Genomic DNA, 54,559 nt, shown 5'->3' with positions numbered 1-54,559 from the left:
TTCCAGAAATCCCATGTTCAGGCCAACGCCTGCCTTGCGGAAGTTCAGCAGCAGGCTGAAGGCCTGCGCCAGCGGATTGTTGGCCTCGTTAAGGATTGAGCCGTCGCTGTTGAAGGTTGCTTTGGTAAGCGTTGCCGGCGTGAATACGCCAAAGCTGAAACCGTTGGAATTGGCTCTCGTGCTGAAGATGTTCACGCCTGCCTGCTTGAGCACGCTTCTGTTGAACTCCACCACTTTCACCGCGACTTGCACAGTGTGGCTGCGCACGTTTACCGAGCCCAGATCGCTGACCGGTGTTTTGTCCGGCTGGACCGCGAGTGCTGCGTCGCGCATCTGCTGATACGCGGGCAGGCTGTCCGTCGAGCCCGCGACGGTAGCGGAGCGGCGCTGCACGTCGAGTGTGTACGTCGTTGCTGCGGGCTGTCCTTTTTCCCAGACCATCAGAGTGGTGCGGCCTGGCAGTTTGCCCGTGATGATGAGACGCGCCGCAGCCGAGGCCGATGTTTTCCTTGTGACGGTCACGCCCGCCACGGTCTCGTCGGCGAGGGCAATGCGATCGACCCCCTTGTCAATGAGCAATTCGCGTTGGGTACCGGCCGTCACGGTGAACGGCACTTGGGATTGCGCCCCCGGAGCGGATGATGCGACGGGCCAAGTGGCAGGTGCCATCAGGCCTAACGCCATCACGGCATGGCGCAGCGCAAGCGGGCGCAGGGGTGCGGGGCGTCGGGCAACAGGGGGCGTCGTCGCACAGGGCAGGTCCGGCATGGATGTTCTTTCTTGGACGGGGGCGGTCATGTCTGGGGCGGCGTTGCTTGCTCAGTAGCGCAGTGTTTCGCTTCGTTCTCCACGAATCATTTCTACTTCCAGGCCGGGTCGTGCACCGGCTCCGGGCTGGCGTAACGATGAGGTGGGTGCTGCATAAGCGCGCGGCTCGGCGGGTCGGCGACCGGTCACGCCGCCAGTCACGAGGTCGGCTGTTGTGAGGCCAGCCTGGGCGCGATCAAGGCCTTCCAGTGGCCCCCGTGGTGACTCGCCGCGTTTTGGCGGCGGAGGTGGCAGTGCCACGGGCAATGCTGCCAGTAGCGAAGGGTCGGGCTGGTTCATGTCGAGCGGATTGCGTAGCGCGAGCAACAACCGTCCGGTGGACTCGCCCAGCGTCAACCGGTTGATGTCCTCGACTGGCACGGCCAGGACCGCAGTGCGCGCGGCGTCGTTGCGTTGCTGTTGTTGAGCCGCAGGATTGCCATTCCCGTCTGTCGTTCGAGATGGAAGTGCATCGATGGACGCGCTACCGAATGCCAAGACCCGCTTGCGTGAGAGCAGCAGGCGCGCCTGGCTCCGATCAACGTCCTTACCGTCGAACTTGAGCATGACGAACACATCGACAAAGTCGCCGGGTTGCACCTTGTTGCCAACGCCCATGACTTCGTCTGCTTTGACGGCGACGGCACGTTCGCCTTCTTCGACACGCATTGCCAGACCGGAGGCCAACTGTCCCTCCAGCAACGGTGTACCTGCACCCAGATCGAACACCGGGACGCGGCCGACGAGCGGCGCCGTGTCCCTGAAGGCGCCATCTGGATTGATGGGCAGTTGCTCCACGCGCAACGCTTCGGATGTGATCGCCTGGCCTGCAGCAACGGGCTTTGCCGTGACGACCACAGCATAGGTGGGCGCAGAAGGTGCCTTGGCTGATGGTGTTGTTGCAGGCGCCGCAGCTGCTGGCATCGGTTTGGCGGGCGCACGACTCAGTACCCATGCGTAACCGCCCAAGGCGATGGCCAGAAGCACCAGGATGGCTGCGATGATTTTGGTGAGATGGATCATGAGCGGTGGATGAAGAGGGCTGGGCAGGCACTTGGCAAGTTGGTGAAAGAAGGCCTACGGCGACAGTTGACGCGGCGTTAACTCTGTCGACCCCAAACCATCCAGACTGCAGCGGCCAGCGCAAGGTAGGCCGCATAAGGAATAGGGCGAGCCCGCTTCGACAGGCCTGAGGCAGTGGCATCGCGTGGCTTGCCCGACAGCAGCGTCGCGAGCCCGGGAAACAGTGCCCAGCGATGCAGAAGCAGCCAAGTCATGCCGTGAACGGCGGCCAGCAGACTTGCGATGGCCCAGATTGGAAGCAGAGGCTGCCAGCCAACCCAGAGACCTAGGGCGCCTGCGAATTTCACGTCCCCGGCGCCCATGAGACCGGTGGCGTAGAAGAGAAGCAGAAAGAAAAACCCCGATGCCATGCCAATCAAGGCGTCAGGCCATTTGGTTCCGAATGGTTGCGTGCTCATCGCGAGGGCGCCCAACGCGATCGACATACCCGCCAGCACGAGCCAGTTGGGAACGCGACGTTGTCGGGCGTCATAAATCGTGATCAGCAGCAGCCATAGCAGCCACAAATGAGGCATCAGGACCAGGTCAGACGATTGCGACGCGAGTCTTAATGGATTGGAAAATATCGTTCAGAATTTTTCCAAGGCCAGTGCCGGTGCCGGTGCCAAACACGGCAATAAGAATTGTCGCCATCAGACCCGCAATAATTCCATATTCAATTGCGGTGGCACCTTCTTCATCGCGAAGAAAACGAGTAATTGAACCGAGCATGATTTACCCCTTTAAGGAAGTGTTAACAAAGGCTTGCAAGGTGGATGTTATACAGCGTAACTCCGTGTATCAACAAGAGAAACCCGCAAGCCTTCCGCTCTGGGTGTGCTAGCCGAAAGGACTAAGCACGATGACTGCCAGCCGTCGACCGACCAGGCCAGGGAAGGGGTGGCCTGGCTCGTTAACATTTTGGAAACGTATTTTTCCCTCTGTGAACGCGATCTCACCTCCCATGAAGAGGGGATGGAACGTTACGGCGTCGGGAACGCTCGGGAGGGGGGTGTTACGGGAACAAACGCGTTACGCGTTACGTAGCACGGGGCCCCAAAGGGGCAGATGTAACACCGAAAATAGGCGTAACGCGTGAGCAAAAAGTCACGAGTTACGGGGGTGACCCCGTCGCCGACAGGGCCTCAGCCCAGGATTTCTTCGTGGAAGAGCTTCCACTCGCTGCCTTGGCGCAGCCAGTACTGGCGCCGGGTGCGCCCGCTCTTCTCGCCTTCGAACACTTCGCCGAAGGTGGCGACCATGGTGTCGTCGCCGTCGCGCCAGTGCAGGTACGACATGTCCTTGAACTGGACACGCTTGCCCTGGGCGTATTCGACCTCGTCGTGGAGGGCCGAAATTCCCTCGGTGGTCTTCTTGTTGCTGCGCTGGAAATCGGGCAAATAGAATTTCTTCAATTGCGCTTCATTTCCGCTGGCTCTTGCATCTTTCCAGGCCGTAATTGCGCTGGTAAATGATTGGGCTTCTTTTTCAGCCTGCGGCGGCGATATCCATTGCAGGCTGCGCGCCGTCACCACCGGGGTGGCGCCAATTTGCACTTTTCGCAAAAGCTGCTTCAGGTCGGGGTTGGCCATGACCACGCAACCGTCGCTCGCCAGCGGTGCCCGCGCGAACTGCTGGGGCGGGGTGCCGTGCAGCCAGATGCCGCCGCCGGTCTTGCCGCGCCGCAGGTCGTACGGGTTGGGGTAGTTGATGGGCAGGGCGCCGGCGCCGTAGAAGTCTTTTAGCGACTTGGGGTCGAGGCTGCTGGTGATGTAGTACACGCCCAGCGGGGTGCGGGCATCGCCCTCGGTGACCTTGTCGGTGCCGGACTTGCCGACCGAGATGTAGTAGTCGGCCGAGAGCTTCAGGCCCTTGTCGGAGTTCTCGAACAGGTACAGGCGCGAGCGCGACGCATCGATGGCAATGGCGTAGCGGCTGCGGGTCGAGAGTGTCAGGAACTGCGAAGGCACGGTGCCCGCGGGCGGGCGTTCGCGCAGGGCCTGCAGGCGGCGGCGCGATTCTTCGTGCAGGTCGGCCATGGCCGGATTGCCGCGCATCTTCGCGATGCTGGCGGTGTCGGGCAGCGCATTCGACGGCGGCACTTGCGCTGCGAGCAGGTCGCCGTAGACGAGCTGCGCAAGCTGGAAGTTCGGGTAGTCGCGCACGAGGTCGCGGGCCTTGGCCAGCGCGGGGCGCGCCTGTCCACGGCCGAACATCTCGTAGACCGCGATCAGGCGGGCTTCGGCGTTGCTGGCTTCCTGGATGGAGCCGGCGGGCGCGGATCGGCGGGCCGGCTTGGCCGAAGCAGTCCTGGCTTCCGCGGCTGCGGCCTTGCGGCTTTCAGCGGCAGAGGCTTTCTTGCCCTTGGCTTGCTGTTGTGTCTTGCCGCCCTTGGCTTCCCGGGCTTCCTTGGCGGATGCACGGGCGCCGCCAGCGCCATGCGCAGCCGAGCGGCTGCTGCCGCTCGCGGCCTTGGCCTTGCTGGAGGTGGAGTTGCTGTTGCTGCTCTTTGCGTTGGCCGGCTTGTGGGTCGACGCCAGCGCGGCACCGGGTGCCGCGAGCATCAGCGCCGATGCGGTCATCAGCGCTGCGAGCATGTGTCCGCTGCGCAGACGGAACGGGGGATTCTGAAGCCGGCCGTGCCGGACGATGTCTGCCACTAGCCGCCGACGCTTTCCTTGCGAATGTGCCATTGATTGCCGGAGCGCTGCATTTCCAGCGTTTTCCGGCTCGAGACGTTGAGGTTGTCGGCGCGATAGATCTGCCGGAACTTGGCGGTCGCGGACGCGCCGTCGACCTTGATGACGAGGTTTTCGAGGTTCACGCTGATGCTCGACTTGCCGACGATGCGGGCGCGGCGGTCCTCTTCCCAGCCCTTGCGGCTCTGGCCGCCGCCGGGGGTGAAGTCGGAGCCATAGGCGGCGAGGTAGCGGTCCATGTCCTGGCTGGCCCAGGCCGAAGCCCAGGCGCGCACGGCCGATTCGACCTCGGCGTTGGATGTGGATGCCGCGGCCGGTGCGGGCGCCGGGGCAGGTGCTGCCTCGGGAGCCTTGGCGGCAGGCGCGGCCACGGGTGCGGGTGCTGCGGCAACCTTCGCCGGTGCTGCAGGGGCAGGAGCCGGCGCGGCAACAGGCGCGGGTGCCGGTGCCTTGGCAACGGGTGCCGGCGCCGGCGATGCCGCCGCAAGCAGCGTCGGCTTGGCGCCCGGTGGAGTCGGCGTGAAAAGGGTGCGGATCACGGCCAGCTTGGGCTGCACGGCGGTGTTGTTCTGGTCGAGCTGCAAGGCCTTGCTGTAGGCCTGGCTGGCCAGCCGTGCATACACGTCGCCGAGGTTTTCCTGGGCGGTGGCGTAGCTGGGGTTGGTGCGGATCGCGCTTTCGAGCGCGCCGCGTGCCTTGTCGAACTGGTTCTGGCTGGCGTAGATCACGGCCAGGTTGTTGTAGGGCTCGGGCAGCTCGGGAGCGTCCTGCGTGAGCTGCGTGAAGGCTGCAATGGCCTCGGCACGCTTGCCGGTGTCGAGCTGGATCACGCCCTTGAGAAAGCGCATCTGCGGGTCGCGCGGCTTGTCCTTGAGGAAGGCGTCGGCCTTGGTCATGGCTTCGTCGAGCTTGCCGGCCTGCATGAGCTTGTCGACCTCTTCATGCTCGATGGCGGCCAGTGCGGGAAGCGCCACGCCACAGGCCGCAGCGGCCAGGAGAAGGGCACGCACGGTGGGGGAGAAGCTGAAACGACTGCGCGGCTGGCGGCTCTTGGGCATTGCGGACAAGACCTCGTGTGGGGGGTGGGTGATGCGGCAGGGATTGTAAGTGGGGCGGGTAACCCCCCGATACAGGGATGACGGTCTTTCGTCTTGCCCGCAACGCAGGGGCCCCGAGCTTTCCCGCATCGGGGGCGGGACGGCCGTTTGCGGGGCGCGCAAAACAGGCCCGCGCAGTACAGTGCCGCCGTGGACCGCCTCCAGAGCATTGAAACTTTCGTTCGCGTCGCGCAGACCCAGAGCTTCGCGGAGGCGGCGCGCCAGTTGCGCGTGGCCAATTCGGTGGTGACCACGCGCGTCAAGCAGCTCGAAGAATTCCTGGGCGCACCGCTGTTCCACCGCAGCACGCGGGTGGTGCGGCTCAGCGACATGGGGCAGGCCTTCCTGCGCGACTGCACCGAGCTGGTCGTGCGCGCCGATGCCATCGTCGACCAGATGCGCGACGCGCGCGGCACGCCCTCGGGCACGCTGCGCGTGCATGCGCTGACCGGCATGGTGCTGGGCCGTTTTGCCTCGCTGCTGCGCGAGTTCCAGACCACCTACCCCGACATTCACCTCGAACTGATCGTGAGCGATGCGGTGGCCGATCCGGTCAAGGCGGGTGTCGATTGCGCGCTGCAGATCTTCCCCGCCGCGTCGCAGGAGCTGGTGTCGCGGCCGCTGTTCCCGGTGCGCAGGGTACTCTGCGCCACGCCGGCCTACCTCGAAGAGCACGGCGCGCCGGCCACGCCGCGCGAGCTGCATCGCCACAAGCTGGGCCTGTATTCGGGCTACCCCACGCGCGACCGCTGGACCTTTCATCACAAGGGCGAGCAGACCACCATCTACCTGGCAGCCGCGCTGCTGACCAACAGCGTGCACCTGCTGCGCGAATACGCGCTGGAGCATGCCGGCATCGTCTGCCTGCCGACGCTGGTGGCGGGCGATGCGATTGCGCGCGGCGAGCTGCGCGTGGTGCTGGCCGAGCACCAGCTCTCGTCGTTCTCGCTGAGCGCGGTGTATGCGGGCACCTCGCGCAATGCGCTCAAGCTGCGGCTGTTCATCGAGCACATCGCCACGCGCTTCACCCGCGTGCCGCCCTGGGACGCCACGCTGATCGAGCGCGGAATGATCCCGGCGGAGCTGATCGAGTACAGCCGCTCCAGCGGATAGAGCCACAAGAGAAAGCGGGTAAACCCGGCCGATTGTTCGGAGTCTCCGAATAATCCTCTTCCAATCTGGTCCCTACCGGCGGCGGCCGTTGACTCCTAGAGTTCGCTCATCCAAGGAGACAAGCCATGACAGCCACCACTTCGACGACCGCCTACCAGACCCGCTTCGGTTCGCTCAAGCATTTCGAGAAAGGCCACGTCGAGCCGATCGACGACGACGTTCGCCACTACGCGTTTTCCAACTGCTTCGAGATCGCGAGCATCAGCCAGCCATACGAGAAGGTCGTGTTCGGCCAGAACCAGATCTACGTGCTGGAGACGCTTCGCGCCGAAGGCACCTCGCCCTGGTTCACCTGCGCGCATGACGAGTTCGCGCTGGTGATGGACGGCGATGTCGAGGTGCACCTCGTGCAGCTCGACGCCGCGCAGACCGTCGCCGACAAGGAAAAGAACGGCGCCGTGTTCGTGAAGGGTGAACCCCAGGGCAAGAAGATGGGCTGGATGAAGCTCTCGCGCGGCCACCAGGGCCTGCTGCCCAAGAACACCGCCTACCAGTTCCGCAGCGCCGGCGAGCCGGGCGTGATCGTCCTGCAGAGCTGCAAGGGCGACCTGTCCGTCGAAAAGTGGGCCGACATCTGCCAGTCCCATTGATTGCACTGGTTGCATCGAACACCCAGGAGCCACACACCATGAACGCACCCGCAGAACTCGCCAAGGTGATCGCATCGCAGCCCGACGCCACGCTCGGCTACAAGAATTTTTCGCTCGGCAGCTTCAGCTTTCGCCGCGACGAATACTTCGTGCACATCGGCTGGAAGACCCGCGACGGCCGCCCGATGAGCCACACCATGGACGCCGGCAGCTACCTGCGCGCACTGATGCGCGACGTGGCCTGGGGCTTCTTCTATGGCTGGGTCAACTTCGACGACGTGTTCGGCACCGTCAACCACTACGAGTCGGTCGACCTCTATGCCGGCAGCTTCAACGGCACGATGAAGGCCGCGGACATCGACCTGCTGGAGAACTTCCCCACCGCGCAGATCCGCGCCACCTTCGAAGCCATGCTCGACGACTGGACCAACGAGGCCTTCGACCCCTTCGCCGCGCCGCAGGAAACCGGCTCGGCCTACGGCCGCAAGAAGGGCAACAACACCGCCAAGATCACGAGGGCGCGCGAGTTGGCCAAGCGCTGCGTGGGCCTGAAGGGTGACCTGGATTTGCGCAGCGACGAGCGCGGCGCGCCCGTCAACCGCGCCTTTGCCGACGTGTCGCAGGCGCAGCCCGAGTTGCACCCCGAGCCCGGTTTCGAGAACGAGGTGCACGCCTTCAATCTCTTCGGCTTCCTGAGCCGCTCTCAGGTGACGTGGAACCCGAGCTTCACCTCGGTGGTGAAGCACAGCTACATGTGTCCGACGACCGAAGAACACATCCTGCCGATCATTCACGGCAACGACCGGGTCGAATGGTTCTTCCAGATGACCGACGAGATCCACTGGGACTGCGGCGACAAGAACACGGGCAAGCCGATGGCGCGCGTGATCATGAAGGCCGGCGACATGGCCGCCATGCCCGCCTATTGCCGGCACCAGGGCTTCAGCCCGAAGCGCTCGATGCTGCTGGTGTGGGAGAACGGATCGCCGAGCCTGGTCTACGAGATCCAGAAGGGCGAGTCGCCCGAGATCCCCGTGCAGTTCTGAACTGACTTTCTCCCTCCCCTTCCGGGGGAGGGCCGGGGTGGGGGCTCTCCGAGCCCGCGCCCTCTTTGAAGAAGCCCCCACCCCAACCCTCCCCCAGCGGGAGAGGGAGAGGAACGACCATGTCACTGTCCATCCGCCACCAACTCTTCATCGACGGCCGCTTCGTCGACGCCGAATCCGGCGAGACCCTCGCCACGCTCAACCCGCACGACAACACGCCCATCGCCCGTGTCGCGCTCGCAGGCAAGGCCGACGTCGACAAGGCCGTCGCCGCGGCCAAGCGCGCGTTTCCGAAATGGAGCCGCATGGCCGCCGCCGACCGTGGCCGCATCCTGCTCAAGCTCGCCGATTTGATCGAAGCCAACGGCGAAGAACTCGCACGCCTCGAATCGCTCGACACCGGCCACCCCATCCGCGATTCGCGACGGCTCGACGTGCCGCGCACGGCCGCGTGCTTTCGCTACTTCGGCGGCATGGCCGACAAGTTCCAGGGCGAGACCATTCCGGTCGAAGAGGGCTTTCTCAACTACACGCTGCGCGAGCCCGTCGGCATCGTCGGCCAGGTCGTGCCGTGGAACTTCCCATTGATGTTCACGAGCTGGAAGATGGCGCCTGCGCTCGCGGCCGGCAACTGCATCGTGATGAAGCCGGCCGAGATCACGCCACTGTCGTCGCTGCGCATCGCCGAGTTGATGGCCGAGGCGGGCCTGCCGCCCGGCGTGGTCAACATGCTGCCGGGGCTGGGCAGCGTCGCGGGCCAGTACATCGCCGAGCATCCGGAGATCGCGAAGATCGCTTTCACCGGCAGCACGGCCACGGGCCGGCGCATCGTGCAGGCCAGCGCGGGCAATCTGAAGAAGGTGCAGCTCGAACTCGGCGGCAAGGGGCCGAACATCGTCTTCGAAGACGCGAACCTGCAGGCTGCCGTCAATGGCAGCGCGTGGGCCATCTTTCACAACCAGGGGCAGGCCTGCATTGCGGGCTCGCGGTTGATGCTGCACGAGAAGATCGCCGATGCGTTCCTTGAGCAGTTCATCCCGCTCGCGAAGTCGATCCGTCTTGGCAATCCACTTGATGAGAACACCGAGATGGGCCCGCTCACCAGCGCGCAGCATCGCGAACGTGTGCTGAGTTATGTCGAGGTCGCGCAAGGCGAAGGCGGCGAGCTGCTGGTTGGCGGCAAGTCGCCCGGCGGCGATCTCGCAAAGGGTTGCTACGTGGAGCCCACCGTGATGCGCGCCAAGTCGTACAAGGACCGCGTCGCGCAGGAAGAAGTCTTCGGCCCCTTCGTCACCGTGCTCACTTTCAAGAACGACGAAGAGGCCATGCAGATCGCCAACGGCACCGACTACGGCCTGGGCAGCGGCCTGTGGACCAACAACCTGCAGCGTGCTCACAAGGTGGCGCGCGACCTGCACGCCGGCATGGTCTGGATCAACAGCTACAAGCGCGTGAACCCCGGCTCGCCCTTCGGGGGAGTGGGCCAGAGCGGCTACGGCCGCGAGATGGGTTTCGACGCGATGCGCGAATACACGCAGGTGAAAAGCGTGTGGGTGAACGTCGACGCGCAGATACCGCCGCACTTCGCGCGTTGACCCCGGCCACTGCGGCAAAGCAAACATAAAAGACGGAGACAACCATGACATTCAATCGCAGACAGTTCACGCAGGTCACCGCCGCACTCGTGGCCTCGGGCGCGGCACCGCTGGTGTTCGCGGCCGACACGCTCAAGATCGGTTATGTCTCGCCGCAGACCGGTCCGCTCGCGCCCTTCGGCGAGGCAGACAAATGGGTCATCGAGCAGATGAAGGCGGCCTTCAAGGACGGCATCAGCGTCGGCGGAAAAAAGTACGCGGTGCAGATCGTGCTGAAGGACAGCCAGTCGAACCCCAACCGCGCGGGCGAGGTGGCGAACGACCTGATCCTGAAGGAAAAGGTGGCGCTGGTGCTCACAGCCGGAACGCCCGAAACTGCCAACCCCGTGAGCGATGCGTGCGAACTCAACGAAGTGCCCTGCATCTCCAGCGTGGTGCCGTGGCAGCCGTGGTTCTTCGGCCGCAAGGGCGATCCGGCGAAAGGCTTCAACTGGACCTACCACCTGTTCTGGGGCCTCGAAGACGTCATTGCCAACTACACCAACGGCTGGAAGACCCTTGCCACCAACAAGAAGGTCGGCGGCCTGTTCCCGAACGACGGCGACGGCAACGCGTGGGGCGACAAGGAACTGGGCTTTCCCAAGCCGCTCGCGCAGATGGGCTTCACGCTCACCGACCCCGGACGCTTCCAGAACGGCACGCAGGACTTCAGCGCGCAGATCGCGGCCTTCAAGAGCGCGGGCGTGGAGATCGTCACCGGCGTGGTGATTCCGCCCGACGCCAAGACCTTTCTCACGCAGGCGCGGCAACAGGGCTTCAAGCCGAAGGTCATCACGCTGGGCAAGGCGCTGTTGTTCCCCGGCGCGATCGAGGCGCTGGGCGACTTGGGCGATGGCCTGTCGACCGAGGTGTGGTGGAGCCCGTCGCATCCGTTCACGTCGAGCCTGACGCAGCAGAGTGCGAAGGCATTGGCCGATGCCTACGAAGCCGGTGCAAAGAAGCAGTGGACGCAACCCATCGGCTTTGCGCATGCGCTGTTCGAAGTGGCGGCCAATGCACTGTCGCGTTCCAAGTCGCTGAAGGCGGGCGACGTGCGCGACGCGGTGGCATCGACCTCGATCAACTCGGTGGTCGGCCCGGTGAAGTGGGGCGGCCAGGGCCCGTTCAAGAACGTCAGCAAGACGCCGCTGGTGCTGGGCCAATGGGGCAAGGGCAAGAAGTACAAGGTCGAGCTGACCATCGTGAACAACGAGGCGGCGAAGAACATTCCGACCGGCGGCACGCTGCGGCTGCTCTGACATGGCGCTGCTGGCACTGCATGCCGTGAGCAAGTCCTACGGCGCGCTCAAGGTCACCGACGACATTTCGCTGTCGGTGGCCGAGGGCGAGACGCTGGGCATCCTCGGGCCGAATGGCGCGGGGAAGACCACGCTGTTCAATTTGATCTCGGGGGATGTGCGGGTGGATGCGGGCCGCGTGGAGTACGCGGGCCGCGACGTGACGCGGCTGCGCCCGCACCAGCGCTGCCACGCGGGCATCGGTCGAAGCTACCAGGTGCCGCAGCCCTTCGGCAACATGAGCGTGTTCGAGAACCTCGTGACCGCTGCCTGCTTCGGCGGCCAGCAGACCGAGCGCGAGGCGTGGCAGACCGCGCATGAGGTGCTGGCGCAGACGGGGCTGATGCCGCATGCCAACAAACCGGCCGGTGGACTCACGCTGCTCGACCGCAAGCGGCTCGAACTGGCGCGTGCGTTGGCGACGAAGCCGCAACTGCTGCTGCTCGATGAGATCGCCGGCGGGCTGACGGAGCCAGAGGCCGCGGTGCTGGTGGGTGAACTCAAGCGCATCAAGGCGCGTGGCATGACGATGATCTGGATCGAGCATGTGGTGCACGCGCTGCTGTCGCTGGCGGACCGGTTGTTTGTCATCAACTTCGGGCAGAAGCTGGCGGAAGGGGAGCCGCGGGTGGTGATGAATGATGTGGAGGTGCGGCGGGTTTATATGGGGATGGAGGCATGAACGCCGGATATCGCATTCGGATTTGTCCCCTCTCCCGCTTGCGGGAGAGGGCTAGGGTGAGGGCTGCGGCGCTCGAGTCTTCATGTGCCTTGCCATCGCCGCTGGCCCTCACCCCAACCCTCTCCCCAAGGGGAGAGGGAGCAAGAAGGGAGGGGCCGTGCAGATGAACTCGCCGTTGCTCACCACCCAAGGCCTCAAAGCCTTCTACGGCGACGCCCAGGCCCTCTTCGGCGTTGACTTCTCCCTCACCCAAGGCGAACTCGTCGCCATCATCGGTGCCAATGGCGCCGGCAAGTCCACCTTCCTCAAGAGCCTCACCGGACTGGTCCGCGCCCCACGCGAAGCGATCCACTTCAAGGGCGTACCCATCGGCGGCCTCCCACCCGGCGAGATCGTCCGCCGCGGCCTCGCCATGGTCCCCGAAGGCCGGCGCCTCTTCCCCAGCCTCAGCGTCGAGGAGAACCTGCTGATGGGCGCCACCGCCGGCCGCAAGGGCCCGTGGAACCTGCAGCGCCTGTACACGCTGTTCCCCATCCTTGCCGAGAAGCGCCAGCAGCCCGGCACCTCGCTCTCGGGCGGCCAGCAGCAGATGGTGGCACTGGGCCGTGCGCTCATGAGCAACCCCGAGCTGCTGCTGTGCGACGAACTCTCGCTGGGCCTGGCGCCCATCGTCATCCGCGAGATCTATGCCGCCATGCCCACCATCACCGGCGAGGGCATGACCGTCGTCATCGTCGAGCAGGACGTGACGATGGCGCGCCAGGTGTCGCAGCGCATCTACTGTTTGCAGGAAGGCCGCGTGTCGCTCGAAGGAAAGTCCGCCGACCTCACGCGCGAACAGATCTCGCAGGCCTATTTCGGCATCGGAGAGGCCACCCATGCTTGAGACGATCGTTCAAGGCGTGCTGCTCGGCGGCCTCTACACGCTGTTCGCGCTGGGCCAGTCGCTGATGTTCGGCGTGATGCGGCTCACCAACACGGCGCAGGGCGACTTCATCATCCTCGGCGCGTTCGCGGTCATCGCGGGCGTGTCGGTGTCCGGTGGCGATGCCGCCGCGCCCTGGCTGGTGGCGGTGATCGCGCTCGCTGTTCTGCCGGTGGCTTTTGCCTTCGGCTATGCGCTGCAACGCTACGTGCTCAACGGCACGCTGGGCAAAGACCCGCTGCCTTCGCTGGTCGTCACTTTCGGCCTGTCGATCGTCATCCAGAACCTGTTGCTCGAACTGTTCTCGGCCGATCCGCGTTCCATCGAAACCGGCGGACTCAACACGCAGGGCGTGGCGCTGGGTGATTCGCTCTCTCTCGGTGTGCTGCCGCTGATCGTGCTGGCCATCGCGGTCGCGGCGACCGGCGCGCTGCAATGGCTGTTCGCGCGCACGGCGCTGGGCCGCTCTTTCCGGGCCGTGTCGGACGACCGCGAGATCGCCGAGCTGATGGGCCTGAACGCGAAGAAGGTCTATGCCTTCGCCACCGCCATTGCCTTCGTGCTCATCGCCATCGCGGGCGCGCTGCAGGGCATGCGCACGACGGTGTCGCCTTCCGATGGCCCGCTGCTGCTGCTCTTCGCCTTCGAGGCCGTGATCATCGGCGGCATGGGCTCCTTCTGGGGCACGCTGGCCGGCGCGATGATCCTGGGCATCACGCAGCAGATCGGTTTCAGGCTCGACCCGGGTTGGGGCATCTGGGCCGGGCACATCGTGTTCCTGGTCGTGCTGGTGCTGCGGCCGCAGGGGCTTTTTCCCAAGACACGCGGATGAACAGAACCATGCCTTCCGAACCAGTTTTCTCCGTCGAGCGTGCAACCGCAGCGAGCCGCGCCGCGCTCGTCGTTGCCATCGCGCTCGTGCTGCTCGCGGCCAGCCTGCCGTTCTGGGGCGAGTCGAGCTGGATGCGCGAGTTCGTCGAGATCGCCTGCTACTTCATCTTCGCGATGATGTGGAACCTGCTCGCCGGCTACGGCGGCATGGTGAGCATCGGGCAGCAGGCCTTCTTCGGCTTCGGTGGCTACGTGATGCTGATGCTGGGCAACTTCGCGGGCATCAACCCCTTCGTGGCGATACCGCTGGGTGCGCTGGCCGCGGGGCTCGTTGCGATCCCGGTGTCCTTCGTTGCGTTCCGCCTCTCGGGTGGCTACTTCGCCATCGGCACCTGGGTCATCGCCGAAGTCTTTCGCCTGAGCTTCGCGAACGTGTCGGCGGTCGGTGGCGGCTCGGGCACCACGCTCACCGCGCTGCGCGGCATCGAGAAGGCCACGCGCGAAAGCACCACCTACTGGATGGCACTGGCCTGCGTGGTCGCGGCGATTGCGCTGGTCTACCTGTTCCTGCGCAGCAAGCGGGGCCTCGCGCTGCTGGCCATTCGCGACAACGAAGTGGCGGCCGAGTCGCAGGGCGTTCCGGTCGCGCGCATGAAGCTCGCGGTGTACGTGGTCGCGGCCTTCGGCGCGGGGCTGGCGGGCGCGCTGTACTTCGTGGGCAACCTGCGCATCAGCCCCGATGCGGCCTTCAGCGTCAACTGGACGGCGTTCGCGATCTTCATGGTGGTGATCGGCGGCATCGGCCGCATCGAAGGGCCGCTGGTGGGCGCGCTCATCTTCTGGGCTCTCAACAAGTTCCTGAGCGACTACGGCACGTGGTATCTGCTGGGTCTCGGGCTGCTCGCGATCCTGGTCACGCTGTTCTTCAAGCAGGGGCTGTGGGGCTATGCGCAGCAGCGATGGGGCTGGTCGCTGTTTCCGACGCAGCGCAAGCTGCTGCACGCACCGGCCGGGGCTGCTACGGCTTCTTCACGGGGTTGAGCCGCACGCGATCTTCGTGCGGTCCGTGGGGTGAAAAACGCGATCACCGGCGCGCTCTTTCCTCGGAAGGTGCGAGTGGCTGCACCGGATCGATGTGCCTTCGCGGCCCATGCCAAAGCCCTTGCGCTGTGGCCCTTCCGGCTTGCCTGATACAACCTCTTCCTGTAACGTTGTGTAAGCTATGGGTAAGCGATTTCCCTAGTTTCTTAATCTCCCTGGAGCCATCTTGACGATCACCAAACGCCGCTTGCTCGAAGGCGGCGCGGCAGCCGTTGCCGCCTCGCTGTTCGCAAAGGCCTCGTGGGCGCAGCGCACCGGTGGCGACGCCGCATGGCCGACCAAGCCCGTCCGCATCCTCGTGGGCTTTCCCGCCGGCGCATCGCCCGACCTCGCGGCCCGCGCCATCGCCGAGCCGCTGTCGAAGATCCTGCGCCAGCCGGTGACGGTCGAGAACAAGCCCGGCGCCAGCGGCAACCTCGTGGCCGACCAGGTCGCCAAGGCCACCGACGACCACACCATCGGCGCGCTGATCAACGGCAACCTCACGATTGCCAAGTTGCTCAACCCCGCCATTCCCTTCGACCCCGAGAAAGACTTCGCGCCGGTCGGCCTCATCGGCACCGCGCCGCTGGTGCTTGCGGTGGCGGGCAATGCCGAAGGCAAGACCGCCGCCGACCTGCTGCTGTGGGTGCGCAACCTCGGCAGCGGCGCGAAGTACGGCACACCGGGCGTGGGCACGGTGGGCCACCTGGGCATGGAACTCATCAAGAGCCGCGCGGCCATCACCGCGCAGCACAAGCCCTACACCGGCAATCCGCAGGTGATCGCGGGCCTGCTGGCCGGCGAGATCCAGCTGGCGCTGCTGCCGCCGGGGCTTGCCACGCCGCACATCAAGTCGGGCAAGCTCAAGGCCATCGGCGTGACCTCGCCCGAACGCAGCCCGCTGGCCGCGGAGTTGCCGACCATTCGCGATGCCGACGTGCGCGGCGCCGACCTGGAAATCTGGACCGCGTTGGCCGCGCCAGCGAGCATGAAGCCGGCCGCGGTGGCCAGGCTCAATGCCGCGCTGGTCGAGGTGATCAGTTCACCGGAAGTGGCCGAGGCGCTGCTGAAGACCGGCTGGCAGGCGCAACCGGGTTCGCCCGATGCGCTGGCCCGGCGCATGCGCGCCGACACGACGCGCCTGGGCGGCGTGATCATCATGAAGGGCATCCACTCGGAGGCCTGACGGTACGGGTTCCCTCTCCCTCCGGGAGAGGGCAGGGTGAGGGCGCGACGGCATCAACCGCTGCGCGACACACGCCTCCTTGCCGCCCTACAGCAAGCGTGACACCTGCCTGGCCGCATCGATCAGCGCCGGCAGCATCGTCTCCTGCATCACCTTCGCGCTCGTGCGATTGGCCTGCCCGCTGATGTTGAGCGCCGCCACCATGCGGCCCTGCGGATTCACGATGGGCGCGGCCACCGAGATCAGGCCTTCTTCGAGTTCCTGGTTCACCAGGCACCACTGCTGCTTGCGCGCCTGTGCCACCTTGGCCATCAACGCATCGACATCGGTCACCGTGTGCTTGGTCAGCGCCTCGCGCTCCGAGGCTTCGAGCCGCGCGCGCACTTCGTCGTCTTCCAGGTCGGCCAGCAGCAGCCGCCCGAGCGACGTGCAGTAGGCCGGCAGGCGCGAGCCCACGCCCAGGCTGATGCGCATGATCTTCTGCGTCGGCACGCGCAGCACATAGACGATGTCGGTCGCGTCGAGCACGGCCGCCGAGCACGACTCCTGCACCTCTTGCACCAGCGCTTCCATCACGGGCTCGGCGCGGTTCCATATCGGCATTGAGGAGAGGTACGCAAAGCCCAGATCGAGGATGCGCGGCGTGAGCGTGAAGAGCTTGCCGTCGGTCACCACATAGCCCAGCGTCTGCAGCGTGAGCAGGATGCGCCGCGCGCCCGCCCGCGTGAGCCCGCTGCCGGCCGCCACTTCGCTCAGCGTCTGGCGCGGCGCGTTCACGCTGAACGAGCGGATCACCTGCAGCCCGCGCGCAAAAGACTGCACGTAGCTGTCGCCGGGGGCGGGTGTGTCGGTGTTATCGGGCTTCGGGGTCTGGGTTGCCATGGTGAGCGATCCTCTCTAGAATTCATTATACGAACAAATGTTCTTTAGACGAACATTTCCGAAGTCGGTTGAATTCTCACTCATCCCGGAGACAAGCTTCATGATCAACAAGATCGCGCGCTCGGTCGCCGATGCCCTCGCAGGCATCCAAGACGGCGCCACGGTTCTCATCGGCGGTTTCGGCACCGCCGGCATTCCCGGCGAACTCATCGACGGCCTCGTCGAGCAGGGCGCCAAAGACCTCACCGTCGTCAACAACAACGCGGGCAACGGCGAGACCGGCCTTGCGGCGCTGCTCGCAGCCGGCCGCGTGCGCAAGATCATCTGCAGCTTTCCGCGCCAGGCCGACAGCCAGGTGTTCGACGGGCTCTACCGCAGCGGCAAGATCGAACTCGAACTCGTGCCCCAGGGCAACCTCGCCGAACGCATCCGCGCGGCAGGCGCGGGCATCGGTGCCTTCTTCTGTCCCACCGGCTACGGCACGCAGCTCGCGGGCAACCGCGAAACGCGCGAGATCGACGGCAAGCAGTACGTGCTGGAGTACCCCATCCACGGCGACGTGGCGCTGATCAAGGCCGAGCGCGGCGACCGCTGGGGCAACCTGGTCTACCGCAAGGCCGCGCGCAACTTCGGTCCGGTGATGGCCATGGCCTCGAAGAAGACCGTGGCCACCGTGCACGACATCGCCGAACTCGGCACCCTCGACCCCGAGACCATCGTGACCCCGGGCATCTTCGTGCACCAGGTGGTGCGTATCGAACGCGTGGCGACGCAAGCCGGCGGTTTCAAGAAGGCAGCATGACCATGGCATACACCCGTCGCACCAAGGACCAACTCGCAGCCCGCGTCGCGCAGGACATCTTCGACGGCGCCGTCGTCAACCTCGGCATCGGCCAGCCCACGCTCGTGGCCAACCATCTGCCGCAGGGCCGCGAGGTCATCCTGCAAAGCGAGAACGGCATCCTCGGCATGGGCCCTGCGCCAGAAGCCGGCGAAGAAGACTACGACCTCATCAATGCTGGCAAGCAGCCCGTCACGCTGCTGCCGGGCGGCGCGTTCTTCCACCACGCCGACAGCTTCGCGATGATGCGCGGCGGCCACCTCGACATCTGCGTGCTCGGCGCGTTCCAGGTGTCGGCCACCGGCGACCTTGCCAACTGGCACACCGGCGAGAAAGACGCCATTCCCGCAGTGGGAGGTGCGATGGACCTTGCCATCGGCGCGAAGCAGACCTGGGTGATGATGGATCTGCTGACCAAGCAGGGCGCCAGCAAGCTGGTGAAAGAGTGCACCTATCCGCTGACCGGCATCGGCTGCGTCAAGCGCGTGTACTCCGACCTCGCCACGCTCGAATGCACGCCGCAGGGCCTGAAGCTCGTCGACCTTGTCGAGGGCCTGAGCCGCGAAGAACTCGAGAAGCTGGTCGGCCTGCCGATCGCTGCCTGATCCCATTCAAGTAATCAGAGAGACAACTCACATGACCAACCACGCCTTCATCTGCGACGCCGTTCGCACCCCCTTCGGCCGCTACGGCGGCTCGCTCAGCAGCGTGCGCACCGACGACCTCGGCGCCGTGCCGCTGCGCGCGCTGATGGAACGCAACAAGAACGTCGACTGGCAAGCCGTGGGCGACGTGCTCTACGGCTGCGCCAACCAGGCCGGCGAAGACAACCGCAACGTCGCGCGCATGTCCGCGCTGCTGGCGGGCCTGCCGATCGAACTCGGCGGCGCCACCATCAACCGCCTGTGCGGCTCGGGCCTTGATGCCGTCGGCTCCGCAGCCCGCGCCATCCGCGCCGGTGAAGCGGGCCTGATGATCGCCGGCGGTGTCGAAAGCATGAGCCGCGCCCCCTTCGTCATGCCCAAGGCCGAAAGCGCCTTCAGCCGCAACAACGCGGTGTACGACACCACCATCGGCTGGCGCTTCGTCAACAAGCTCATGAAGGCGCAGTACGGCGTCGACTCAATGCCCGAGACTGCAGAGAACGTGGCCACCGACTACAAGATCGGCCGTGAAGCGCAAGATCTGATGGCGCTGAACTCGCAACTGCGCGCCGTGGCCTCGCAGAAGTCCGGCTTCTTCGACGCCGAGATCGTGCCCGTGAGCGTGCCGCAGAAAAAGGGCGACGCGGTCATCGTCAACAAGGACGAGCATCCGCGCGAAACCAGCATCGAATCGCTCGCCAAGCTCAAGGGCGTGGTGCGTCCCGACGGCACCGTCACCGCAGGCAATGCCAGCGGCGTGAACGACGGTGCCTGCGCGCTGCTGCTGGCCGACGAAGCCAGCGCCGCCAGGCATGGCCTCACGCCGCGCGCCCGCGTGGTCGGCATGGCCACCGCCGGTGTGGCGCCGCGCATCATGGGCATCGGCCCGGCGCCCGCCACGCAGAAGGTGCTGGCGCTCACGGGCCTCACCATCGACCAGATCGACGTCATCGAACTCAACGAAGCCTTCGCGGCGCAAGGCCTTGCCGTGCTGCGCCTGCTGGGCCTGCAGGACGACGATGTACGCGTGAACATCAACGGCGGCGCCATCGCACTGGGCCACCCGCTCGGCGCCAGCGGCGCCCGCCTTGCCACCACCGCCGTCAACCAGCTCCACAAGGGCGGCGGCCGCTATGCGCTGTGCACCATGTGCATCGGCGTGGGGCAGGGCATTGCCGTGATTCTCGAACGCGTCTGACGCCACAGCACGAATACACAACAACAAGAAGCCAGCAAGCAAGCCATCGGAAGCCGCGCACACAGCGGCCCGATGGCTTTTTTTTAACCAAGAGGATTGAAAGAAGAGGATCAGAGAATGAAGCACACGAACACAACGCGCCGCAGCGTCGGCCTGGCCGCGCTGGCGCTTGCCGCCGCTGCACTGGTGCCCGCCACCGCATCGGCACAACAAGCCTTCCCCACCAAGCCCGTGCGCATCATCACGCCGTTCCCGGTGGGTGGCGGCCCCGATGGCGTGGCCCGCCTCGTGGCCGACAAGCTCTCGCGCGCCTGGGGCCAGCCCGTGGTGGTCGAGAACCGCCCGGGTGGCAATGGCTTCATCGCCATCGATGCCTTCAAGCGCGGCGCCAAGGATGGGCACGACATCATCGTGCTCGACAACGTGCACCTGGCCGCGTACCCCGCGCTGTTCAAGAAGCTGCCCTACGACACCGGCAAGGACTTCGACGCGCTGCTGCCGCTCTTCAAGACCTACTTCTTCTTCACCGTCTCCACCAACAGCAAGTACAAGACCATCGGCGACCTGATCGCCGACGCCAAGGCCAACCCCGGCAAGCTCGACTACGGCTCATGGTCCGTCGGCAACCCGGTGCACCTGGGCTCGGAGCTGTTCGAGTCGGCCACCGGCACGCAGATGGAGCACATCGTCTACAAGGAAACCACGCAGCTCTACACCTCGGTCGCGACCGGCGAACTGGCCTTTGCACTGGGCTCCAGCGCCACCGCCGGCCCGCTGCAGCGCGCGAACAAGCTGCGCTTTCTGGCCGCCGCGGCACCGCATCGCGTGGCCGCATTCCCTGACGTGCCGACCGTCAGCGAATCGGGTGGCCCGAAGGGCTTCGAGGTGATCGGCTGGAACGCCATCGCCGTGCCGAAGGGCCTGCCCGCGTCGGTCACGGAGAAGATCAAGCGCGACATCGAGAAGGGCCTGGCGGAACCCGACGTGCTGGAGAAGTTCAAGAGCTTCGGCTATGAGCCATTTCCGACGACTCGGCCGCAGTTCGATCAGTTCGTGGCGAGCGAGACGGCGCGGTTCACGGATGTGATTCGCAAAGCGAACGTTTCGCTGGACTGAGCGCGATCCGCTGCGGCAGGGCGCAAGGCCGTCGAGTTGAATCGGCCCTTATGCCTGCCGCTGCGCCGCGGTGCGGAACGGGCGCACGCTGTTCTTGCCGGACGGCAATTGCTGCTGCTGCGATCGCCCCCAGCCCTCGGGGAGTTCGTGCAACACCGCCTTTGCATCCAGCGAGCGAATGGCCACCGACGTATCGGCCGGAATCCGCCCCTGCGCCACCATCGCCTCGTAGCGCAAGGCGCAGACCCGCAGGAACGACGCGAAGTTGCCGACCTCGCCGCGCGCCGCGACAAGCTCGTCGTAAAGCCGCTCGATGAGCTGCACCACGACCATGCCGTCGCGTTGCGCGATTTCCTCCAACACCTGCCAGAACAGGTTTTCGAGCCGGATGCTGGTGACCACGCCGTGCAGCCGCACCGAGCGCGTGCGCGCGTCGTAGCTTTGCGGATCGGCACTGATGAAGACTTCGCACATGGGCGGCCTCCTTTCGGGGTGAGGTGGGCGACGCACGCACTGTAGCGCCGCCCGTCGAGCCGTGGGGCTCGGTCAGTGCTCGATGCGCGTGCCCAGCACCACGAGGAACTGCGCGAGCCACGCCGGGTGCGCAGGCCAGGCTGGCGCGGTGACGAGGTTGCGGTCGGTCACGGCCTGGTCGACCGGAATGCCCATGTACTCGGCACCCGCCAGCTCCACTTCGACCTGGCAGGCCGGGTAGGCGGAGACCTTGCGGCCCTTGAGCAGCCCCGTGGCCGCGAGAAGTTGCGCGCCGTGGCAGACCGCCGCCACCGGCTTGTCGGCCGAGAGAAAGTGCCGCGTGATCTCGACCACGCGGCTGTGCATGCGCAGGTATTCGGGCGCACGTCCACCGGGGATGACGAGCGCGTCGTAAGCCTCGGGGCGCACATCGGCGAAGTTGGCGTTCAGCGTGAAGCGGTGACCCGGCTTCTCGCTGTAGGTCTGTGCGCCTTCGAAGTCGTGGATGGCGGTGTGCACCCAGTCGCCGGCCTTCTTGTCGGGTGCCACCGCATGCACCGTGTGGCCCACGGCGAGCAGTGTTTGAAAGGGCACCATGGTTTCGTAGTCTTCGCCATAGTCGCCGCAGAGCATCAGAATCTTGCGAGCCATTTCGTTTGTCTCCTTCAGAATGAAGTTGGAAGCCGGTTCGTGCGTATGCGCCGACCGTCTTCGTATTATTCGAAGCACGGGTGCGCAGCGGGTAGCAGCCGGCTGTGACTTGCAACCCAGACACCGTCTCTTCTTTTTCAACCGGATTGCCAATGCCATGACCCTGGACGAGTACTTCGAGGAAATCGACGCTCCTCTTTTCGCGGAGCTTGGACTGCTGCCAAGGGAAGAAGCGACCGAATTGACGGAAAGCCTGAGCGGCCATCCGCTCGTCGAAACGCTGCAAGGCTTCGCGCTGGACGACCCCGATACCAGCGACCATCACCTGCTGCTGGGCAGGGCGCCGCTGGAAGGCTGCGTGCTCTTTCTGGCGCACGACGGCCAGAGCCGCGTGGTCTTCGATTCGCTGGACAGTTTTCTGCAGGCGGCACGGGAAGCCGGCGAGCAAGGGGACGAGTTGCGCGACCTTCATCCTGAAGGCTCGCCGGTTGCCAGTGATCAACGTGCCCTGAGCGCGCTGATCAACGACTTGCTGGATGACGGAACGCTCACCGATGTGGTGGTCGCGTTGATTCCGTCACTCGATCTGCTCGACCTCGCGCTGCTGGAGCGGCTGGCGAACGATGAGGACTTCTTTCTTGGAGAAGCGGTGGCTGTCGAGATCGCACGGCGGCCCACACAGGCGCTGGCGCTTATTGCACAAATGTGCGCCGCGCACCCTCACACGCAGGTGGCGCAAGCGGGCAAGCGTGCAACCGAGCGCGTGGCGCGCGTCCTTGACCAGCCCTGATCAACCTGAAGGGCAAGCCGAAGAAAAATAATTTTCGAGTGCCTGCTCCGTCGCGTGCCTGGCCTCGGCCACGGCCTCCGCGCCAAGGCCCGTGCCTTGAACGGAGAAGAACTTCAGGTCGTGCAGACCGATGGTGCCCAGGATGGTTGCCAGGTACGGCGTCAGAAAGTCCGGCTGCCGCGCGCGCTCCCCCGAATATCTTCCGCCAGAGGCCACTGCCACAAAGACCGGGCGGTCGTGCAGCGTGCCGACCTTGCCTTGCGCGCCCACGTTGAATGTCCGGCGGGCCCGCACGACGTGATCGATCCATGCCTTCAGTGCAGAGGGGATGCTCAGGTTGTGCATAGGGGTGCCGATGACCACGACATCGGCACTCTCCAGTTCCTGGATCAGTTCCTCGGACCGCGCGACGGAGCCCTCGCGACCGATTGACGCGGTGGACGAATGCTGGGCCAGCGCGTAGTTGGCATCGATGTGCGGCAGGCCGGCATTGCCAAGCGCTCGATGGGTCCGCGTCGCCGTTGGCTCGCCCCTCAGCAGCCATTCGATGATCTTCCGGGCGAGCCTGTCGCTCTCGGAGGCTTGCCCGCGAGGACTGCAACTGACATGCAGGATTTTCACGATCGGTCCATTTCCAGGTTCTGTTGAATGCCGTCGATCCTAGGATTTACATGGCTCATTCCACAGGGCCATGAAAAGAGATTGCGATTGAGCCATGATGGACGGAAGATGGCGCGAACCCGAGCCACCCATGACCATCAAGAAACCCAGCAACATCTCGCCGTTGGACCCCGCGTCGACCGAGCCCCTGTACCGGCAGATCTACGACCGGGTCCTGGGGGCCATCAGCAGCGGATTGCTGAAGCCGGGAGACCGCATTCCGTCGGCGCGTGCGCTGACCAAGGAAATGGGCCTGGCCAGAGGCACCATCGACACCGCCTATTCCCTGCTCGCCGCCGAGGGCTACATCCAGGCCCGGGGGCAGGCGGGCACGGTGGTCACGCCGGGACTCAAGCCGCGAATGCCCGTTGCAAATGCGGCGCCTGTACCCGAGGCTCGAAGCGCCGCACCCAGTTTTCGCCCGGACTCGATCCTTCCGTTCCAGATGGGCCTGCCTGCGCTGGATGTCTTTCCCCGAAAGATCTGGGCACGTCTGGGCGCGCGGTGCGTTCGCGCGATGCAGCCATCGGACATGACGCATCCCTCGGTGTATGGCCAGCAGATGCTGCGCTCCGAGATCGCGGCCTATCTCCAGGTGTCGCGCGGCATCAACTGCGCGCCTTCGCAGGTGTTCGTGACATCGGGCTACCGCCACAGCATCGAGCTGATTGCCCTTGCCTTGCTGAAGCCGGCAGACCGCGTGTGGGTCGAAGACCCGGGCTATCCGCCCACGCGCGAATTGCTGGCGCAGATGCAGATGGCGGCCGTTGCGGTGCCGGTCGATGGCGAGGGCATGGTCGTTGCCGAGGGCATCAGGTTGGCGCCGCGGGCGCGCGCGGCGGTGGTCACGCCCGCGCACCAGAGTCCGCTGTGCGTGTCCCTGTCGTTGCCCCGGCGCGTGGCGCTGCTGGACTGGGCCGCGCGAAACAACGCATGGATCATCGAGGACGACTACGACGGCGAGTACCGGTATGTGAGCCGTCCCTTGCCCGCGTTGAAGAGCCTGGACCGCGATGGGCGGGTGCTCTATGCGGGCACGTTCAGCAAGGTGCTTTTTCCGAGCCTTCGGCTGGCCTATCTCGTGGTGCCCGAAACGCAGGTCGAGCGCTTCGAGCAGGTCATCCAGACTTTTGCGGGAGGCAGCCCCGAACTCACGCAGTCGATCGTCACGGCGTTCATCACGCAGGGGCACTTCGCGCGCCATATCCAACGGATGCGCAAGCTCTATGCCGAACGCAGGGACGCGACGAAGGCCGGCCTGGAAAGCGTGCTGGGGCAACACATGCGCATCGACCCGCAGCCGGGCGGCATGCATCTGATCCTGCGCCTGAAGGGGCGACGTTCAGACCGGCTGCTGGTGGCACGCATGCGGGAAGAAGGCCTGTACGCGGAAGCATTGACGGACTGGACCACGGGCGGCCAAGGCGCCTCGGCATTGCTTGTCAATTTCACGAACGTCGATTCGCAGGCCACCGCCGAGAAGCTCGGAAAACGCATCTTGCGTCTGCTGTGACGGTGGCAGCGTCGGCCTGCCGCGCGTTGCAGGCGATAAAAATCATGGACTAGAACACAACACGGATCATGGCTCTTTCGATATGGACCAAGATCCAGCACGATGACGTCCTTGCCAACCAACACACACAAGGATTCATCATGAGCAATCGCATCGACTACACCAAGGCTTCGCCAGAGGTCTACAAGGCTTTCGGCGGCGTGTACGTCGCCCTCCAGAAGAGCGGCCTTCCCAAGGAACTGGTCGATCTGGTCTACCTGCGGGTCTCGCAGATCAACGGCTGCGCCTATTGCATCGACATGCACTCCCGCGACCTGCTCAAGTCGGGCCTGGCGGTAGACAAGCTGGTGCTGGTGCCGGTGTGGCACGACGCCGGCGAGGTGTTCAGCCGCCGCGAGCGCGCCGCGCTCGCCTGGGCCGAAACCGTCACCCGCGTGGCCGAGACGGGCGTTCCCGATGCGGACTACGAGGCCGCCGCCGCCGAGTTCAACGACAAGGAGCTTGCCGATCTCAGCTATGCGATCGGCCTGATGAATGCCTTCAACCGTTTCGGGATCGGCTTTCGCGTGAAGCCCGCCGCGGCCGTAGCTGCTGCTGCCGCCGCCAAGGCCTGAGAAGCAAGCGGATCTGTCACCCATGGCATGGACACTGCTGGGCATCGCGGGGCTTCTTGAAATTGCCTTTGCCTTTTTCATGAAATCGTCGGAAGGCTTCACGCGATGGATGCCCGCACTGGCGACGGTGGCCACCGGCTTGTCGAGCGTGGTTCTTCTTTCATTTGCACTGCGCACATTGCCGATGGGAACCGGCTACGCGGTCTGGACGGGCATCGGTGCGGCGGGCACGGCCGTTGTGGGCGTGGTGGTGCTGGGCGACTCCGCGGCACCCCTGCGGCTGCTTTGCATTGCGCTCATCCTGGCGGGCGTGATCGGGCTCAAGCTGGTGTCGGAGCACTGACTGAGGCGCGTGCCGGGGCCGCCCTACCAGAAGCGGATGCGGTGCGTTGATACATGCAGCGGCAGCCCAGTGCCGGCGAGGGACGTCACAGAACTGCCTTTTGAGACCACTAGTCTTGCTCAGGGTTTTCCCGTATCTCCGGGCCAGCCCCATCCAGACAACCTCAAAGACACAAACATGAAGACCTCCAAGCTCGCCCTCGCTGCCGCATTCGCCGTTCTGGCCGTGGCTTCCGCCCAAGCCCAGCAATCTGTCGGCCGCACGCGCGAAGCCGTCCAGGCCGAAGCCGTCGCCGCAGCCCACGCACCGAACCAGAACGTCACCCGCGGTTCGCGCGGTGCCGATCCGTTCACTTCCACCGCCGATCCCGAAGCCGTCTACAAGCAGGCCGTGGAAACGGCGCACGCGCCCAACCAGAACGTGACGCGCGGCTCGCGTGGTCCCGATCCGTTCACGTCCAGCCGCGATCCGGCACAGGTCTACCAGGAAGCCGTGGCCACCGCCGCTGCGCCCGACCAGAACGTGACCGGCGGCTCGCGCGTGAACAGCAAGGTGATCTCGACGATGCAGAACCCGGCGCTGACGGCCGCTCAAGGCAAGTAAGTCAACACCGGGGGCGTGTCGTCGCCCCGGGCCGGGGCCGGGGAAATAATGGCGTCGCTGCACTGCAAGCAAGGACTCCCCCATGGCCCAGAACATCTACGACACGCCCGCCTTCTTCGAGGGCTACCAGCAACTGCCGCGCTCGGTGCATGGCCTCGACGGTGCGCCCGAATGGCCCGCGCTGCGTGCGCTGGTGCCGCGCCTGCAGGGCCTGCGGGTGGTGGACCTTGGCTGCGGCCTCGGCTGGTTCTGCCGGTGGGCGCGCACGCAGGGCGCAGCATCGGTGCTCGGGCTCGACGTGTCGCAGCGCATGCTCGAAAAGGCCGGGGCCTTCGGTGCGGACAGCGCCATCACCTATGAGCGCGCGGACCTCGACGAACTGGCGTTGCCGTCGCAGTCATTCGACTTTGCCTACAGCTCGCTCGCCTTTCACTACATCGAAGACCTCTGCACGTTGTTGGGCACGGTGCACGCCGCGCTGGTGCCCGCAAGCCGGCTGGTGTTTTCGATCGAGCATCCGATCTTCATGGCGCCCCGCACGCCGGGCTGGCATACCGACGCCCAGGGGCGCAAGTCATGGCCGCTCGACAGCTATCAGATGGAAGGGCCGCGCACCACGAACTGGCTGGCCGAAGGCGTCATCAAGCAGCACCGCACGATGGGCACCTTGCTGAACACGCTGGTGCACGCGGGCTTTCACATCGATCACGTGCAGGAGTGGGGGCCGACCGACGCGCAGGTGGCGGCGGTGCCGTCGCTGGCTGAAGAGCGCGAGCGGCCGATGATGCTGCTGGTGAGCGCCAGCCGGTAGAGCTGCGCTCACTCATTCGCCGCCGCAGGGCGGCCACAGCAAGGAAGGGCTCAGGCGGCGTAGGCCTGGGACGAAAGCCGTTGCAGCATCGCGGTTTGTCGTACGTCCTCGGCGTCTCGCAGGCTCTTGGCGGCACGGGTCGCGACGTAGGCCACGTACAGGGTTTCGATGGCCTTGGCCCAGTCATGCGCCTTCTGGGAAATGCCTTCGGGTTTCACGGACGAGCCGGTGACGGCGTTGGTCGAGAGATCGTCGTCCGGACGGGCCGGTACATCGAATCCCACTTTGCTGAGGATGCTGGCTTTTTGAAGGATGGTGAGCATGCGGCTGGCCCTCGGTATTCATCGCGTTTGCAGGTTACTGGCAGTCTGGGGAGCAGCGCTATCCGCCGTATGACGTATGCGCCTCTCGCCTGAAATCGGTTCCTGGTTCGTGGCTTTCAAGTTCCGTGCCATCAACAAACCAGGGCCGCTTTCCGGTGGCGGGCGCCATGCGTCGAGTTTCCCCTGTGCATGACCGGTAAATCGGGCTGCCTAGGTGAAACAACGATTGGGACTAACCCTCAAGCGGTGCGCGAGTGGCACCGGCCACGCTCAGGTTGGAGCCGCGTTTTTCCACACCAGCGTGGCGGCCGTCAGGTCTTCGAGCGCGCTGCCCACCGCCTTGAACACGGTGCGTTCTTCATCGCGCGCACGGCCTGTGCGTTCGCCGCGGCACAGTTCGGCCAGCGTGCCCTGAACGTCTTGCGCGTGCAGCGTGCCGGCGGCCATCGCGTCGAGCAGGTCGCCCGATTTCTGCAGTGCCTCGTTCGTGTCGACATAAGTGCGTGCCCCGGCGAAGCACTGCACATCGGCTTCGCGCATCGCGGGCGTGAAGCTGCCGATCAGGTCGAGGTGCGAGCCCGGCGCGAGCCATTCGCCGCGCACCAATGGCGCGGTGGCCAGCGTGGCGCAGCTCACGATGTCGGCGTGGTCGCGCACGGCCGTTTCGAGGTCGGCGGCGGCCCGCGCATTCCAGCCCTCGGCGCGCCATTGCGCGGCCAGTGCCTCGGCGCCTTCGATGCGGTGGTTCCACACCCACACTTCATCGATGGGTCGCACGCTCGCATGCGCGGCCGGCAGCATGCGCGCGATGCGGCCGGTGCCCAGCACCAGCAGGCGGCGCGCATTCTTGCGCGCAAGAAACGACGCGCCGAGCGCCGAAGCGGCGGCCGTGCGGCGCGCGGTGATCTCGTTGCCATCCATCATCGCCAGCGGCACGCCGGTGCGCGCGTCGTACAGCACGTAGGTCGCATGCAGGCCGGGCAGGCCGCGCGCACTGTTGCCGGGAAAGATGTTGATGGTCTTGATGCCGAGAAAGCCCGCATCGCTCCACGCCGGCATGATGAGCACCGTGCCCTTGCTGCTGCTTGGGTCCGCACCCGCCGTCTCGATGCTGTGCACATGGCGCGGCGGCACCTGCGCCTCGGCCGCGAAGGCTTCGCGCAGCGCGGGCACGAGCCGGTCGAAGTTCAGGGGTGCGCGCGTGGCGGCTTCGTCGAAGTGTGTCATTGCCGTCATTGTTGCGGGACCGGGCGCATCGAGGCTTCGAAGAAGTCCATCAATGCCCGGCGGTAGGTGTGGCCGAATCTCTGGGCCGTCATCGGTTCGAGGTGGCCGGCGCCTGGCACTTCGATCAGGCGTTTGGGCTCGCGCGCATCGGCCAGCAGCCGCTGCGAATGCGTGGGCGGAATCACCTTGTCCGCCGTGCCGTGGATCAGCAGCAGCGGAATCGGCGAGATCGCCGCGACGAACTTCGACGCCGCGTAGGTGTCGCTGACCAGCAGGCCCGCGCCCGACAGCTTGTCGTTGGCAATCGCCGAGTACGAGTAGAAGGTCGACTCGATGGCCGCGGCCTTCACGCCCGCGCGATTGCCCGAGCCCACGACCGCAATGGCGTTGGTGCCGCCCAGGCTCTGCCCGAAGACGAACAGCCGCTCGGGGTCGACATCGACGCGCGAGCGCACGTGGTTCAGCGCGGCGTTGGAATCCTCGAACACGCCCTTGGGTTCTGGCTTGCCTTCGGATTCGCCGTAGCCGCGGTAGTCGAACACGAAGACGTTGTAGTCATGCTCCGGCAGCCAGGCCACGAAGCGCCAGTGCGTGCTCATGTTCTGCGCGTTGCCGTGGAAGTGAACCACCGTGCCCTTGGCTTCCTTCGGGTTCTTGCGATCCGTGGCGGGAAGAAACCAGCCGCTCAGGCGCGTGCCGTCGGCGCTGTTGAACTGGACGGGTTCGTAGCGCAGGCCCAGCACATCGGGCGTTTCATAGCGCACGCTGTCGGGGTAATAGAACATCGACTGCACACAGCCGGCCAGCAGGAGCGGCACCGCGCACAGCGCGCGCCTGCACCAGCGGTGGACTGCTGCGTGGCCCGTGGTCATGGCCGTGGGGCTTTCACGGCGCGGTTCTCCGCGAGCATGTTGCAAAAGAGGGCGCCTTGCTCGATGGCATCGTCCAGTGCCACGTGCGTGTGCGGCAGCTTGTCGAACCAGCGCCGTGGCATCGCGCGCTTGGTGCTGTCGCGGTAGCCGATCTTCAGCATCGCCATCGCGAACGACTTCATGTCGAGCGCCGAGTGGCTGAACGGGCTCTCGCCCGCGAAGCGGATGAGATACCAGTAGACGAACATGAAGTCGAAGCCCGCGGGGTAGGCCACGAACACCGGCCGGCTGGGCAGCCCCTTGAGCCAGCTCACGTAGTTCTTCATGGCGTGCGCCGGGTCTTGCAGGTCCGAGCGGCACGCGGCCCAGGCCTCGGGTTGCGTCTTCCACCACGCGGCGGTCCTGGGGTCGGCTTCGGCGCCGGGCAAGGTGTGCAGGTTGGCGCTGAAGGTGGAGATGAGTTGCTTGTCCGCCGTGTAGGCGGCCGAGCCGAAGCTCAGCATCGAATGCGGGCCGGGGATGGGGCCGTCGGATTCGACGTCTGTGCTGATGTAGGTTTCTGTCATGTGTTGTTGGTGTCAGGTGCTCTTGAGGGCATTTTTTCTTGATGCCTTGTTGGCGAGTACCTCGCCCAATGGCTTGTCTGCAGCCTTGCGCCATCTGCGCGGCGGGGTGCCCTTCACCCGCCCTTCGATTTGTGCCAACTGATCGTCGGTGTGCGAAGCGATGGCTGCCGTGAGCAAGGTGTCCTGCAAATGGCGTTCCGCCCGGTTCGCCCGGGCCTTGGCCAGGGGGATTCCCTTGCGCGATGCCTCGCTGTTTTCGGCGTAGACGTTTCGCCTGTCCTTGGTGTAGCTGAGTTGTTTCTTCTCTTGAGGCGTTTTCATGGCGGGCAGCTTCCCTCTGTTTGTTCGAAGTCAGTCGATGCCAAGAATCGACGGAACCGACCGCTCAAGCTCTTCAACCAGCTCCGGGTCCATGTATTTGTATTCGTCCGGAATGTCGAGCACGTGGATCGGCTTGCCTTCCAGCATGCGCGTGAACTCGGCCACCAGCCGCGACTTGTGTTTTTCTTCCATCACGAGGATCACATCGGCCCATTCGATGTCGTCGATGGACACCTTGTGCCGTGCATTCGGGCTGGTGCCGGCCGAGCGTGCCGAGATCAGCGGATGCCGGCGCCAGAGCTGTTCGGCCGTGGGGCTGCGCCATTGGTTGCGGCTGCAGATGAAGAGAACGTTGCGCATGGATCAATCAGGTGCGAGCTTCGGGCAGTGGGAAGGCATGCAGGTCTTGCCAGCGGCCGGATGAGTTTTCAATGAGCATGACTTCCGTGCACGTCGCATGCACAGGGCCTGATGCAAGGAGTCGTGCCTGCAATTCGACGGCCGCTGCATCCGCATCGAGCGCGTTGCCATGCGCCACGGACAGATGCGGGATCACGCCTTCGAACGCACCCTCATAAGGTGGGAAGTTGGGGAAGGCCTCTGCCAGCGCCAATGTCATCGCGACGAACGGCCCGGCCGGCTCCGGCGCAAGGTAGGCCGTTTCCGGAAAGCGCCCGACCTTGCTTAACGCAAACGAGAACGAAGGTGTGTGGCTCAGCACGCGCTGTGCGAGCGCCAGCACGTCCGGCGTGATCAGCGCCGGGTCCATGAACGGAACCAGCACGGTGATGTGTGCCGGCACGCCGAGCACGACGGTGGCGTCATACCGGCGGCGCAGGTCGCCCACGAGCGATTCGGCTGCCGGGACCTTGACTGCGAATGCGGAGATGGCCATCGGCGCGGAGGATAGCTCAGGCGCTGGCGATGCGGCTCCATTCGATGCCGTGCTTCGCCAGGTACTTGCGAAGGCGGTCCGCATCGTTCACCACGCTGCGTTGCTCGCGCGAAGCCTGGAAGAGTTGTCGCCCCGCATCGGAAAGGCTGCGTGATTGCCGGCACACGCGGACCACCGCTTCGAGCTGCAGCCTGTCGAACAGGTCGAGCGCAGCCGCGCGTTCATCGCCGAGCAGCGTGTCCAGATCGATGTCGCTATCGCTCGCCGCTGTGAGCGGCCCCGCGTGCTTCCACAGCCACCGCAGCCGCGCGATCTCCGCCTCGACCAGCGCCACCGGAATGCGCCCGCCATCCGCCAGCGTGGCCAGCCGCGTCACGCTGGCCGAGAGGTCGCGGAAGTTGCCGCTCCACACGGCTTCGCCGCTTTGTGCGAAGCGCAGATAGGCCGCACGAGCCTCGGCGTTGAAGCGCACCACGCGGTGGTTCTCGCTCGCGTGAATGGCCAGCAGGTGGTCGATGTTGGGCTCGATGTCTTCGGGCCGTTGCGCGAGGCCGGGCAGGTCATACGTCCACAGGTTGATGCGTGCGAACAGGTCTTCGCGAAAGCGGCCCTGCGCCACGTCGCTGCGCAGATCGCGGTTGGTGCCGGCGATGAGCTGGAAGTCGCTCTCCACTTCCTTGTCCGCGCCCACGGGGAAGAAGCGCTTTTCTTCGATGGCCTTCAGCAGCATCGCCTGTTCGTCGAGGCCCAGTTCGCCGATCTCATCGAGGAACAGCGCGCCCTGGTGCGCGGTGCGCAGCAGTCCGGGCCGGTCGCTCGCCGCACCTGTGAAGGAACCCTTCTTGTGCCCGAACAGCGTGGACGCCGCGCCGTCGCCGCGCAGCGTGGCGCAGTTCACCTCGACGAACGGTCCGGTCATCTGGTGGCGCGCCTGCTTCAGCTCGAACATGCGCCGTGCCAGGAAGGACTTGCCCGCGCCGGTCGGCCCGATCAGCAGGATGGGCGCGCGTGAGCGCACGGCCACGCGCTCGATCTCGTCGATCAGTGCGTTGAAGCGCGCGTTGCGCGTGGCAATGCCGCTCTTGAGGAAAGCGACCGCGTCGCGCTGCTCGGCGTCGAAGCGGCGCGCGATCACGTCGTAGCGCGACAGGTCCAGGTCGATCAGCGTGCACTTGCCGGCTTCGCCTTCGCGCTGCCGCTTGGGCGGCGAGGTCTGCGCCAGCACGCCGGGCACCACGCGCGATTCGGACAGCAGGAACATGCAGATCTGCGCGACGTGCGTGCCAGTGGTGATGTGCGTCCAGTACTGCTCGCGCTCGGTGTCGAAGGTGTAGGCGCGGGCCCAGTCGTACAGGCGCGTGTAGACCTCGCCGAAGTCCCACGGGTCAGCAAGCTCGATGGGCACCAGGTTGACGGTGGTCTCGGGCGAGACGGAAACGATGTCGGCCTTGACCACTTCGGCCAGCGCCTTGTGTCGCAGCGTGTAGAGCAGCTCCATGCGCGCGACGACCATGTCTTCGTGCTGGGCGAGCGAGACGGTGGGCCGCCACTTGTTCCAACGGCCGGCGCCCTGGCCGGCATCGAGCTGGGTGCCGAGAAAGCCGATGACGACGATGGGTTTCTTCATGTTTGGATAAATAGCTATCCAAAATTATAAGAAATCTAGATAAATCTCAAGATCGAGAACAGATCGAAAGTTCTTGAGAAGAAGAAATTTCAATCAAATCAATGAGTTAGAGGCGAGCCACGCGACGCGATGGAAACCTGGCACACCCGTTGCAATAAGGATCACACATTCAAGAAATCAGACACAAGAAAACAACCACAAGGAGAAGTCACGATGGCCAACCTTCAACTCTTTCAAACCCTGCGCGGTGCCCTGGTGCCCGCGACGGATGCCCGCAACGAAGCGGGTGGCGCGGCCTATGCCCTGTCGCCGAAGCACCAGCTGGCGCAGCTCGCCGCGACCGGTTGCCTGAACAACACGTTCTACGCGCAAGCGCAGGACCAGCTCGATGCCGTGATGGCCCTGGCCCGCGAAGTCGATCCGCTGTTCGTTGCCAAGACGGCCGTGTACGCACGCCGTGCCGGCCACATGAAGGACATGCCGGCGCTGCTGGCCGCGACGCTCGCCAAGCGCGACGTGGCGCTGCTGGCCCAGGTGTTCGGCCGCGTGATCGACAACGGCAAGATGCTGCGCAACTTCGTGCAGATGCTGCGTTCGGGGGCCGTGGGCCGCAAGTCGCTCGGTACGCGTCCGAAGAAGCTCGTGCAGCAATGGCTGCTTCAAGCGTCCGAAGCGCAACTGCTGAACGCCTCGGTGGGCAACACGCCTTCGCTGGCCGACGTGGTGAAGATGGTTCACCCCAAGCCCGCCGAAGCATGGCGCGCCGCGTGGTTCGCATGGCTGATCGGTCGTCCGTATGCGCTGGAGGCACTGCCTCCGCAGACGCAGGCGTTCGAACGCTTCAAACAGGACCGTTCGCTCGAAGTGCCTGATGTGCCGTTCCAGATGCTGACCGCGCTGGAGCTGGATACGCAGGCCTGGGCGCAGATCGCGCAGCGTGGCTCGTGGCAGATGGTGCGTCAGAACCTGAACACCTTTGCGCGCCATGGCGTGTTCGCACTGCCGGGCCTCGCGCATGCGGTGGCCGCCAAGCTGCGTGACCCGCAGGCCGTGGCCAAGGCCCGTGTGCTGCCGTACCAGCTGATGGCGGCCTACACCGCAACCGGCACCGAGGTGCCGCACGTGGTGAAGGAAGCGCTGCAGGACGCGATGGAACTCGCGCTGGCCAATGTGCCGCAGTTCGAGGGCCGCGTGGTGGTGTGCCCCGACGTGTCGGGCTCCATGAGCTCGCCAGTGACGGGTCACCGCGGTACGGCAACCACTGCGGTGCGTTGCATCGACGTGGCTGCGCTGGTGGCTGCCGCCGTGCTGCGCCGCAATGCGGATGCGCGTGTGCTGCCCTTCGAGACGAAGGTGGTGCCGTTGAAGCTGAATCCGCGTGATTCGGTGATGACCAACGCGGCCAAGCTGGCGACGGTGGGCGGTGGCGGTACCTCGTGCAACGCACCGCTGGCATTGCTGAACCACGAGAAGGCGCAGGCCGATCTGGTGGTGCTGGTGTCGGACAACGAATCGTGGGCCGACCGTGCCCGTGGCCGTGGTACCGCGACCATGCAAGAGTGGGATGCGTTCAAGAAGCGCAACCCGAAGGCGCGGATGGTGTGCATCGACATCCAGCCTTATGCGACCACCCAGGCGCAGGAGCGCGACGATGTGCTGAACATCGGCGGCTTCAGCGACGAAGTGTTCAAGCTGCTGGCGGTGTATGCCGCGGGTGGCCTGGGCGCAGACCACTGGGTGGGTGTGATCGAAGAGACTTCGATCTGAGAGAAAGAAGAGAGGGCGCCGTGGGCCTTGGCTTGCGGTGCCCGATCCGAAGAAATTGAACGTCGTCGTTCGGCGAATGCAGGTGTGACTACATCACCAATCCGATGTCGCACCGACTGTTTGTCGCTGAACGGGGATGAAAGTTTTTGTGCGAATGCAGGCAGGACTACATCTTGGTTTGACCAGGGTTCGAATCCCGGCGCCGGTTCTCCGGCGTGGTCTACGTCTTGTCATCCTTGTTGCACTGTTTTTTGCAGCGAATGCTGGCGGAACTACAGCCTCCAACGCTCGGGGTCGCGGGTTCGAATCCCGCCGGTCGAAAGACCGTAGCTCAGTGGCTAGAGCACGACTGTTTCGTCGATTTTTGTCGCTGCTTTTTTGTTTTGAGGTGAATGCAGGCAGGTTTACAGGTCAGAGCGTCATGGCTGTGCCATGAAGGTCCCGGGTTCAACCCCCGGTCTGCTTCGGCAGATAGCTCAGCGAAACAACCCGTCGCTCCTCGTCACCTCTTTTCGTTGTCGTTGAACAGAAAGAAGATATGTTGGAAGAAGATCGCCCCCAGGAACGGATCGCCTACGTGCTGAGCGGCACCGGCTGGGCCACGTTGAGCTTTCGCGCCGATGCCGGTCCCATGGACTTCGCGGTGTCGTACCTGCACGATTCGCTGGGCGACCTGGCGCGCATGGGGCTCGACCTGGTGAAGGGTGCATCGCACGCCACGGCCATCTTCATGGACGAGCCCGGAGAAGTTCACCTCATGGTGACGGGCGACAAGGAAGACCTGGCTTTCGAGCTGCGCCGCTATCGCGATTGGGCAAGCTGGGGCATCACCGCCATGGACGATTACGAGGTCCTGGACCACGGCACCATCCGGCGCGTGGAACTGGTGCGCAACATCCACGCGATCCTGGGGCGGATCCATGTGGACGTGGGGCTCGCGAAGTACCGCGAGCTTTGGGTGGAGCACGACTTCCCGCTCCGGGCATACGAAGGACTCATCGCTGCATTCAAGAAGCAGCCGTGGGCCTCCTGCAAGTAGAAATTGAACAGAGAGAAGAGAAGGAATAAAAAATGACGAACTACAAGATCCACGAAGTGGCCAACGGCGTCCCCGTGAAGATGTGGACGAACGGCGTGCCCGTGGAAGACGAAGCGCAAAAGCAGCTCGAGAACGCCGCGCGCCTGCCCATCGTGTTCAAGCACATCGCGGCCATGCCTGACGTGCACTACGGCATCGGTGCGACCGTGGGTTCGGTGATCCCGACCTTCAAGGCCATCATTCCCGCTGCGGTGGGCGTGGACATCGGCTGCGGAATGATGGCGTGCAAGACCACGCTCAATGCGCGCGACCTGCCCGATAACCTGGGCCCGCTGCGTTCGGCGATCGAGAAGGCCGTGCCTCACGGATCGAACCCCAAGCGCATGGGCCGCGACAAGGGCTCGTGGGAAACGCCGCCCGACGAAACCGATGCCGCCTGGGCCAAGCTGGTGGACGAGTTCGATGCCATCTGCGAGGACTACCCGCGCATCAAGAACACGAACAACCACAAGCACCTGGGAACGCTGGGAACCGGTAACCACTTCATCGAGGTGTGCCTGGACGAAGCGGGCGCCGTGTGGTTCATGCTGCACTCGGGTTCGCGTGGCGTGGGCAATGCCATCGGTACGCACTTCATCGAACTCGCGAAGAAAGACGCCGAGCTGCACCAGCGCAACCTGCCCGATCAGGACCTGGCGTACTTCGAGGAAGGCGCCAAGTACTTCGGTGACTACGTGCGTGCGGTGGGCTGGGCCCAGAAGTTCGCGCGTGCCAACCGCGAAGTGATGATGCAGCGCGTGGTCGCGGCCGCGCGCAAGGTCATCACCAAGCCCTTCGAGGCGCATGTGGAAGCGGTGAACTGCCACCACAACTACGTGAGCCGCGAGACGCACTTCGGTGAAGACGTGCTCGTGACCCGCAAGGGCGCGGTGAGCGCCAAGGCCGGCGAGCTGGGGATCATCCCCGGCAGCATGGGCGCCAAGAGCTACATCGTGCGCGGAAAGGGCAACCCCGAGAGCTTCATGAGCTGCAGCCACGGCGCCGGTCGAAAGATGAGCCGTACCAAGGCCAAGAAGCTGTTCACCATCGCCGACCAGATCGCGGCGACCGAAGGCGTCGAATGCCGAAAAGACGCCGACGTGATCGACGAGATTCCGATGGCCTACAAGGACATCGATGCGGTGATGGCGGCGCAGGAGGACCTGGTGGAGGTGGTTTACACGCTCAAGCAGGTTGTCTGCGTGAAGGGTTGAGCATGGGCATCGAGTACCGCGTCAAGGTCGCTTTGCCGTCGCGCGATGTCGCGCACGGCATTTGCAGGAAGGCCGGCATCGGCGGCCATCTGAACGTCGAGGGTGAGCGTGCGGATTTCTATCCGGCGCCGCCGTCGACGCCTTCGGAATGGGCGCAGGCCTCGGTCAGCATCGACGCCGATGGCTTTGTCGTTTGTCTGCTTGCGAACAGCAGCTTTGCGCGACAGGTGCTCGGCAGCATCGTTCAACTCGCCGCGGGCGAAGGTGTCGTGACAGTGGAAGAGCTATAGCTATAGAAGGCAATCGGAAGATCCGGCCTGCCTTCGTAGCAACGTATTGCGAAGGTTTGAAGAAAAATGAAAAGCAACAAGCAACGCCGTGCCGAGATCAAGGCACATCGCCGCCAACGTGCGGCGGCGCTGGCCACGCACTCGTTCAAGCCGGATGTCCGGCTGCCACGGGTCGGGGCCCATGCCTCGGACGACGAACTGGCCGATCGGTCGGTGCTCCTGCGCTACAACAACACCTATGGGCCTCTGCCCGCCTTTTATGCCGCGCAGCCCTTCGTGTGCTGCGATTGCGGCGCGCAGGAGGTGTGGACCGCGAAGCAGCAGAAGTGGTGGTACGAAACGCTACACGGCCATATCGAGAGCAGGGCCGTGCGTTGCCTGGCATGCCGTCGTGCCCGTCGCGAACGGGTTCGGTCGGCTGGACCGGGTGCGAATCTGCTCGGGGAGCAAACGAATCGTCTTCGGGCACTGGGTGAAATGAAGCCTGGCGAAGAAGCCGTGGCCGAAATCGACGCCGCGCTGCAAAGCAAATGGTGGAGCTTGCGCGTTGTCGCGATCCAGACGATGGCCCGTTGGGGCGATGCCGACCGGATCGAGAAACTCAAGGCGATGATCGCGGCGCGACCGGAGGGCGGGCGTCGATACTGGAGCTGGGAGCGCGTCGCCGCCGATGCCGCGATGTGCGCGTTGATACGCAGGGAGTGATCGAAGTGATGATGAAACTGACTTTTCTGGGAACCTCTTCAGGCACTCCCACGCGCTACCGCAACGTCTCCGGCCTCGCCGTGCAGACGGTGCTCGGCGCCGACTGGTTCCTGATCGACTGCGGCGAAGGCACGCAGCACCGTCTGCTGCAAACGCCGCTGTCGCTGCACGATATGGCCGCCGTCTGCATCACGCATGTGCATGGCGACCATTGCTATGGCTTGCCGGGTTTGCTCGCGAGCGCGGGCATGGGCAAGCGCACGAAGCCGCTGACGCTGGTCGCGCCGCTGCCGGTGTGGGAGTGGTTCCAGGCCACGCGCCAGTTGACCGATCTGCACCTGCCCTACGAGGTCGAGCATGTGGATGTCGACGCGCAACCGCTGGTGTACGAAGCACCCGGCCTGCGCATCGAGCGTCACGTGCTGCGTCATCGCGTGCCCAGCCATGCCTACCGCGTGCAGGTGCAAACCCGGCGCGTCCGGCTGAAGGCCGATGTGCTGCGCGCCGTCGGTCTGCCGCCCGGCCCGGCATGGCGCGCGCTGCAGACCGGCGAGGACGTGCCTTTCAACGGCGCGGTGCTGCGCAGCGCCGATTTCACGGAAACGCAGATCGACACGGCCAGTGCGGTGATGGGCGGCGACAACGCCGAGCCCGCGCTGCTGCGTGCCGCCTGCGAAGGTGCTCAACTGCTGGTGCACGAAGCCACGTACACGCAGGAAGTGCTCGACAAGGTCGGCCCCGGGCCGATGCACAGTTCGGCGCGCTTGCTGGCCGAATTCGCGCAGTCTGTGGAAGTACCCAACCTTGTGCTGACGCATTTCAGCGCACGGCATCAGAACGAAGAGGGCATGCGGGAACTGATGACAGAGACCGAGGCCCATTACCGCGGCAATGCGTTCCTGGCCAATGACCTGGACGTGTTCGAACTCGACAGCGCCGGCAAGGTGACTGTCACCCGCGCCTGACCGATCAAGAAGAGAAGAAGAATTTTTCATGAGCAACCAAGAATTCCTGCGCTCCGCCCATCCCATCGATCCCGCCATGCGCGCCGAGATCATGGAGAACCTGCGCGCCATCGAAGCGAAGCACGACGTGACCGTGCTGTTCGCCTGCGAATCCGGCAGCCGTGGCTGGGGCTTTGCCTCGCCCGACAGCGACTACGACGTGCGCTTCATCTACGTGAACCGCCTGCCGTGGTATCTCACGGTGACGCCGCACCGCGACGTGATCGAGGTGCCGATCAGCGGCGACCTGGACATCAACGGCTGGGACCTGCGCAAGGCGCTCGGCCTGATGCGCGAGTCGAACCCGACGCTGCTCGAATGGCTGCGCTCGCCCATCGTGTACCGCGACGACGTGCTGACGATGCCGCGTTTTCGCGCGCTGTCGGAGGCGGTGTTCTCCAACGCACGCGCATGGCATCACTACACCTCGATGGCAAAGAAGAACTTTCGCGAGCACCTGCAGGCCGACGAGGTGCGCTACAAGAAGTACCTCTACGTGCTGCGTCCGCTGTTGGCCGCGCGCTGGATCCACACGCAGCCCGGCGTGCCGCCGATGCGCTTCGCCGAACTGGCGCAGCGCACGCTCGACGCCGTGCGCGATGCCGCGCTCATCGAAGAGATCAACGCGCTGCTCGAAGTGAAGATGCGCGCCGGTGAAGCCGCGACCAGCCCGCGCTGGCCCGGCATCCATGCGTTCATCGAAGCCGAGCTGGCGGCCAATGCGGCCGAGCCGATCACGCCGCTGCCGCAGGCCGAAGGCGCGGGGCTGGATGTCTTTCTTTGCGAGACGGTACTGCGCTTCGATGCGGCTGCATCGCACGTCCATGAAGGAGGCCACGCATGATCGAGCTCGACGGCTCCCAAGGCGAGGGCGGCGGCCAGATCCTGCGCACCAGCCTTGCGCTGTCGGTGGTCACGGGCCGGCCCCTGGCCATCGAGAAGATTCGCGCGGGCCGTGCCAAGCCGGGCCTGATGCGCCAGCACCTCGCGTGCGTGAAGGCGGCCGCCGAGATCAGCGGTGCGCAGGTCGACGGCGCTGAGCTGGGCTCGCAGTCGCTGCGCTTCACACCGGGCCCGGTGCGCGCAGGCGACTACAGCTTTGCGATTGCGAGCGCAGGAAGCTGCATGCTGGTGCTGCAGACCGTGCTGCCGCCGTTGCTGCTGGCCGGCGTGCAGAGCCGCGTGCACCTGAGCGGCGGCACGCACAACCCGATGGCACCGCCCTTCCATTTCCTGGAGCGGGCCTTCGCGCCATTGGTGCGCCGGCTGGGTGCAGACCTGCAACTGACGCTGCGCCGCTGTGGCTTCTACCCGGCCGGTGGTGGCGAGGTCGAAGCGACCATCGTGCCGGCGGCGGGCGCGCTGCAGTCCTTCGACTTGATGGCGCGCGGCGCGCTGCAATCGGGCTACGCGGAATGCCTGGCACCGGGCCTGCCGCGCCATGTGCCGGCGCGCGAACTCGAAACGCTCGGGGGTGCGATGGGCTGGTCGGGCGAGCAGCTTCGCCTCGGGTCCGTGCGTCAGAACGAAGGTCCGGGCAATGCGCTGCTCGCCACGCTGGCGTACGAGCATGTCACCGAGGTCTTCACGGCGTTCGGCGAGAAGTCGCTCAGCGCCGAGCAGGTGGCACATGGCCTCGTGAAAGAGTTGCGCGAGTTCCAGAAGAGCGAGGCGGCCGTCGGCCCGCATCTGGCCGACCAGCTCGCGTTGCTGCTGGCGCTCGCGGCGTGGCAAAGCAAGAAGGCCGGTGTCTTCACCTGCAGCGAGGTGACGGAGCACACGCGCACCAACTGCACGGTGATCGAGCGTTTTCTGCCGGTGCGCTTCACGATCACCGAAAGCCGACAGGCTTCGACGGTGCAGGTCGCTCCGGCCTGAATCGACGGACTGAACGCCGCTTGCTCGCTCAGGCGAGCGGTGTCGCGTTCGCGTACAGGCGCAGCAGCATCGCGCGCAGCGTCTTGACTTCGGCCGCGCTGAAGTCCGAGGTCGCCACCGCTTCGTAGTGCTGCGCGAGCGGAATCAGCTCGCAGGTCAGCGCCATGCCGCGTTCCGTCAGCGCGATGCGCACCGCGCGCTTGTCGGTGTCGCATTTCTCGCGCGCCACCAGTTCATGCATCGCCAGTCGGTCGACGATGCGCGAGAGCGCCGACAGGTCGGTGGAGGCATGCGTCGCCAGTTCCGACAGGGTCTGGCGCGGCGTGTGCTGCAGCGACGCGCACACACGCCATTCACTCAAAGCGAGTCCGTAGGGCTTGAGCGCCTTCGCAAAGGCGTTGCCCATGCGGGCGCCGGCGCGTGCCAGAAGGAACGGTATGGCCTTCTCGAGGTCGTGATCTTGGGGCAGGGTTTTCATCTAGAAATGCTTGAACAATCAAGTATATAGTCCGCCGCAATTACTTGAATAATCAAGTAAAAACGGAGTCGATCATGAGCCATAACTCTTCCCGTCGGGGCGTCATCGCGGTGGTGCTTTCCCTGCTGTCCCTGGCGCCGCTGGCCCATGCGCAGGGCGCCGCGGCCAAGTGGCCGGCGCAGGCCGTGCGCTTCATCGTGCCGTTCCCGGCGGGCTCGGCGCCCGACGTGCTGGTGCGCCAGGTGGGCGCGAAGCTGGGCGACAAGTGGGGGCAGGCCGTGATCATCGACAACAAGCCCGGCGGCAGCGGTGTGATCGGCATGAACAGCATCCTCTCGGCATCGGCCGACGGCTACACCTTCGGCTTTGTGCAGGGCTCGGCGATCTCGGTGGCGCCGAGCATCATCAAGGGCGTCAACTACGACTTCAACCGCGACTTCGTGCCGGTCACGCTCGCGGCCGTCGCGCCGTTCATGCTGGCGGTGCCCGCCAATTCGCCCTACAAGACGCTGGCCGAGTTCATCGCCGCCGCGCGCGCCAAACCGCAGGGCATCGAGGTGGCCGACAACGGCCGTGGCACCGCGCCGCACCTGGCCTCTGCGCTGCTCGGCCTGCAGTCGGGCGCGCAGTTCCTCGAAGTGCACTACACCGGCGGCGCGCAAGCCATGCAGGCCACGCTGGGCGGCCAGACCCAGATGATGGTCGACACCTTCAACGTGGTTGCCGGCAACGTGCAGGGCGGGCGCATGCGCGTGCTCGCCAGCATGGGCGACCGCGTCGAGGCCGGGCTGGAGGCGTTCCCGCTCGCCAGCAAGACGGTGCCGGGTGCGGTGGCGCATGGCTGGTTTGCCGTCATCGCGAAGAAGGGCGTCGACCCGCTGGTGCTCGCAAAGCTCAACAAGGACATGAACGAGGCGCTGCTGCTGCCCGACGTGGTGGCCAAGTCGCGCGAGCTGGGCACCTACCCGCGCCCCGGCACCCCCGAACAACTGGCGCGCTACATCGCCGACGACCGCAAGACCTGGCAGGACGTGCTGGACAAACTCAACATCAAACCGGAGTAACCCTTTCCATGAAGAACAAGATTGCGCTCGAAGAGCATTTCGCGATCGACCTCACGATTGCCGACTCGCAGGTCTATGCGCGCCTCGAGGTGTGGCAGGGCCTGAAGAACAACCTGCTCGACTTCGAGCAGCAGCGCATCGAGCAGATGGACGAGTGGGGCACCGAGCTGTCGATCCTCTCGCTCAACTCCCCGGCCGTTCAGTCCATTCCCGATGCGAAGCGCGCCATCGAGGTGGCGCAGCGCGCCAACGACGTGCTGGCCGAACAGGTCAAGCGCCACCCGACGCGCTTCGGTGGATTCGCAGCCTTGCCCATGCAAGACCCCGAAGCCGCCGCGCGCGAACTGGAACGCTGCGTGACGCAACTGGGCTTTCACGGATTCCTGGTCAACGGCTTCTCGCAGGTCGGCGACGAGAACACCGTCGTCTACTACGACGACGCGCGCTTCAACGATTTCTGGACCGCCGCCGCCGCGCTGAAGAAGCCCTTCTACATGCACCCGCGCGACCCGCTGCTGAGCCGTGAACCGATCTACGACGGCGCACACTGGCTCACCGGCCCGACCTGGGCCTTCGCGATGGAAACCGGCATCCACGCGCTGCGCCTGATGTCCAGCGGCATGTTCGACCGCCACCCAGAACTGCAGATGATCCTCGGCCACTTCGGCGAAGGCATTCCGTTCAACATCTGGCGCGTCGACCACATCCTGCGCAAGGGCCGCCGCGGCATGCCCTGCGACAAGGAGATCGGCGACTACCTGCGCAGCAACGTGCACATCACGACCAGCGGCAACTTCCGCACGCCGACGCTGCTGTCGACGATGCTCGAAGTGGGCTCGGACCGCATCATGTATTCGGTCGACTATCCCTTCGAGAAGCACGAGGATGCGGCGCGCTGGTTCGACAAGTGCGAGATCAGCGAGAACGACCGCCAGAAGATCGGCCGCGACAACGCGCGCAAGCTGTTCGGACTGAAGTGACATGGGCACCGTGAAAGACGCACGCCCCGTGCTCGTGGCCGGCGGCGGCATCGGCGGGCTGGCGGCCGCGCTGGCGCTGGTGCGCGAAGGCTATCGCGTGAAGGTGATCGAGCAGGCCGGGCAGATCGGCGAGATCGGCGCCGGTATCCAGCTCAGCCCCAACGCCTTCGCGGCCTGCGATGCGCTGGGCGTGGGCGCGCACCTGCGCGCCAAGGCGGTCTACACCGAAGAGATGGTGATGTTCGACGCCATCGACGCGAAGCGCGTGGCGAGCATCTCGCTGTCGGACAGGTTCCGCGGGCGCTTCGGCAATCCCTATGCGGTGATCCACCGCGCCGACATCCACGGCGCGCTGCTCGAAGGTGTGAAGGCCACCATGAAGGCCACGACTGACGGCATCGAGTTCCTGACATCAACCAAGGTCGTGCACATCGAGCAGGACGACCACGGCGTGACGCTCATCGACGCGCAGGGCGGCCGGCACGAAGGCCAGGCCGTGATCGGCTGCGACGGCGTGCGCTCGGCGGTGCGCCAGCAGTACGTGGGCGACAGCATCCGCGTGTCGGGCCATGTGGTCTTTCGCGCGGTGGTCGACACGGCCGACTTTCCCGAGGCGCTGCGCTTCACCGCGCCCTGCATCTGGGTCGGGCCCAACTGCCATCTGGTGCACTACCCGCTCAAGGGTGGCGACAAGTTCAACATCGCCGTCACCTTCCACAGCGACCAGCCCGAGGAATGGGGCTCGATGGACGGCGACCCGGCCGAGGTGCAGCGCTACTTTCGCCCGACCTGCGAGCAGGTGCAGCAACTGCTGCGCATTCCGAAGGCATGGAAGCGCTATTCGACGGCCGACCGCAACCCCATCGAGCAATGGACTTTCGGCCGTGCGACGTTGCTGGGTGATGCGGCGCACCCGATGGTGCAGTACCTCGCGCAGGGCGCCTGTACGGCCTGCGAAGACGCGGTGACGCTGGGCTTGGCGCTGCGCCGCGAAGAGGGCGACTGGCCGCGCGCGCTGGCGCTGTACGAACGCTCCCGCGTGGCGCGCACCGCACGGGTGGTGCTGTCCGCGCGCGAGATGGGCCGCATCTATCACGCCAAGGGAGTCGAACGGCTGGTGCGCAACAGCATGTGGAACGGTCGCCCGCAGGAACGCTTCTACGACGCGCTCGAATGGCTCTACGGCTGGACGGCGGCCACCTGTCTCGACGAGGCATCGGCGTGAAGGTGTTCCCGCATCCCCTCGAAGCCAGCGGCGGCGGCACGGCCACGGCGGCCGTCGACATCCCTGCGTTGATCGACAGCCACCCCGTCAGCTCGTTCCAGAAATGGATCCTGCTGCTGGTCGGTTGCGCGGTCGTCATGGACGGCTTCGACGTGCAGGCGATGGGTTTCGTCGCGCCCGCCATCGTGCAGGCCTGGGGCATCGACAAGGCCTCGCTCGGGCCGGTGTTCGGCGCAGGCCTGTTCGGCATGCTGGTCGGCTCGCTGGTGCTCAGCACCTGGGCCGACCGCATCGGCCGGCGGCCGGTGCTGCTGGGCGCCACGGTGTTCTTCGCGCTGTGCATGCTCGCGACCACCTTCACGCACACGCTGACCGAACTGCTGGTGATGCGCTTCGTCACCGGCATCGGGCTGGGCGGCATCATGGCCAACGCCAGCGCGCTGGCCAGCGAGTACAGCCCGCGGCGGCGCCGCGTCACGCTGATGATGTGGGTGTCGTGCGGCTTCACCGGCGGCGCGGTGCTGGGCGGACTGGTCTCGGCCGTGCTCATTCCATGGGGCGGCTGGCAGGCGGTGTTCGTCTTCGGCGGCATCGTGCCGCTGGTGATTGCCGCGCTGATGTGGCGCTACATGCCCGAGTCGATGCAGTTCCTGGTGCTGCGCGGGCGCAAGCTGGACCGCGTGCACGGCTGGCTCGGCCGCATCGCGCCCGAGCTGCGCATCGGCCCCATCGCGCCCGAGCTGCGCATCGGCCCCGACACCCGCTACGTGGTGCATGAGGCGAAGCAGGACGGCGCACCGGTGGTCGAACTGTTCCGCGCCGGGCGCGGGCCGGCCACGCTGCTGCTGTGGGGCATCAACTTCATGAACCTGCTCAACCTGTTCTTCCTGGCGAACTGGCTGCCCACCATCGCGACCAGTGCCGGCTACAGCGGCGGCACTGCGGTGCTGGTCGGCACGCTGCTGCAGGTGGGCGGCGTGGTCGGCACGGTGGCGATGGGGCCGCTGATCGACCGCATCGGCTTCTACCGCGTGCTGGTGCCGATCTTCGCGGTGGCGGTGGTGACCATCGCGGTCATCGGCCAGCCGGCGCTGCCGTTGGCGTTGCTGCTTGCGGTGGTCACGGTCAGCGGCTTCTGCGTGGTGGGCGCGCAGCCCGCGCTGATTGCACTGGCATCGAGCGTGTACCCGACGACGGTGCGTGCCACCGGCATGGGCTGGAGCCTGGGCATCGGCCGCGCGGGTTCCATCGTGGGGCCGGTGCTGGCGGGTTGGCTCATCGGGCTGCACTGGACGAACAGCGCGCTCTTCATCGCGGCGGCCGTTCCGGCGCTGCTGTCCTGCGTGATGGTGCTCTGCATGGGGCGATTGAAATTCACGGGCGCCACCGCGCGCCCAGGAGAGACGGCATGACGACGACTTCTTCCCGGGGCTGGACCCTGGCCGCCCGCGTGCTGATGGCCGTGATCTTCCTGGTCGCGGGCGTGCGCAAGCTCATGACCTACGGCGCCACGCTCGGCTACTTCGCCAAGCTCGGCATCCCGCTGGCCGAGGTGGTGCTGCCGCTGACCATCGCGCTGGAGATCGGCGGCGGGTTGCTGCTGATCGCCGGCTGGCGCGTGCAGTGGGTGGCGGGCGTGCTGGCGCTGTTCACGCTGGCCACGGCCTTCACCGCGCATGCGTTCTGGTCTGCCGATGCGGCGCAGTTCGCGGGGCAGCTCAACAACTTCCTGAAGAACGTGGCGATGGTCGGCGGCTTCGTGATGGTCGTTGTCCATGCCCGCGTGGCCGGCGCCGGTCGCTGAACGGAAAACTCCTTTCCGCTGGTGTTGTTGAACGGCCGGCGGCTCGCTGGGACACTCGCGCCCGTCGTATCCTGCGGCGCAGGCGTCCCCTTCCTGGCTGCGAGTCCCTGAGGAAAGATCAAGCGATGTCCGTCCAACCCTTCGTCTACAACAGCGTGCCCCAGCGGGTGGTTTTCGGTGCGGGTTCGCTGCAGCACCTGGCGCGCGAGATCGATGCACTGGGCGCCAAGCGCGCACTGGTGCTCTCCACGCCCGAGCAGCGCCCGCAGGCCGAGCGCATCGCCGACATGCTGGGCGCGCACGCGGCCGGCGTGTTCGACCGGGCCGTGATGCATGTGCCCATCGAGACCGCGCGTGAAGCACGGGAGGTGGCGCAACGCCTGGGCGCCGATTGCGCCGTGGCCATCGGCGGTGGTTCGACCACCGGGCTGGGCAAGGCCATCGCGCTCGACTCGGGCCTGCCGATCCTTGCGATACCGACCACCTACGCCGGCTCCGAGATGACGCCGATCTACGGCATCACCGAAGCCGGCATGAAGAAGACAGGCAAAGACTTCAGGGTGCTGCCGCGCACCGTGATCTACGACCCCGAGCTGTCGGCCAGCCTGCCCGTGGGCATGAGCGTGACCAGCGGCATCAACGCCATCGCGCATGCGGCCGAAGGGCTCTATGCCACCGACGCGAATCCGATCATGGACCTGATGGCGCAAGAGGGCATTGCCGCGCTGGGCCGCGCCTTGCCGGCGATCCGCGCATCAGCGAAGGACCCGGGCGCGCGCAGCGATGCGCTGTACGGCGCCTGGCTGTGCGGCACCGTGCTCGGCAATGTCGGCATGGCGCTGCACCACAAGCTGTGCCACACGCTGGGCGGCAGCTTCAACCTGCCGCATGCCGAGACCCACACCATCGTGCTGCCGCATGCGCTGGCCTACAACGCGGCGGCGGCGCCTGAAGCCATGGCGCGCATCGCGAAGGCACTGGGCGCAGGCAACGCCGCACAGGCCGTGTACGACCTGGCACGCGACAACGGCGCCCCGGTCGCGCTGCGCGACATCGGCATGAAGGAATCGGACCTCGACCTGGCCTGCGCACACGCGCTCAAGAACCAGTACCCCAATCCGCGCCCGCTGGAGCGCGATGCGATCCGTGCCTTGCTGCAGAACGCGTGGGAAGGTGTGCGGCCCTGAGCCGCTGCTTCCTGGCGCCCGACTGGCGGGCGAAGGCCATTGCCCGGCGTGCATGAAAGAAAAAGCCGGCCCCGCTTTCGCAAGGGCCGGCCTGGTTGTGCGGGCCCGCCGAAGCGGGCGGTCGCCGCGAACCGATTACAGCGGCAGTGCATCGCCGCGAGCGGCAGCGCGGGCGGCGGCACGCACCGTGGCGCGGTCGATGGTGCTGGCCACCATGGGCGCGACACCCGACGAAGCGGCTTCGGCGTACGGGTTGTCGCTGTGCGCGGCGGCAACGGCTTCTGCGCGGACCGCGGCGCGGCTCGTGGACGACACGATGGTCGGGGCCGGGCCGGCGTTGGCGCCTTCTGCATAGGGGTTGTCGCTGCGTGCGGCCGCCACGGCCTGGGCGCGCACATCGGCGCGGCTGGCCTGCGAGGTGATCGATTGCACGCCTTCATAGGTTTCGGCGTGTGCGGCACCTGCGGCGCCCAGCATGGCGAATGCGGCTGCGGACAGGGCGATGAGTTGCTTGGTGTTCATGATGAAAGTCCCTTCGAGTGACGGTGTGGTCGGCGGACATTCGTCGTTGCCACGCATGCAGTTTGAAACTGCCGCGCGTTTGGCGCTGTGCGTTTGCGCACCGCTTTCGTCGATTACGCGGAAAGGTTCGCGGGCTGCGGATACAGCACTTGAAGGGGCTCGGAGCGCCCGCGCACGGTGAGCGTTTCCGCCCGGCCCATGGTGCCTGCCACACCCGCCTGCTCGGCCGCGAACAGCGAGACGACAAGGCGCGATGCAGCCGTCTTCGAGTGGTCTTGCAGGCGGCTCGCGGTGTTGACCACTTCGCCGATGGCGGTGAAGGTGGTGGTCTCCTGGTAGCCCACTTCGCCCACCGCCGCGCGCCCCGCATGCAGGCCCATGCCGAAGTCCAGCCGCTGGCCGAACTGGGCCTCGAAGCCTTCGCTCCATGCGTCCATGCGCTGGGCGATCAGCGTGGTCGCATGCAATGCCTGCTTGCATGCGGTGGGCAGGTCGGTCTCCAGCCCGAAGATCGCCATCACGCTGTCGCCGATGAACTGGTTCGGCACGCCGCCGGCTTCGCGCACGGCCGCGCCGACGGTGGCGAAGTAGCGGTCGAGCACATAGGCCAGGTCGAACGGCCACTGGCGCTCGGACAGGCCCGACCAGCGGCGCAGGTCGACGAACAGGATCGCCACGTCGTGCTCGCGCCCGAAGCTTCCGACCGGCGCGGGCCGGCCTTCGTTGGGCAGCGGCGCGAACAGCGGCGTGACCTCGATGTCGCCGCGCGGGCGCAACTGGCAGGCCAGCCGCACGTCGCCCGGTGCGCGCACGCGTTCGAGCGTGCGCTGCTCGTCACGGCCCGGCATGCCGATGTGCGCGGCGGGGCCGATCACGCGCACGCGACAGGTGGAGCAGCGCGCGCGTCCGCCGCAGATCGACACATGGTCGATGCCGTGCGAGCGGCTTGCTTCCAGCACGCTCCAGCCGAGCGGAACCTGCACCGTGCGGTCCGGGTAGCGCAAGGCCACGGACGGCTGGCGCGACAGGCGCGCAAACCAGCTGCGTCCCCAGCGGGCCGCCAGCAGGGTGAGCAGCGCCAGCCCGTAGAACCACTTGATGCCGTCTTCCGCCGCGCCGAGCGCCTTGCCCTGCGCGGCCGTCGGCACGGTCACCTGCGGCACGCCGGTCCACTGGAACTCGCGGCCCATGGAAACGAAGCCCATCGCGGCCGTTACCGGCAGCAGCACCGCCACGGCCAGCAGCACATAAGAAAAGCGCCGGTAGGCCGGCTGCGCGCGCAGCGCGAAATGCAGGCCCAGGCAGCCGTGCGTCCAGGCCGCGAGCATCATCCCGAGCTGCGCGGCGGCGCCCGGCCAGTCCCACAGCCCCCAGACGACGCGCACATAAGAACCGTCGATGCCATAGGCCAGGTAGGCGCCGCGCATGGCGGTCAGGTGCTTGACCAGCAGCAGCGGCAGCGCGAAGCCCAGCAGCACGCGCAGGCCTTCGAGCGGCGGCATGCGCAGGGTGCGGCGCTCCCACAGTGCGACGACGGCCAACGCCAGGTGCGTGGCGGCGGCGCCGTACAGCAGCAGCGTGCCCGGCAGGCTGTGCCAGAAGAGCTGCACGCCCCGCAACACGGTTTCGGCCGCGGCAAAGGAATAGATGCCCAGCGAATGGTTCAGCAGGTGCGCCGTGATGTAGGCCATCAGCACCAGCCCGCTCGCCCAGCGCAGGTTGCGCCGTGTCGGCGGTCTCAGCGAAAAAGGGGAATGAGGGGTTGGAGGGGAACGTCTGTCCATGAACGGGTTCGAAGCGGCACCCGAGCATAATGCGCGCGCCCCTACCGACCGGCATGGCCACACCTCCAAACTCTCCCCGCTCCAGCCTTGCGCTGCGCCAGATCGCGCTGCTCGAAGGCCTCTCCGACCAGCGCCTGGACCTGCTGGCCCGGCAGTGCCTGTGGCACAGCGTGGAGGCCGGCAAGCCCTTGCTGCTGCGCGCCGAGCAGCAGGGCGAGGTGTTCCTGCTGGTCTCCGGCCGCGTGCGGGTGACGACCTATTCGGCCAACGGCCGGCAGGTCACCTTCCGCGATTCCGAAGCCGGCGAGCATTTCGGCGACATTGCCGCCATCGACGGCGGCCCGCGTTCCGCCGACGTGGTCACGCTCGAACCCAGCGTGGTCGCCAGCCTCGACCGCCCCGCCTTCATGGCCCTGCTGCGCGACGAGCCGCTGGTGGCCGAGCGCGTGATGCAGCGCCTGGCGTCCCTGGTGCGGCAACTCTCCGAGCGCGTGATCGACCTGAGCACCCTCGGCGTGCAGAACCGGCTGCATGCCGAACTGCTGCGCCTGGCGCGTGTCGCGGGGGTCGACAACAACGAGGCCCGGCTGGAGCCCGCGCCCAAGCATGCGGCGCTGGCCAGCCAGATCAGCACCAACCGCGAGCAGGTCACGCGCGAACTCAATGTGCTGGTGCGCAGCGGCGTGCTGCGCAAGGACGGCAAGGCCCTGGTGGTGGCCGACGCCGCCCGCCTGGAGCTGATGGTTTCGCAGGTCAGGGGCGACGCCGGTTGAGCCGCAAAATCAGTTAATCAGTTCCAGCGGCCGTTCGTTCCGCCGACGCTGAACCGGCCGGCGCCCAGCAGCACCACGGTCAGCGCGCCGAACAGGTACAGGCCCTGCAACTCGAGCGCCCAGCCGCCTTGCTTGGTCAGCGCGAACAGGTCGGCCATGTGCACGAGGCCGAAGGCCACGATCATGTTGATGACCACCACGCCGGCGGCGGCACGCGTGAACAGGCCGGCCATCATCAGCAGCGGGGCGACGATTTCACCGATGAACACGAGGTAGGCCAGGCCGCTCGGCAGTCCGGCCTTGGCCAGCATGCCGCCGATGAAGCCCACGCCGGCCGACAGCTTGAAGACGCCGTGCAGCAGCACCAGGAAGCCGACGCTCACGCGAAGCAGCAGTTTGCCGGCGTCGTCGGTGTTGATGTTGGTGGACAGCGGCGATGCGATCGGCGCACGCGGGGTGTTGGCGGTTGCGGCCTGGGTGTTCATGGCAGATCCTTGGAAACTTGAAAAGGGAGGGGCCGTCGCGGAGTGCGGCGGTTGCGGTTCCAGTGTGCGGAGCTGTCTTCTGCCGGGATGTGCGTTTACGCACCTTTTCTTGAAATACCGCCTTGGTTGTGTGTCTGCGGTCCTGCTTTGGGGCGCTGCTGTTCATCAGTTCAGGGCGACGCTCACGCCGACACGGTGCTCTTTTTCGCGAATGTCCCCCGCTTCGCTCCTCCTTTATTTCGCGAAAAAGAGCCCCGTATCGGCGCGAGCGCTGGACAGAGCGGTTGTGGATCAGTGGTTCACCAGCAGCGTGCCCTTGTGCGAATGACGCCGGGTGCTCCCCGCAGCGAAATAAAGGAGGAGGGGCGCGCAGCGCCCCGGGGGACATTCGCGGAGGGGAGCACCCGGTGTCATTCGCACCCGCCCTGAATGAACCCGCACCCGAGACAGCGACAAACCTCTAGTGCGTGCCGAAGTGCCCAGTCCACTTGCGCTCGTAGTCCATCTTCTGGAAATGCGCCGCCATGAAGTCGATGAAGCTGCGCACCTTCGCCGACAGGTGCTTGCGGCTCGGGTACGCCAGGTTGATCGTCAGGTGCGGCAAGTCCCAGTCGTCCAGCGTGGGCACCAGCCGGCCGGCCACGATGTCCTCGTAGACGATGTAGGTCGGCTGCACCAGGATGCCCATGCCGTCGAGCGCGGCGGCGCGCAGCACCTGGCCGTCGTTCGATTCGAGCAACCCGCTGACCGACACCGTGTGCGTCTCGCCCTTGCGGCTGAAGCGCAGCTCGTTCGGGTTGTTGGCGTGGGTGTAGATCAGGAGCTTGTGCTGCTTCAGCTCGTCCAGCGTCTTTGGAAAACCATGCTGCGCAAAGTAGCGCGGCGAGGCCGCGAGGATGCGCCGCGTCTCGCCCAGCCGGCGGATCGTCACGTTCGAATCGGGCTCGAACTCGCGCGTGCGGATCGCCACGTCGATGTTGTTGTCGATCAGGTCGAAGTAGCGGTTGGCCGCCTCCACATGCACCGTCACGCCCGGGTAACGCTGCGTGTACTCGCGCAGCAGCGGCGCGATGTGATGGATCGAGAACGACAGCGACGCCGTGATGCGCAACGTGCCCGTGGGGTTGAGCGCGGTCGCGTTCACCGTCGATTCGGCATCGGACAGATCGGCCAGGATGGTGCGGGCGCGGCCGCAGAACTCGCGGCCGGTGTCGGTCAGGTACAAGCGGCGCGTGTTGCGCTCCACCAGCCGCGCGCCCAGGCGGGCTTCGAGCGCGCTCAGGTGGCGGCTCGCGGCGGCGTTCGACAACCCCAGCGCCTCGGCCGCGCGGCTCAGGCTGCCGGCATCGGCGATCTGCACCAGCAGTGCGATTTCGGTCCAGCGGTCCATGGTGGTGTCTCCGGGGCTTTTCTTCTGTCGTGCCGTCGGCGGGGATTGGCCGCCGCACCCCGACGTTCGCGAGCGCTCGATTTTATGGGGCGGGTCGTTGGCGATGCGCCTGGCCGTCGTGCCGACCACGATGCCCTATCTCGGCGGACGGATCGCAGATCCACACGCACGCACAGCGCCCCCTCGCGCCCTTCAGCCAACGGCCCGCAAGCAACCCGCGCGAAATTCCCCCGGCGTCATTCCCTTGATCCGTCGGAAATGCCGGTTGAAATTCGAGATGTTGTTGAACCCCACCTCATAGCAGATGCTGCTCACCTGCTGCCGCGTCGACGCCAGCAGGCGGCAGGCCTTCGCCACGCGCAGGCCGATCACGAAGTCGGTGAAGGTCTGGCCGGTGGTGCGGCGAAAGCAGCGCGAAAAGGCGTTCTCGCGCATGCCGACGATCGCGCCGACCTCGGCGAGCGAGAGTTCGTCGGCGTAGTTGTCGCGGATGTGGTCCAGGGCCTTGTGCATGCGCAGGGCACGACCGCTCTCGTCGAAACATTCATCGGCGAGAACGGCGCCGGCGAGCAGGCGGTAGTCGGTCCATTGCGCAAGCTCGTTCAACAGCGCGGTGAATTCGGCGAAGCGCGCGAGGCCGTTCAGCGTCTCGATGCGGCGCAGCCGCGCGCGCGTGTCCGCGCCCAGTCCGACGAACTGCACACCCTGCCGCGCGCGGGCCAGCAGCGGCCCGACGTCGCCGAGTTCGGGAAAAAGGGCCATGCCGCGGCGCAGTGGTTCGTCGCTGAAGCGCAGCACCAGGCCATCCGGGGTGCCGAAAGGCGGCGCGCGATGCTCGAACGCGAGGCTGCGCGGCAACCGGGGGCCGAGAAGCACGACGGTGCCTGGCGCGAAGCTGTGCGTCTCTTCGTCCGCGCCGCCGCCCAGGCGCAGGCGCGCGGGCAGGGTGCCGATCAGATGCAGCTCATGGTCGTGCAGGCAGCTCGCGGGATCGTGCCTGCGAGCCGAGAACGCGGCGGCCGTTTCGCAGTGGACCGTGGCGCTGGAATCGAGCGCGTCGGCCCGGACGGTCGCGGCGGGCACGGGTCCGCGCCATGCAACCGGGTCGATGCCGTGCGGACCGCGTGGCATGCGCAACGCGGCCTTCGCATACGGGCGGGAGATGGGCATGGAGGCCAATGGCATCGTGTTCAGCAAGACCAGTTCTCCAGCGGGCATCAACATCAATCGGTCGAAGGGGAAGGGTGTCAGCTTTTGCGCGGCGGCTGCGGCACCGCCGTCTGCTGCTGGAACGCGGCCAGCAGCCGGTATTCCTCACTGAGCTTGCGCGGCAGCGAGAGGTAGACCGGCAACAACTGCCGGTAGAGCGCGGCGTTCTTGGCGTTGGGCGTGTGGCGGTGCGTGGCGCCGACCATGCGCGCCACCACGTCGAGCGAATCGACATGGCCCAGCGCATAGAGCCCGAGCACCGCGGCGCCGAGGCAGGAGCTTTCGAAGCTCTCGGGCACGACCACCTCGCGGTCGAACACGTCGGCCATCATCTGGCGCCACATGCCCGAGCGCGCGAAGCCGCCGGTGGCCTTGATGTGCGCGCTGCGCCCCGCGATCGACTCGACCGCCGGCAGGATGCTGTACAGGTTGAAGATCACGCCTTCGAGCACCGCGCGGATCATGTGTTCCTTGCGGTGATGGATGCCCAGCCCGAAGAAAGAGCCGCGCAGGTCGGCGTTCCAGTAGGGCGCGCGTTCGCCGGTGAGGAAGGGGTGGAACACCAGCCCTTCGGAGCCGGCCGACACGCGTTCGGCGATGCGCGTGAGCACCTCGTAGGTGTCGATGCCCAGTCGCTT

Annotated in this window: 60 protein-coding genes (2 of these 60 only partly in view); 35 read left to right on the top strand and 25 right to left on the bottom strand. The window is 65.9% G+C overall.

Annotation, left to right across the window (positions count from 1 at the left end; translation table 11 throughout):
- The 6 genes from ACSFB7_RS21140 to ACSFB7_RS21115 all read right to left on the bottom strand — a co-directional run.
- Positions 1-684, bottom strand: the 5' portion of a protein-coding gene (locus tag ACSFB7_RS21140) for a type II and III secretion system protein family protein (RefSeq protein WP_435474123.1). 606 nt of this gene lie to the left of the window's left edge; only the first 684 of its 1,290 coding nucleotides appear in the window; the start codon lies at positions 682-684; the stop codon falls past the left edge of the window.
- A gap of 135 nt (positions 685-819) precedes the next feature.
- Positions 820-1,830 (bottom strand): Flp pilus assembly protein CpaB, encoded by a 1,011-nt coding sequence (gene cpaB, locus ACSFB7_RS21135; RefSeq protein ID WP_435473623.1) that lies wholly within the window; start codon positions 1,828-1,830, stop codon positions 820-822.
- A gap of 77 nt (positions 1,831-1,907) precedes the next feature.
- Positions 1,908-2,405, bottom strand: a complete 498-nt coding sequence (locus ACSFB7_RS21130) for an A24 family peptidase (RefSeq protein ID WP_435473621.1) — start codon at positions 2,403-2,405, stop codon at positions 1,908-1,910.
- 10 nt (positions 2,406-2,415) lie between these two features.
- Positions 2,416-2,601 (bottom strand): Flp family type IVb pilin, encoded by a 186-nt coding sequence (locus tag ACSFB7_RS21125; RefSeq protein ID WP_435473619.1) that lies wholly within the window; start codon positions 2,599-2,601, stop codon positions 2,416-2,418.
- Positions 2,602-3,014: 413 nt separating this feature from the next.
- Positions 3,015-4,562 (bottom strand): L,D-transpeptidase family protein, encoded by a 1,548-nt coding sequence (locus ACSFB7_RS21120; RefSeq protein ID WP_435473618.1) that lies wholly within the window; start codon positions 4,560-4,562, stop codon positions 3,015-3,017.
- On the bottom strand, positions 4,529-5,626 hold the full coding sequence (locus tag ACSFB7_RS21115; RefSeq protein WP_435473616.1) for a YybH family protein: 1,098 nt from the start codon (positions 5,624-5,626) through the stop codon (positions 4,529-4,531). Before ACSFB7_RS21115 ends, ACSFB7_RS21120 begins: the two co-directional genes overlap by 34 nt.
- Before the next feature lie 189 nt (positions 5,627-5,815).
- Here ACSFB7_RS21115 and ACSFB7_RS21110 point away from each other — a divergent pair, with 189 nt between their 5' ends.
- The 10 genes from ACSFB7_RS21110 (at position 5,816) to ACSFB7_RS21065 (ending at position 16,113) form a co-directional block, all read left to right on the top strand.
- The gene (locus tag ACSFB7_RS21110; RefSeq protein WP_435473614.1) at positions 5,816-6,778 is read left to right on the top strand and encodes a LysR family transcriptional regulator; all 963 of its coding nucleotides are present in this window, start codon (positions 5,816-5,818) and stop codon (positions 6,776-6,778) included.
- 125 nt (positions 6,779-6,903) lie between these two features.
- Positions 6,904-7,428 carry a cupin domain-containing protein gene (locus ACSFB7_RS21105; protein ID WP_435473612.1) on the top strand — a complete coding sequence of 175 codons (525 nt, stop codon included), beginning with the start codon at positions 6,904-6,906 and terminating at the stop codon, positions 7,426-7,428.
- Positions 7,429-7,466: 38 nt separating this feature from the next.
- Positions 7,467-8,474 carry a hydroxyquinol 1,2-dioxygenase gene (locus ACSFB7_RS21100; RefSeq protein WP_435473610.1) on the top strand — a complete coding sequence of 336 codons (1,008 nt, stop codon included), beginning with the start codon at positions 7,467-7,469 and terminating at the stop codon, positions 8,472-8,474.
- A 131-nt stretch (positions 8,475-8,605) separates the two neighbouring features.
- On the top strand, positions 8,606-10,069 hold the full coding sequence (locus ACSFB7_RS21095; protein ID WP_435474121.1) for an aldehyde dehydrogenase family protein: 1,464 nt from the start codon (positions 8,606-8,608) through the stop codon (positions 10,067-10,069).
- Between the two features lie 44 nt (positions 10,070-10,113).
- On the top strand, positions 10,114-11,367 hold the full coding sequence (locus ACSFB7_RS21090) for an ABC transporter substrate-binding protein (protein WP_435473608.1): 1,254 nt from the start codon (positions 10,114-10,116) through the stop codon (positions 11,365-11,367).
- 1 nt (position 11,368) lies between these two features.
- Positions 11,369-12,088 (top strand): ABC transporter ATP-binding protein, encoded by a 720-nt coding sequence (locus ACSFB7_RS21085; protein ID WP_435473606.1) that lies wholly within the window; start codon positions 11,369-11,371, stop codon positions 12,086-12,088.
- 163 nt (positions 12,089-12,251) lie between these two features.
- Positions 12,252-12,974, top strand: a complete 723-nt coding sequence (locus tag ACSFB7_RS21080) for an ABC transporter ATP-binding protein (RefSeq protein WP_435474119.1) — start codon at positions 12,252-12,254, stop codon at positions 12,972-12,974.
- Complete coding sequence (locus ACSFB7_RS21075; RefSeq protein ID WP_435473604.1) at positions 12,967-13,845, top strand: branched-chain amino acid ABC transporter permease; 879 nt, start codon at positions 12,967-12,969, stop codon at positions 13,843-13,845. Before ACSFB7_RS21080 ends, ACSFB7_RS21075 begins: the two co-directional genes overlap by 8 nt.
- 8 nt (positions 13,846-13,853) lie before the next feature.
- Positions 13,854-14,885, top strand: a complete 1,032-nt coding sequence (locus ACSFB7_RS21070) for a branched-chain amino acid ABC transporter permease (protein ID WP_435473602.1) — start codon at positions 13,854-13,856, stop codon at positions 14,883-14,885.
- A 226-nt stretch (positions 14,886-15,111) separates the two neighbouring features.
- Positions 15,112-16,113, top strand: a complete 1,002-nt coding sequence (locus ACSFB7_RS21065) for a Bug family tripartite tricarboxylate transporter substrate binding protein (protein WP_435473600.1) — start codon at positions 15,112-15,114, stop codon at positions 16,111-16,113.
- Between the two features lie 87 nt (positions 16,114-16,200).
- Here the strand turns inward: ACSFB7_RS21065 and ACSFB7_RS21060 are convergent, their stop codons facing one another.
- Entirely contained in the window at positions 16,201-16,995 is a 795-nt protein-coding gene (locus ACSFB7_RS21060; protein ID WP_435473598.1) for an IclR family transcriptional regulator domain-containing protein, read from the bottom strand.
- Positions 16,996-17,095: 100 nt separating this feature from the next.
- Between ACSFB7_RS21060 and ACSFB7_RS21055 the strand changes: the two genes are divergently transcribed.
- The 4 genes from ACSFB7_RS21055 (at position 17,096) to ACSFB7_RS21040 (ending at position 20,794) form a co-directional block, all read left to right on the top strand.
- The gene (locus ACSFB7_RS21055) at positions 17,096-17,797 is read left to right on the top strand and encodes a 3-oxoacid CoA-transferase subunit A (protein WP_435473597.1); all 702 of its coding nucleotides are present in this window, start codon (positions 17,096-17,098) and stop codon (positions 17,795-17,797) included.
- The gene (locus ACSFB7_RS21050; RefSeq protein ID WP_435473595.1) at positions 17,794-18,441 is read left to right on the top strand and encodes a 3-oxoacid CoA-transferase subunit B; all 648 of its coding nucleotides are present in this window, start codon (positions 17,794-17,796) and stop codon (positions 18,439-18,441) included. The genes ACSFB7_RS21055 and ACSFB7_RS21050 overlap by 4 nt, the downstream gene beginning before the upstream one ends.
- A 31-nt stretch (positions 18,442-18,472) precedes the next feature.
- Positions 18,473-19,678 carry a 3-oxoadipyl-CoA thiolase gene (gene pcaF / locus ACSFB7_RS21045; protein ID WP_435473593.1) on the top strand — a complete coding sequence of 402 codons (1,206 nt, stop codon included), beginning with the start codon at positions 18,473-18,475 and terminating at the stop codon, positions 19,676-19,678.
- Between the two features lie 117 nt (positions 19,679-19,795).
- Positions 19,796-20,794, top strand: coding sequence for a Bug family tripartite tricarboxylate transporter substrate binding protein (locus ACSFB7_RS21040; protein WP_435473591.1), 999 nt, complete (start codon positions 19,796-19,798; stop codon positions 20,792-20,794).
- 48 nt (positions 20,795-20,842) lie between these two features.
- Here ACSFB7_RS21040 and ACSFB7_RS21035 read toward each other — a convergent pair whose 3' ends face one another.
- A complete protein-coding gene (locus ACSFB7_RS21035) occupies positions 20,843-21,268 on the bottom strand; it encodes a ribbon-helix-helix domain-containing protein (RefSeq protein WP_435473589.1) in 426 nt (141 codons plus the stop codon).
- A 72-nt stretch (positions 21,269-21,340) separates the two neighbouring features.
- Entirely contained in the window at positions 21,341-21,919 is a 579-nt protein-coding gene (locus ACSFB7_RS21030) for a DJ-1/PfpI family protein (protein WP_093246755.1), read from the bottom strand.
- Positions 21,920-22,076: 157 nt separating this feature from the next.
- On the opposite strand from ACSFB7_RS21030, the gene ACSFB7_RS21025 reads away from it, so the two are divergent.
- Positions 22,077-22,709: a hypothetical protein gene (locus ACSFB7_RS21025; protein WP_435473587.1), complete on the top strand. Its 633-nt coding sequence runs from the start codon at positions 22,077-22,079 to the stop codon at positions 22,707-22,709.
- Here the strand turns inward: ACSFB7_RS21025 and ACSFB7_RS21020 are convergent, their stop codons facing one another.
- The gene (locus ACSFB7_RS21020) at positions 22,710-23,330 is read right to left on the bottom strand and encodes an FMN-dependent NADH-azoreductase (protein WP_435473585.1); all 621 of its coding nucleotides are present in this window, start codon (positions 23,328-23,330) and stop codon (positions 22,710-22,712) included.
- A gap of 130 nt (positions 23,331-23,460) precedes the next feature.
- Here ACSFB7_RS21020 and pdxR point away from each other — a divergent pair, with 130 nt between their 5' ends.
- From pdxR to ACSFB7_RS20995, 5 genes are all read left to right on the top strand, one after another.
- Entirely contained in the window at positions 23,461-24,882 is a 1,422-nt protein-coding gene (gene pdxR, locus ACSFB7_RS21015; RefSeq protein WP_435473583.1) for a MocR-like pyridoxine biosynthesis transcription factor PdxR, read from the top strand.
- A 140-nt stretch (positions 24,883-25,022) separates the two neighbouring features.
- Positions 25,023-25,496, top strand: a complete 474-nt coding sequence (locus ACSFB7_RS21010; protein WP_435473581.1) for a carboxymuconolactone decarboxylase family protein — start codon at positions 25,023-25,025, stop codon at positions 25,494-25,496.
- A gap of 22 nt (positions 25,497-25,518) precedes the next feature.
- A complete protein-coding gene (locus ACSFB7_RS21005) occupies positions 25,519-25,839 on the top strand; it encodes a DMT family transporter (protein ID WP_435473579.1) in 321 nt (106 codons plus the stop codon).
- Positions 25,840-26,016: 177 nt separating this feature from the next.
- Positions 26,017-26,442 (top strand): hypothetical protein, encoded by a 426-nt coding sequence (locus ACSFB7_RS21000; RefSeq protein WP_435473577.1) that lies wholly within the window; start codon positions 26,017-26,019, stop codon positions 26,440-26,442.
- An 82-nt stretch (positions 26,443-26,524) separates the two neighbouring features.
- Positions 26,525-27,253: a class I SAM-dependent methyltransferase gene (locus ACSFB7_RS20995; protein ID WP_435473575.1), complete on the top strand. Its 729-nt coding sequence runs from the start codon at positions 26,525-26,527 to the stop codon at positions 27,251-27,253.
- A gap of 50 nt (positions 27,254-27,303) precedes the next feature.
- Here the strand turns inward: ACSFB7_RS20995 and ACSFB7_RS20990 are convergent, their stop codons facing one another.
- From ACSFB7_RS20990 to rtcR, 8 genes are all read right to left on the bottom strand, one after another.
- On the bottom strand, positions 27,304-27,576 hold the full coding sequence (locus ACSFB7_RS20990) for a hypothetical protein (RefSeq protein WP_435473573.1): 273 nt from the start codon (positions 27,574-27,576) through the stop codon (positions 27,304-27,306).
- A gap of 270 nt (positions 27,577-27,846) precedes the next feature.
- Complete coding sequence (gene lhpI, locus ACSFB7_RS20985; RefSeq protein WP_435473571.1) at positions 27,847-28,803, bottom strand: bifunctional Delta(1)-pyrroline-2-carboxylate/Delta(1)-piperideine-2-carboxylate reductase; 957 nt, start codon at positions 28,801-28,803, stop codon at positions 27,847-27,849.
- Positions 28,804-28,808: 5 nt separating this feature from the next.
- Positions 28,809-29,675, bottom strand: coding sequence for an alpha/beta hydrolase (locus ACSFB7_RS20980; protein ID WP_435473569.1), 867 nt, complete (start codon positions 29,673-29,675; stop codon positions 28,809-28,811).
- Positions 29,672-30,241 carry a 3'-5' exonuclease family protein gene (locus tag ACSFB7_RS20975; protein ID WP_435473567.1) on the bottom strand — a complete coding sequence of 190 codons (570 nt, stop codon included), beginning with the start codon at positions 30,239-30,241 and terminating at the stop codon, positions 29,672-29,674. Before ACSFB7_RS20975 ends, ACSFB7_RS20980 begins: the two co-directional genes overlap by 4 nt.
- Positions 30,242-30,253: 12 nt before the next feature.
- Positions 30,254-30,562, bottom strand: a complete 309-nt coding sequence (locus ACSFB7_RS20970) for a hypothetical protein (RefSeq protein ID WP_435473565.1) — start codon at positions 30,560-30,562, stop codon at positions 30,254-30,256.
- 30 nt (positions 30,563-30,592) lie between these two features.
- The gene (locus tag ACSFB7_RS20965; protein ID WP_435473563.1) at positions 30,593-30,922 is read right to left on the bottom strand and encodes a low molecular weight protein tyrosine phosphatase family protein; all 330 of its coding nucleotides are present in this window, start codon (positions 30,920-30,922) and stop codon (positions 30,593-30,595) included.
- 7 nt (positions 30,923-30,929) lie between these two features.
- Positions 30,930-31,457: a 2'-5' RNA ligase family protein gene (locus ACSFB7_RS20960; RefSeq protein WP_435473561.1), complete on the bottom strand. Its 528-nt coding sequence runs from the start codon at positions 31,455-31,457 to the stop codon at positions 30,930-30,932.
- A gap of 16 nt (positions 31,458-31,473) precedes the next feature.
- Positions 31,474-33,084: an RNA repair transcriptional activator RtcR gene (rtcR, locus tag ACSFB7_RS20955; protein WP_435473559.1), complete on the bottom strand. Its 1,611-nt coding sequence runs from the start codon at positions 33,082-33,084 to the stop codon at positions 31,474-31,476.
- Between the two features lie 213 nt (positions 33,085-33,297).
- Between rtcR and ACSFB7_RS20950 the strand changes: the two genes are divergently transcribed.
- The 8 genes from ACSFB7_RS20950 (at position 33,298) to rtcA (ending at position 41,020) form a co-directional block, all read left to right on the top strand.
- Positions 33,298-34,851: a vWA domain-containing protein gene (locus ACSFB7_RS20950; RefSeq protein ID WP_435473556.1), complete on the top strand. Its 1,554-nt coding sequence runs from the start codon at positions 33,298-33,300 to the stop codon at positions 34,849-34,851.
- 538 nt (positions 34,852-35,389) lie between these two features.
- The gene (locus ACSFB7_RS20945) at positions 35,390-35,890 is read left to right on the top strand and encodes a hypothetical protein (RefSeq protein ID WP_435473554.1); all 501 of its coding nucleotides are present in this window, start codon (positions 35,390-35,392) and stop codon (positions 35,888-35,890) included.
- 32 nt (positions 35,891-35,922) lie between these two features.
- Positions 35,923-37,143 (top strand): RtcB family protein, encoded by a 1,221-nt coding sequence (locus tag ACSFB7_RS20940; RefSeq protein WP_435473552.1) that lies wholly within the window; start codon positions 35,923-35,925, stop codon positions 37,141-37,143.
- 2 nt (positions 37,144-37,145) lie between these two features.
- On the top strand, positions 37,146-37,433 hold the full coding sequence (locus ACSFB7_RS20935) for a hypothetical protein (RefSeq protein ID WP_435473550.1): 288 nt from the start codon (positions 37,146-37,148) through the stop codon (positions 37,431-37,433).
- A gap of 66 nt (positions 37,434-37,499) precedes the next feature.
- Complete coding sequence (locus tag ACSFB7_RS20930; protein WP_435473548.1) at positions 37,500-38,138, top strand: zinc-ribbon domain containing protein; 639 nt, start codon at positions 37,500-37,502, stop codon at positions 38,136-38,138.
- A gap of 11 nt (positions 38,139-38,149) precedes the next feature.
- Entirely contained in the window at positions 38,150-39,103 is a 954-nt protein-coding gene (locus ACSFB7_RS20925) for a ribonuclease Z (protein WP_435473546.1), read from the top strand.
- A gap of 28 nt (positions 39,104-39,131) precedes the next feature.
- Entirely contained in the window at positions 39,132-39,986 is an 855-nt protein-coding gene (locus ACSFB7_RS20920) for a nucleotidyltransferase domain-containing protein (RefSeq protein WP_435473544.1), read from the top strand.
- Complete coding sequence (gene rtcA, locus ACSFB7_RS20915) at positions 39,983-41,020, top strand: RNA 3'-terminal phosphate cyclase (RefSeq protein ID WP_435473543.1); 1,038 nt, start codon at positions 39,983-39,985, stop codon at positions 41,018-41,020. The genes ACSFB7_RS20920 and rtcA overlap by 4 nt, the downstream gene beginning before the upstream one ends.
- A 28-nt stretch (positions 41,021-41,048) precedes the next feature.
- Here the strand turns inward: rtcA and ACSFB7_RS20910 are convergent, their stop codons facing one another.
- Positions 41,049-41,498 (bottom strand): MarR family winged helix-turn-helix transcriptional regulator, encoded by a 450-nt coding sequence (locus tag ACSFB7_RS20910; protein WP_435473541.1) that lies wholly within the window; start codon positions 41,496-41,498, stop codon positions 41,049-41,051.
- A 74-nt stretch (positions 41,499-41,572) separates the two neighbouring features.
- Between ACSFB7_RS20910 and ACSFB7_RS20905 the strand changes: the two genes are divergently transcribed.
- From ACSFB7_RS20905 to ACSFB7_RS20880, 6 genes are all read left to right on the top strand, one after another.
- A complete protein-coding gene (locus ACSFB7_RS20905; protein WP_435473539.1) occupies positions 41,573-42,562 on the top strand; it encodes a Bug family tripartite tricarboxylate transporter substrate binding protein in 990 nt (329 codons plus the stop codon).
- Positions 42,563-42,570: 8 nt separating this feature from the next.
- Complete coding sequence (locus ACSFB7_RS20900) at positions 42,571-43,542, top strand: amidohydrolase family protein (protein WP_435473537.1); 972 nt, start codon at positions 42,571-42,573, stop codon at positions 43,540-43,542.
- Between the two features lies 1 nt (position 43,543).
- Positions 43,544-44,767, top strand: a complete 1,224-nt coding sequence (locus ACSFB7_RS20895) for a 3-hydroxybenzoate 6-monooxygenase (RefSeq protein ID WP_435473535.1) — start codon at positions 43,544-43,546, stop codon at positions 44,765-44,767.
- Positions 44,716-46,179: an MFS transporter gene (locus ACSFB7_RS20890; protein ID WP_435473533.1), complete on the top strand. Its 1,464-nt coding sequence runs from the start codon at positions 44,716-44,718 to the stop codon at positions 46,177-46,179. Before ACSFB7_RS20895 ends, ACSFB7_RS20890 begins: the two co-directional genes overlap by 52 nt.
- Positions 46,176-46,571, top strand: a complete 396-nt coding sequence (locus ACSFB7_RS20885) for a DoxX family protein (protein WP_435473531.1) — start codon at positions 46,176-46,178, stop codon at positions 46,569-46,571. Before ACSFB7_RS20890 ends, ACSFB7_RS20885 begins: the two co-directional genes overlap by 4 nt.
- A gap of 125 nt (positions 46,572-46,696) precedes the next feature.
- Complete coding sequence (locus ACSFB7_RS20880) at positions 46,697-47,758, top strand: maleylacetate reductase (RefSeq protein ID WP_435473529.1); 1,062 nt, start codon at positions 46,697-46,699, stop codon at positions 47,756-47,758.
- 135 nt (positions 47,759-47,893) lie between these two features.
- Here the strand turns inward: ACSFB7_RS20880 and ACSFB7_RS20875 are convergent, their stop codons facing one another.
- Complete coding sequence (locus tag ACSFB7_RS20875) at positions 47,894-48,280, bottom strand: helicase SNF2 (RefSeq protein WP_435473527.1); 387 nt, start codon at positions 48,278-48,280, stop codon at positions 47,894-47,896.
- A 113-nt stretch (positions 48,281-48,393) separates the two neighbouring features.
- The gene (locus ACSFB7_RS20870) at positions 48,394-50,064 is read right to left on the bottom strand and encodes an adenylate/guanylate cyclase domain-containing protein (protein ID WP_435473525.1); all 1,671 of its coding nucleotides are present in this window, start codon (positions 50,062-50,064) and stop codon (positions 48,394-48,396) included.
- 29 nt (positions 50,065-50,093) lie between these two features.
- Between ACSFB7_RS20870 and ACSFB7_RS20865 the strand changes: the two genes are divergently transcribed.
- Positions 50,094-50,837 (top strand): Crp/Fnr family transcriptional regulator, encoded by a 744-nt coding sequence (locus ACSFB7_RS20865; protein WP_435473523.1) that lies wholly within the window; start codon positions 50,094-50,096, stop codon positions 50,835-50,837.
- A 17-nt stretch (positions 50,838-50,854) separates the two neighbouring features.
- Here ACSFB7_RS20865 and ACSFB7_RS20860 read toward each other — a convergent pair whose 3' ends face one another.
- From ACSFB7_RS20860 to gntK, 4 genes are all read right to left on the bottom strand, one after another.
- A complete protein-coding gene (locus ACSFB7_RS20860; RefSeq protein ID WP_435473521.1) occupies positions 50,855-51,322 on the bottom strand; it encodes a DoxX family protein in 468 nt (155 codons plus the stop codon).
- A gap of 460 nt (positions 51,323-51,782) precedes the next feature.
- Positions 51,783-52,712 carry a LysR family transcriptional regulator gene (locus ACSFB7_RS20855; RefSeq protein WP_093246775.1) on the bottom strand — a complete coding sequence of 310 codons (930 nt, stop codon included), beginning with the start codon at positions 52,710-52,712 and terminating at the stop codon, positions 51,783-51,785.
- Positions 52,713-52,904: 192 nt separating this feature from the next.
- Positions 52,905-53,795, bottom strand: a complete 891-nt coding sequence (locus ACSFB7_RS20850; RefSeq protein ID WP_435473519.1) for a helix-turn-helix domain-containing protein — start codon at positions 53,793-53,795, stop codon at positions 52,905-52,907.
- A 164-nt stretch (positions 53,796-53,959) separates the two neighbouring features.
- Positions 53,960-54,559 carry the 3' end of a gluconokinase gene (gntK, locus tag ACSFB7_RS20845; RefSeq protein WP_435473517.1) on the bottom strand. The gene runs 960 nt beyond the window's last position, so 600 of the gene's 1,560 nt are visible here — the last part of the coding sequence; the start codon falls outside the window, past its right edge; the stop codon is at positions 53,960-53,962.

It is taken from the genome of Variovorax raffinosi (assembly GCF_051216615.1).
In the GTDB taxonomy this organism is placed as follows: Bacteria; Pseudomonadota; Gammaproteobacteria; order Burkholderiales; family Burkholderiaceae_C; genus Variovorax.
Note: the sequence above shows the minus strand (reverse complement) of the source record. Positions and strands in the feature narration are given on the sequence as shown.

Bases quoted from the DNA above. Each gene is read 5' to 3' on its own strand.
- cpaB (WP_435473623.1), bottom strand. From the start codon at position 1,830: ATGATCCATCTCACCAAAATCATCGCAGCCATCCTGGTGCTTCTGGCC.
- ACSFB7_RS21130 (WP_435473621.1), bottom strand. From the start codon at position 2,405: ATGCCTCATTTGTGGCTGCTATGGCTGCTGCTGATCACGATTTATGAC.
- ACSFB7_RS21125 (WP_435473619.1), bottom strand. From the start codon at position 2,601: ATGCTCGGTTCAATTACTCGTTTTCTTCGCGATGAAGAAGGTGCCACC.
- ACSFB7_RS21120 (WP_435473618.1), bottom strand. From the start codon at position 4,562: ATGGCACATTCGCAAGGAAAGCGTCGGCGGCTAGTGGCAGACATCGTC.
- ACSFB7_RS21115 (WP_435473616.1), bottom strand. From the start codon at position 5,626: ATGCCCAAGAGCCGCCAGCCGCGCAGTCGTTTCAGCTTCTCCCCCACC.
- ACSFB7_RS21105 (WP_435473612.1), top strand. From the start codon at position 6,904: ATGACAGCCACCACTTCGACGACCGCCTACCAGACCCGCTTCGGTTCG.
- ACSFB7_RS21100 (WP_435473610.1), top strand. From the start codon at position 7,467: ATGAACGCACCCGCAGAACTCGCCAAGGTGATCGCATCGCAGCCCGAC.
- ACSFB7_RS21090 (WP_435473608.1), top strand. From the start codon at position 10,114: ATGACATTCAATCGCAGACAGTTCACGCAGGTCACCGCCGCACTCGTG.
- ACSFB7_RS21085 (WP_435473606.1), top strand. From the start codon at position 11,369: ATGGCGCTGCTGGCACTGCATGCCGTGAGCAAGTCCTACGGCGCGCTC.
- ACSFB7_RS21080 (WP_435474119.1), top strand. From the start codon at position 12,252: ATGAACTCGCCGTTGCTCACCACCCAAGGCCTCAAAGCCTTCTACGGC.
- ACSFB7_RS21075 (WP_435473604.1), top strand. From the start codon at position 12,967: ATGCTTGAGACGATCGTTCAAGGCGTGCTGCTCGGCGGCCTCTACACG.
- ACSFB7_RS21070 (WP_435473602.1), top strand. From the start codon at position 13,854: ATGCCTTCCGAACCAGTTTTCTCCGTCGAGCGTGCAACCGCAGCGAGC.
- ACSFB7_RS21060 (WP_435473598.1), bottom strand. From the start codon at position 16,995: ATGGCAACCCAGACCCCGAAGCCCGATAACACCGACACACCCGCCCCC.
- ACSFB7_RS21055 (WP_435473597.1), top strand. From the start codon at position 17,096: ATGATCAACAAGATCGCGCGCTCGGTCGCCGATGCCCTCGCAGGCATC.
- ACSFB7_RS21050 (WP_435473595.1), top strand. From the start codon at position 17,794: ATGACCATGGCATACACCCGTCGCACCAAGGACCAACTCGCAGCCCGC.
- pcaF (WP_435473593.1), top strand. From the start codon at position 18,473: ATGACCAACCACGCCTTCATCTGCGACGCCGTTCGCACCCCCTTCGGC.
- ACSFB7_RS21040 (WP_435473591.1), top strand. From the start codon at position 19,796: ATGAAGCACACGAACACAACGCGCCGCAGCGTCGGCCTGGCCGCGCTG.
- ACSFB7_RS21035 (WP_435473589.1), bottom strand. From the start codon at position 21,268: ATGTGCGAAGTCTTCATCAGTGCCGATCCGCAAAGCTACGACGCGCGC.
- ACSFB7_RS21030 (WP_093246755.1), bottom strand. From the start codon at position 21,919: ATGGCTCGCAAGATTCTGATGCTCTGCGGCGACTATGGCGAAGACTAC.
- ACSFB7_RS21025 (WP_435473587.1), top strand. From the start codon at position 22,077: ATGACCCTGGACGAGTACTTCGAGGAAATCGACGCTCCTCTTTTCGCG.
- pdxR (WP_435473583.1), top strand. From the start codon at position 23,461: ATGACCATCAAGAAACCCAGCAACATCTCGCCGTTGGACCCCGCGTCG.
- ACSFB7_RS21010 (WP_435473581.1), top strand. From the start codon at position 25,023: ATGAGCAATCGCATCGACTACACCAAGGCTTCGCCAGAGGTCTACAAG.
- ACSFB7_RS21005 (WP_435473579.1), top strand. From the start codon at position 25,519: ATGGCATGGACACTGCTGGGCATCGCGGGGCTTCTTGAAATTGCCTTT.
- ACSFB7_RS21000 (WP_435473577.1), top strand. From the start codon at position 26,017: ATGAAGACCTCCAAGCTCGCCCTCGCTGCCGCATTCGCCGTTCTGGCC.
- ACSFB7_RS20995 (WP_435473575.1), top strand. From the start codon at position 26,525: ATGGCCCAGAACATCTACGACACGCCCGCCTTCTTCGAGGGCTACCAG.
- ACSFB7_RS20990 (WP_435473573.1), bottom strand. From the start codon at position 27,576: ATGCTCACCATCCTTCAAAAAGCCAGCATCCTCAGCAAAGTGGGATTC.
- lhpI (WP_435473571.1), bottom strand. From the start codon at position 28,803: ATGACACACTTCGACGAAGCCGCCACGCGCGCACCCCTGAACTTCGAC.
- ACSFB7_RS20980 (WP_435473569.1), bottom strand. From the start codon at position 29,675: ATGACCACGGGCCACGCAGCAGTCCACCGCTGGTGCAGGCGCGCGCTG.
- ACSFB7_RS20975 (WP_435473567.1), bottom strand. From the start codon at position 30,241: ATGACAGAAACCTACATCAGCACAGACGTCGAATCCGACGGCCCCATC.
- ACSFB7_RS20970 (WP_435473565.1), bottom strand. From the start codon at position 30,562: ATGAAAACGCCTCAAGAGAAGAAACAACTCAGCTACACCAAGGACAGG.
- ACSFB7_RS20965 (WP_435473563.1), bottom strand. From the start codon at position 30,922: ATGCGCAACGTTCTCTTCATCTGCAGCCGCAACCAATGGCGCAGCCCC.
- ACSFB7_RS20960 (WP_435473561.1), bottom strand. From the start codon at position 31,457: ATGGCCATCTCCGCATTCGCAGTCAAGGTCCCGGCAGCCGAATCGCTC.
- rtcR (WP_435473559.1), bottom strand. From the start codon at position 33,084: ATGAAGAAACCCATCGTCGTCATCGGCTTTCTCGGCACCCAGCTCGAT.
- ACSFB7_RS20950 (WP_435473556.1), top strand. From the start codon at position 33,298: ATGGCCAACCTTCAACTCTTTCAAACCCTGCGCGGTGCCCTGGTGCCC.
- ACSFB7_RS20945 (WP_435473554.1), top strand. From the start codon at position 35,390: ATGTTGGAAGAAGATCGCCCCCAGGAACGGATCGCCTACGTGCTGAGC.
- ACSFB7_RS20940 (WP_435473552.1), top strand. From the start codon at position 35,923: ATGACGAACTACAAGATCCACGAAGTGGCCAACGGCGTCCCCGTGAAG.
- ACSFB7_RS20935 (WP_435473550.1), top strand. From the start codon at position 37,146: ATGGGCATCGAGTACCGCGTCAAGGTCGCTTTGCCGTCGCGCGATGTC.
- ACSFB7_RS20930 (WP_435473548.1), top strand. From the start codon at position 37,500: ATGAAAAGCAACAAGCAACGCCGTGCCGAGATCAAGGCACATCGCCGC.
- ACSFB7_RS20925 (WP_435473546.1), top strand. From the start codon at position 38,150: ATGAAACTGACTTTTCTGGGAACCTCTTCAGGCACTCCCACGCGCTAC.
- ACSFB7_RS20920 (WP_435473544.1), top strand. From the start codon at position 39,132: ATGAGCAACCAAGAATTCCTGCGCTCCGCCCATCCCATCGATCCCGCC.
- rtcA (WP_435473543.1), top strand. From the start codon at position 39,983: ATGATCGAGCTCGACGGCTCCCAAGGCGAGGGCGGCGGCCAGATCCTG.
- ACSFB7_RS20910 (WP_435473541.1), bottom strand. From the start codon at position 41,498: ATGAAAACCCTGCCCCAAGATCACGACCTCGAGAAGGCCATACCGTTC.
- ACSFB7_RS20905 (WP_435473539.1), top strand. From the start codon at position 41,573: ATGAGCCATAACTCTTCCCGTCGGGGCGTCATCGCGGTGGTGCTTTCC.
- ACSFB7_RS20900 (WP_435473537.1), top strand. From the start codon at position 42,571: ATGAAGAACAAGATTGCGCTCGAAGAGCATTTCGCGATCGACCTCACG.
- ACSFB7_RS20895 (WP_435473535.1), top strand. From the start codon at position 43,544: ATGGGCACCGTGAAAGACGCACGCCCCGTGCTCGTGGCCGGCGGCGGC.
- ACSFB7_RS20890 (WP_435473533.1), top strand. From the start codon at position 44,716: ATGGCTCTACGGCTGGACGGCGGCCACCTGTCTCGACGAGGCATCGGC.
- ACSFB7_RS20885 (WP_435473531.1), top strand. From the start codon at position 46,176: ATGACGACGACTTCTTCCCGGGGCTGGACCCTGGCCGCCCGCGTGCTG.
- ACSFB7_RS20880 (WP_435473529.1), top strand. From the start codon at position 46,697: ATGTCCGTCCAACCCTTCGTCTACAACAGCGTGCCCCAGCGGGTGGTT.
- ACSFB7_RS20875 (WP_435473527.1), bottom strand. From the start codon at position 48,280: ATGAACACCAAGCAACTCATCGCCCTGTCCGCAGCCGCATTCGCCATG.
- ACSFB7_RS20870 (WP_435473525.1), bottom strand. From the start codon at position 50,064: ATGGACAGACGTTCCCCTCCAACCCCTCATTCCCCTTTTTCGCTGAGA.
- ACSFB7_RS20865 (WP_435473523.1), top strand. From the start codon at position 50,094: ATGCGCGCGCCCCTACCGACCGGCATGGCCACACCTCCAAACTCTCCC.
- ACSFB7_RS20860 (WP_435473521.1), bottom strand. From the start codon at position 51,322: ATGAACACCCAGGCCGCAACCGCCAACACCCCGCGTGCGCCGATCGCA.
- ACSFB7_RS20855 (WP_093246775.1), bottom strand. From the start codon at position 52,712: ATGGACCGCTGGACCGAAATCGCACTGCTGGTGCAGATCGCCGATGCC.